The sequence below is a fragment of the Nonomuraea indica genome (genome assembly GCF_002850745.1).
GTDB lineage: Bacteria > Actinomycetota > Actinomycetes > Streptosporangiales > Streptosporangiaceae > Nonomuraea > Nonomuraea indica.
Window position 1 is genome coordinate 104313 of sequence record NZ_KZ559472.1, and the last position, 55028, is coordinate 159340.

Below are 55028 nucleotides of genomic sequence, written 5' to 3' on the forward strand. Positions count from 1 at the left end.
CCGCCACCGCGCCGGCGAAGGCGACGACGAGCGTCGCTCCGACGACGACCCGCCAGCCCGCAGGAGCCTGGTACCCCTGCTCCACGTAGGTCGCCGCGACACCGTCCAGGCTGTCTTCGAGCCGCTCGCGCTCGCTGTCGGAGGTGCGGTGGATGGCGGGATCGACGATCAGTTCCGCGGGCTCCAGGTGGTAGCCGAGATCCCGTACGACCTTCGCGGGCAGGAAGATGCCCTGCAGGTGAGGGGCGGCGGGTTCGGCGGCGATCGCCGGAATGGTCGTGGTGGCCGGGGACGACTCGCCGTTGCCGGACAGGTCGTACTCGATCGTCACCGTGTCGGCGTCCACGCCACCGGCCGCGAGGACCACGGCCGTGCCGTCATCCCAGGGGGTCGACGGGTCTGCCGTCAGGTAGTGGAGCAGCGCCCGGTCACCGATGATCTCGGACGGTGAGACCATCTCCAGGTCGGGCAGGTCCACGCCGTCCATGTCCGGGCGGAAGACGCCGTCTTGACGCTGCCGGAAGCTCTGGGCCACCGGAACCCCGGGCAGCGCACGCTCGACGGCCGCCCGCACGGCGACCGTGTCCTGCTCCTCGAACGCCGACACCACGAGGGCGCCGTGCCGGGCCTGGGGACCGTACTCCGACCTGTGCTGCGCGGTCAGGGCCACCGCGATGATCGTCACTGCCACCGCGACCGCCGTCGCGTTCATCGTCGTCGCCACCGCGGGAGCCGTCCGGGGCCGGTCGTCGGCCAGCTCACCGGCCGCCAGGCGCGCCGGCAGCGGCAGCCGTCCGGCCCACCGCGCGGGGACTCCCAGCACCCAGGAGGTGAACGGGCCCAGCCCGAGGAGGAGCAGGTGGCCGCCCAGCAAGGCCGCCGAAGTCGTCAGGAGGTATCCGGGGCCGTCATAGTAGGCGTCCTCGTGCGTTGACCACGCGCCGCACACCAGCGTCGCGACGCCGATCGCCGACAGCACCGATCCGCAGACCACATAGGACCGCTGCACACGGGTGCGGCGGCCACGCGGGCCGGAATGCGCCGCCAGCAGCACCGATCCGGCCGCGGACGCGACGGTGACGCTCAGCCCCAGGACGGGGACCGCGAACAAGATCGCGTCGAACATGGGCAGATGGTATGCCCACGGGCCGAGCGCGTCGACGGCTCACCGGCCCCGGCCCTGCTGCGGGAGGCCGGGCGGGCGGGTCACGCGGGGGAGGCGTCGAGGGCCACGCGCCCGAGCCGGCGCGCCCGCACGGCCAGCCACGCCGCGGCCCCCCAGGGGGCGAGGGCGACCGTGAGGCAGCCCACGGCGTACCAGAACCGCCAGGCGCCAGGCCCTGCCACCAGTTCCGCGGCCGCCCACTGCAGGAGGCCGGCGAGCACCGGCAGCACGAACAGGCCGACCCAGGCCGTCGCCACCAGCACCCCGGCGAGCCAGAGCCAGCGGAACCAGCGCCCCACGCGCAGGTCCCGCGGGTGGGCGGCGGCCAGCTCCGCCTCCTCCTCGGCGCCGAGCCGCCCGAAGGCCCGCCGACGCAGCAGCGACTGGACACGCCACAGGTCCTTGCAGCCCAGCGCGACGACCAGCACCCCGTAGAGGTCGGTACGCAGGAAGATCATGCACTGCCAGGCGATCTGGAACACCAGCACGTACGTCAGCGCCGGCAGGACGGCCCAGTCCGTCACCCACCGGAGCGCGAAGACGATCGCCAGCAGCAGCGAGTCGACGGCCAGGCCGGCCAGCAGCGGCCCGTAACGCTTGTGCCTCGGCACGGACCACAGCTGCGACAGGTCGGTCTCGAAGACCACGAACACCATCCGCCGGTCCACCCCGAACCGGGCCGGTACGCCGAGCGCGCGGGCCGCCAGCCAGTGCCAGCATTCGTGCAGCGCCGCCACGGCGAGGAACATCGGGTACAGCAGGACGGTGCTGAGACCCGCGTCGGCGAAGAAGACGTCGTTCCCCGGGTCGGGCCGCAGCGCGGGGACGAGCGCCAGAACCCCCACGTTGACCAGGGCGGCGAGGCCGTACACCGTCCAGGCGACCCGCCCGAACAGCGGCGCCGCCCGTTCCGGCCGGATCCCGAACAGCCAGCGCCGGCCCTGGACCGGCGCGGTCGCCACCGGGGCCCGCTCCCCCTCGTCGACGAACCCCAGCTCGCGCAGCGCCTCCACGAACGCGGGCACGTCCACGGGCTCGCCGGCGTACTCCTCGGCCCGCCTGGCCGCCTCCTCCACGGTGCTGCCGGCCTGCAGCGCGGTGATCACCACTCCGCCGACCGCGGGGAGGGCGACGAACGTGCCCGTCTCCGGGTCACCGACGAGCACCTCGTCGCCCTCGTCCACGAGGCTCAACGGGCGCAGCCGTACGGTCATGTGCCGCAGACCGGGCAGTCGGGTGTGGTGGCGAACGGCTGCCGCTCCGGCTGGAGGCCGTCGCGCAGGTCCAGCTTGACGTAGGCGCCGGCCGCGACCGGCGGCTCGAAACGCGTGAGGTAGCGCAGCGCCTCGTACGCCACCAGGGAGCCGATCTGCATGGCCAGCGGGCCGATCAGCGTGTTCGTCACCGTGATGGCGCCCCGGTTGCGCTCGAAGAAGCCCTCGGCCGACGCGTCGTCGAGACCGGCGCGGTTCTCCCAGTCGCACCGCACGCAGGCGCTGTTGCCCGGGTCGACGGAGTAGTACATCACCTGGGAGCGCGTCATGCCGCCCACCACGAGGGGCACGCGCGCGCGGACGGCCGCCTCGTTGACCCACAGGTGCGCCTCCGGGTGGCCGTCCAGTCCGCCCGCGACGAGATCGACTCCGTCGACGAGGTCCTTGAGGTCCTCCGGGCCGGTGATCCACCGGTCCACGCCGCGCACCTCGATGGACGGGTCGTACTCGCGCACCCATTCGGCCGCGCGCTCGACCTTGGAGCGCCCGATGTCGGCGTGCCGGTAGAGGAACTGCCTGGCGAAGTTGCGCGGCTCGACGTCGTCACGGTCGACGAGCGTCAGCCTGCCGACGCCCAGGCCGGCCAGCGACTGCACGAGTGACGAGCCTCCGCCGCCGACTCCCAGCACGAGCACGTGCGCGTCGCGCAACCGGCGCACGAACTCCGCCCGCGGCCGGTCGAGCCCGGAGTAGGAGCCGAAGAAGGCGAGGTTGGAGAAGTGCCGCTCGTCCGGCCCCGGCTCGCCCAGCGAGCGCTGCTCCTCGTACTCGACCAGGCCCAGCGAGTCCAGCACCTCCAGGGCGGCGGTCATGTCCGCTTCGGGCACCGACAGCGCGGTGGCCAGCGCCTCAGGAGTGCGCGGCTCCCGGCGCAGCTCCGCGAAGAGAGCGGCCACCTGGCCGTCCGGATCCCCCAGGGTGATCACTTCGCGGGGGTCGAACAGGACGAGCAGTTCGTCGCCCATCGACTCCCACAGGCATTCCTTCAGCACAACCCGCATCGCATCTCCTCAACCTGAAGGCGGGGACGGACATCCGCCCCCGCCTTCTGCCGCACCTGTGTGAACGGTGCTGGGTTTAGTGGGGGCCGTTGACCGTGGCCTTGATGGCCTCGACCTTGCGGATCTCGATCTTCATGACGTACCTCCCTTTCTGGATTGCGCGATCAACGATGCGCCGGGAGCGCCATACAATCGCCACACATGCACCACAGGTTTGGGTTACTCGGCCCGGTCCTCGTGCGACTGGACGACGGAGGCTACGCGCGGCTCAGCGGCAGACAGCGGTCGGTACTCGCCGTGCTGCTGCTGCACGCCAACACGCCGGTCACCCGCGGCCGGCTGGAGGCCGCGGTGTGGGACTCCCCGCCCGCCTCGGCGGTCGCCAACCTCCAGACCTACGTCGCGCAGCTCCGCCGGATCGAGCCGGTGGCCGGCCGCCTGGTCACCAGGGGCTCCGGCTACGTGCTGGAGGTCGCACCCGACGAGGTCGACCTGCTCGCCTTCCAGGACGAGGTGCGCCAGGCCCGGCTGGAGGCCGAGCCGGCCGCCCGCGCCGACCGGCTGCGCAGGGCGATCGACCTGTGGCGCGGGCGCGCCGCCGAGGACGCCCCGCTGTCCGCGGTGGCGAGCGCCCAACTCGCCGAGCTGGAGGACCAGCTCGACGAGGCGCGCTGTGAGTGGGCCGAGGCCGGGCTGGCGTCGGGCCGGCACGCCGACGTGGTCGGCGAGCTGCGCGCGATGCTCGCCGAGCATCCGATCCGGGAACGCGGGTGGGAGCTGCTCATCCTGGCGCTCTCCCGCGCGGGACGCCGGGCCGAGGCTCTGGCCGCCTACCGGCAGGCCCGCGCGGCCCTGGTCTCCGAGCTCGGCATCGAACCAGGCCCCGCCCTGCGCCGGCTCCAGTCGGACGTCCTGTCGGGAGAGCTGCCACCGCCTTCCCGGTCGATCTGCCAGCTGCCGGCCGACATCGGGGACTTCGTCGGCAGGGAAGCCGAGCTCGCCCGTCTCTCCGCCCTCTGCTCGCCCGGCGCGCCCGTGCCGCCCGTCGTGGTCATCACCGGCCCGCCCGGGGTGGGCAAGAGCACGCTGGCCCTGCACGCCGCCCACCGGTTCCGGCCGGCCTTCCCCGACGGGCAGCTCTACCTGCGGCTCGGCGTGCCCACGCCGCGCACTCCCGCCGCTCTGCTCGCCGAGCTGCTGCGGGCGCTGAACGCCCACGTCATCCCGGAGTCGGTCGAGGAACGGGCCACCCTCTACAGGTCGCTGGTCGCCGACCGGTCCATGCTCATCGTGCTGGAGGACGCGGCCGACGAGCAGCAGGTCGTCCCGCTGCTGCCGGGCACTCCGCGCTCCGCCGTCATCGTGACCAGCCGCGGGCCCCTTCCCGCGCTGCCGGGCGCGTCCGTCGTCCCGCTCGCGGTCCCCTCGCCCGAGGAGGCGCGCAGGCTCCTCGAAGGCATCGTGGGCGAGGCCCGGGTGCGGGCCGACCTGGACGCGGCGACGTCGATCCTGCACGCGTGCGGCCTGCTGCCGCTGGCCATCAGGGTCGCCGGGGCCCGCCTGGCCACCCGGCCCGGGTGGCCGCTGCGCGTCCTGGCCGACCGATTGTCCTCGGCCGGGGCGCTCGACGAGCTCTCCATCAGGGACCAGGACGTCCGCGCCCACTTCGCCGTCAGCTACGCCGCCCTGCCCGGCTCCGCCCGCCGGGCCTTCAGGCTGCTGGGCCTGGCCGGGCTGAGGAGCGCCGCCGAGTGGGCGGTGGCCGCCCTCATGGGCGGCTCGCTCCGCGAGGCGGAGCAGGCCCTGGAGAGGCTCACGCTCGCCGGTCTGGTCACCGCCGACGAGTCCGGCCAGAGTGGTCAGTCGCGTTACCGCATGCACGACCTGCTCGTCGCCTACGCCCGCGAACGGGCGTACGCCGAGGAGAGTCCCGCGGAGCGGCACGCGGCCGTGGCGCGGTTCACCGGCGAATGCCTGCTCCTGCTGCGCGAGGCGGCCCAGGAGTACCCGCCCCCGATGATCCCGCCCACCCCCTGGACCACGACGCGGAGGCTGACGGGCTCCCGGCGCGACTGGCTGCACGCCGAGCGCGCGACGCTGATCACCGCGGTCGGCCTCGCGGAACCGCGGACGGCCGCCGGGATCGCCCACCACCTCTCCCCGTTCCTCGTCGTCAACGGGTTCGCCGACGAGGCGATCGGCCTGCTCGAACAGGTCGCCCGTCGCTCACCGGACCAGCGGACCGCGCTGCTGACCGGGCTCGTCCTGGCCGACATCGCCCTCGAACACCGGCGGCTGAGCGACGCCCGCGCCATGCTGGAGGACCTCGCCCGCCGGTCGTCCACGGCGGCCGACCGGCACGCCGCCCTCTACGTGACGACCGGGTTCGGCATCTGCCACCTCCTCGAAGGCGACCCCGAGACCGCCCGCCCCCTCATCACCCGCGCCATCGCCGGCTTCCACGCCCGGGGAGACCCGGGCGGCCTGGTCAACGCCCTGATCACCGCCGCCGGCATCCGCATGACCACCGGGGAGCACGGGGAGGCGATCTCCGTGTGCCGTCGCGGTCTCGCGCTCATCGGTGAGCGGAGGTACGGCGACTACACCGTCCGGTTCCACCGCATCCTCGGCATCTCCCTGTACGAGATGGGCCGGACCGAGGAGGCCATCCACCACTACGAGGAGAGCATCGGGCTCAGCAGGGAACTCGGGTGGGGACCCGGAGAGCAGATCACGCTGCGCAGGCTGGGCGAGGCGTACGGCAGGCTCGGGCGTTTCGAGGAGGCGACCGCGGTGCTCGCCCGCTGCCGGGAGATGTTCGCCGCGACAGGCGACGCCTACGGCGAGGCGCTGACCGCCTACACCCTGGGCGAGGTGACCCTCGCCCAGGGCCGTCCGGACGAGGCACGGTCGTTCTTCGTCCGCTGCCACACCCTCACCGACGAGCCCGCTCTCAGGGCCAGGGCCCACGCGCACCTCACCGCCCTGTCCCACGCGGAGTGACCGCCGCGGAAGGTCGCTCGCGCCCGGCCCGCCGCGCGCTTGCGCGCGGCCCGCCGCGACGGCGGGCCGGGGCTCAGCCGCAGTGTTCGAAGGGGCTGGTGTAGGTGCTGCTGCCGACCGAGCCGCCCCACCTGACGCACTGTCCGGCGGCGGCGCGCTTCACCGGCCCCGCGTAGTAGCCGTAGCTGCCCGAGTCGGTCGTCCTGCTCTCCCCTTGCGGTTCCAGGAAGGCCGACACCGACGACGGCGAGCCGAGGTTCGTCGTCTTCAGCGTCACGACGCAGTTGGAGCCGTTGCCCGCGTTGTAGAGCAGGTAGGTGCTGCCGCCGACGAGGCCGGCCGAGTCGACGACCGCGTAACCGTCACCGCAGACCTCCTGGGGGGTGTAGGGGTTGCCGCTGCAGGCGTTGCTGCTCTTGACGGCCTTCTTCTGGCCCAGGGACACGGTCACGCCGTCCACGGTGGGGCTGGTGTCCATGGTGCCGCTGGAGGTCCGCTGCTCGTAGTGCAGGTGCGGGGCGGAGGAGCCGCCTGTCGAGCCGACGGTGCCGATCGTGGTGCCCTGGCCGACGCTCATGGAGCCGCCGGCCGACCTCACCATGGTCGCGAGGTGGGCGTAGCGGGTCCTGGTGCCGTCGCTGTGCCTGACCTCGACCCACTTGCCGTAGCTCGTGCTTCCCGCGTCGTGGAAGTACGCGGTGCCGGAGGCGGTGGCGCGCACCGTCTCGCCGTTGATGTCGTCGCCCCCGTAGTCCTGCCAGTCGAGGGCGCCCGACGGGCTGTGGCCGGGGCTCCAGTTGTTGGCGTAGAAGGTCTTCCCGCAGTTGAACGGGCTCTTGTGGGTGACGGCCAGGGCGCCGGCGGCCTCGGCGGAGGCGGCGTGGGGAAGCAGCGCCGCCGCGAGGGCGGCGACGAGGGAAAGGGTCGCGAACCTGAGGGTCATGGGCCGGACCGGCCTGCTGGTGGGGGGCATGCTCACCTCTTCGGGCAAGGGGGGGTACCCGGTTCCTTGATGTCGGCGAGCCCGTGGCGGCAGAGTTGCTTCGACGGCATGATGATCGGAATCGGTGGGAGAGAAGGGGCGCCGTCAGGGGACGTCTCGACATCTCACCGCCCGTGGACCGGGCGGATTGATCGTGAACATATATCTGAAATATGTCTTCATCAATGCCTGCCGGCCTGAAATATTCCGGCCTCGCTCGGCCTCGGTGTCCCGTAGGCGCCTCAGGTGCGGCGGAACGGCCGAACGGACCGGTCAGGAATCGAGAAGCGGCGAGCCTGCGGTCCTCCCTAGCGTCGTCGCCATGCCCCCGCATCGCATCACGCGCCCTCGAAGCGGCGGCCGCCACCGCCTCCGGCCTGGACACGTCGCTGTGAGCACCGGACACCGGTGAAAGGAGTTCTCCCATGTGTCACCCCTCGTGGGGCCGCGCACTCGCCACGGCGCAGCGCCTCAGCGACCTCGCGCGGCTGCGCCGCGTCCGCGACCGGATCGACCGCGAGTACGCGCAGCCCCTGGACGTCGAGGCGCTCGCCCGCGCCGCGAACATGTCTGCCGAGCACCTCAGCCGCGAGTTCCGGCGCGCGTACGGCGAGTCGCCACACGCCTATCTGATGACGCGGCGCATCGAGCGGGCGATGACGCTGCTGCACCACGGCGACAAGAACCCCCTCCCCGGCTGACCTGGCGCCACGAACGTGCGGAGGTCGTCACCCGGCGGGGGCGGGCCCTCGGTCCGCGTCGCGTTGCTGGAGGATGCGGCGCTGCACCTCGTCCCATGCGATGGGCAGCTGGTCAGCGGGCACCTGCCAGAAAAGAAACGTGGACTCCCGCATCACGGCACGTTTGCGACGCATGGTCGTCCTGTGCGGCTCGGTGGCGGCGTAGGCGTGCACGGCGGCCTTGTCGGTCCAGGCGGAAACGGTCCAGAAGGTCCGCTTGAGAAGCTCGGCCTTCAAGGCGACACCGAGAGCTCCTGGCGCTCGACGGGCCTGGCGCAGCAGCCTCATGGAGGCCATCAGGAATCCCGGCACCTGCCGCAGGGATCTGACCTCCAGACGGGAGGCCATGATCAGCGCTTCAGGCGCGACAGGGGTGTCGACATTGATCCAGGGCACAGTGGGCATCAGGTGGCCTCTCAGCAGTGGGGTACGGCGGGGTCACGGGAAGGGGGGCTCTACGGCTCCAGGACGAGCTTGCCGCGGACCTGGCCCGCCTCCAGCACCTCGTGCGCCTTCCCGGCCTCCTCCAGCGGGAAGGTCTGCTCGACGTGCGGGCGGAGCCGACCGGCGTCGACCAGCTCGGCCATGGCTTCCAGCGCGACGTAGTCGGGCTCGACCGACACTCCCGCGAAGCGCCGCCCCGCCGCCTCCACCCGCCCGGCGAGCTCGGCGTTCCAGTGCTCCATGATGCTGACGAGCACCCCACCGGGCTTGAGCACGGCCAGCGAGCGATCACCCTGCGCGTTGGAGTCGAGGACGACGTCCACGTCACGGACCGCCTCGGTGAAGTCGACGGCCTGGTAGTCGATCACCTCGTCGGCGCCGAGGGACCGGACGAACTCGTGCTTGCCCGCGCTGGCGAGGGCGATCACGTACGCCCCGCGGGCCTTGGCGATCTGCACGGCCAGGTGGCCGACCCCGCCCGCGGCCCGGTGGACGAGCACCCGGTCACCCTCGCCCACCTTCGCCGCGTCCACGAGTCCCTGCCAGGCGGTGAGTCCGGCCAGGGGCAGGGCCGCCGCGTGGACGTGGTCCAGAGCGGCGGGCTTGAGTGCCACCTGGCGGGAGGGCGTGGCGACGTACTCGGCGTACCCCGTCGCGGCACGGGGGAAGAACGGCATGCCGAACACCTCGTCGCCCACCTTGTACCTGGCGCCGGGGGCCGCCTCCTCCACGACGCCGGAAATGTCCCAGCCGACCCCGAACGGCGGCTCACCGAGCAGCGGGTAGGCGCCGGACCGCACGGCGGCGTCCACCGGGTTCAGAGCGCTGGCCCGCACCCGGACCAGGACCTCGCCGGACAGCGGCGTGGGCCGCTCGACCTCCACGACCTGCAGGACCTCCGGACCGCCGAAGGAATTCTGAATGACAGCACGCATGGGGGAACTCCCTGATAGTGAGGTGAACTGCGGTCAACCTTAGGAAGATCGGAAGGTCCGCAGAATGGCCTCCCGTCTTCGCCACATGTCCCAGCGTCTCGCTCCGCGGCGTCCTCAGGATCAGCGGTGCCCGCCGATCTCATCGACAGGCAGACCGCGGTTCCCGCCGCGCCGGTCGCTTCGGCTCAGCGGCCACCGGCTTGGCTCACCTGGGGCTTCACCGTCACACACGGAGCGAAACACCCAAAACTTGAGGTGCTCGTTTTCTTGTATTCATCGTGTTTAGGACAGTAGATTGGCGCCATGACCTCACCCAGGACTCCGACCGTCGCCGAGGAGCTGCGCGGGGCAGGCCTGCGGGTGACGGCCGCGCGCGCCGCACTGCTCGAGACCGTCCGGGACGGTGACCACCTCGATGTCGAGGCGATCGCCTCCGGGGTGCGGGATCGCGTCGGCCACATCTCCCTCCAGGCCGTGTACGAGGCCCTCAACGCGCTCACCGCCGCGGGACTCGTACGCCGCATCGAGCCGGCCGGCAGCCCCGCCCGGTTCGAGGGCCGCGTCGGCGACAACCACCACCACGTCGTGTGCCGGTCGTGCGGTGTGGTCGCCGACGTCGACTGCGCGGTCGGCGAGGCGCCCTGCCTGACCGCGGCCGACAGCCACGGTTTCTCGATCGACGAGGCCGAGGTCATCTACTGGGGTGTTTGCCCCGACTGTTCCACCGCCCGCACTTCCTGAGCACCGAGCACTGAGCACCGAGCACTGCCAGGTCCAGGCCTAGTCCAGAAGGATTCCCATGTCTGAGAACCATGATGCGATCGTCACAGACGCGAAGGCGGAGGACGGAGGTGGCTGCCCGGTCGCGCACGGGCGCGCCCCGCACCCGACCCAGGGCGGCGGCAACCGCCAGTGGTGGCCGGAGCGGCTGAACCTGAAGATCCTCGCCAAGAACCCCGCCGTGGCCAACCCCCTCGGCGAGGAGTTCGACTACGCCGAGGAGTTCAAGAGCCTCGACCTCGCGGCCGTGAAGCGGGACATCGCGGAGCTGCTCACGACCTCGCAGGACTGGTGGCCGGCCGACTTCGGCCACTACGGCCCGTTCATGGTCCGGATGGCCTGGCACAGCGCGGGCACCTACCGGATCAGCGACGGCCGCGGCGGCGCGGGGGCCGGCCAGCAGCGCTTCGCCCCCCTCAACAGCTGGCCGGACAACGCGAACCTCGACAAGGCCCGCCGCCTGCTGTGGCCGATCAAGAAGAAGTACGGCCGGAAGCTCTCGTGGGCCGACCTCATGATCCTGACCGGCAACGTCGCGCTGGAGTCGATGGGCTTCAAGACCTTCGGCTTCGCCGGCGGTCGCGCGGACGTCTGGGAGCCCGACGAGGACGTCTACTGGGGCCCCGAGAGCACCTGGCTCGGCGACGAGCGCTACACCGGCGACCGGGAGCTGGAGAACCCCCTCGGCGCCGTCCAGATGGGCCTCATCTACGTCAACCCGGAGGGTCCGAACGGCAACCCGGACCCGCTCGCCGCGGCCCGCGACATCCGTGAGACGTTCCGCCGGATGGCGATGAACGACGAGGAGACGGTCGCCCTGATCGCGGGCGGTCACACCTTCGGCAAGACCCACGGCGCCGGCCCGGCCGACCACGTCGGCCCGGACCCCGAGGCCGCCCCGATCGAGGAGCAGGGCCTCGGCTGGCGGAACACCTTCGGCACCGGCAAGGGCGGCGACACGATCACCAGCGGCCTCGAGGGCATCTGGACGAACACCCCGGTGACGTGGGACAACAGCTTCTTCGAGATCCTGTTCGGCTACGAGTGGGAGCTGTACAAGAGCCCCGCCGGGGCCCACCAGTGGCGGCCGAAGGACGGTGCCGGAGCGGGCACGGTCCCCGACGCGCACGACCCGTCGAAGAGCCACGTCCCGACGATGCTGACGACCGACCTCTCGCTCCGGTTCGACCCGATCTACGAGCCGATCTCCCGGCGCTTCCTCGAGAACCCCGACGAGTTCGCCGACGCCTTCGCCCGGGCGTGGTTCAAGCTGACCCACCGCGACATGGGCCCGGTCTCCCGCTACCTCGGCCCGGAGGTCCCGACCGAGACGCTGCTGTGGCAGGACCCGCTCCCCCCGGTGACGCACGAGCTCATCGACGCCGCGGACATCGCCGCGCTCAAGGGCCAGATCCTCGCCTCGGGCCTGTCGATCTCCCAGCTCGTGGCCACCGCGTGGGCGTCGGCCTCGTCCTTCCGCGGCAGCGACAAGCGCGGCGGCGCCAACGGCGCGCGCATCCGCCTCGAGCCGCAGAAGGGGTGGGAGGTCAACGACCCCGACAGGCTCGCGCTGGCGCTGGGCACCCTGGAGGGAGTCCAGAAGGCCTTCAACGCCGCCCAGACCGGCGGCAAGCAGGTCTCGCTCGCCGACGTCATCGTGCTCGGCGGGTGCGCGGCGGTCGAGCAGGCCGCCAAGGACGCCGGCTTCGACGTCGAGGTGCCCTTCACGCCGGGCCGCGTGGACGCGTCGCAGGAGCAGACCGACGTGGAGTCGTTCGCCGCAATGGAGCTGACCGCCGACGGGTTCCGCAACTACCTCGGCAAGGGCCACCGGCTCGCCGCCGAGTACCTGCTGATCGACCGGGCCAACCTGCTCAACCTGAGCGCTCCCGAGATGACGGTCCTGGTCGGTGGCCTCCGCGTCCTGAACGCCAACCACCAGCAGTCGCCGCTCGGCGTGCTCACCACCACCCCCGGGACCCTGACCAACGACTTCTTCGTCAACCTGCTCGACCTGGGCACGACGTGGAAGGCGACGTCCGAGGACGCGAACACGTTCGAGGGTCGCGACGCGGCCACCGGCGAGGTCAGGTGGACCGGCAGCCGTGTCGACCTCGTCTTCGGCTCGAACTCCGAGCTGCGCGCGCTCGCGGAGGTCTACGCGAGCGACGACGCCAAGGAGAAGTTCGTGAAGGACTTCGTCGCGGCGTGGGACAAGGTCATGAACCTCGACCGGTTCGACCTGGCCTGATCCCGAGGTCCGACCCTGACGTCCGGGCCGGCCGGCGCCGGCCCGGACGTTCGCGGGCCCACGGGCCCGGCCCGGTCACCTGACCGAGCCGGTCCAGATCTGCTGGGCGGCTGCGTAGACCGCCGCCAGCCGGCTGTCGAAGTACGGCGAGACGCTGGTGTCGTAGCGGAGGTCGCCGTCGGTGTCGGCGACGCCGATGGTGATGCCGTTCAGGTAGCCGACACGGCTGCCGGCGTCGTAGTGAGACAGCCAGGACGAGCCCAGGGAGCCCTCGGCGGTGAACCGGGAGTCGACGCCGACGGGCTGGTCGGCGGGCGGGCTGGTGAGCCTCATGGCGACCGTCGGGCCGCTGGACGATTCGACGGTCTCGCCCGTGTAGGGTCGCTTGCCGTCCGGGTGCGGGCCCGCCGGGTAACCGAAGACGTCGACCGTGGTGCCCACCGCCTGGCTCCAGGCCACGCCCTGACCGCCGACGTTGTCACCCAGCCTGCCGACATCGGCCGGCCCTCCGGAGGAGGGGACGACGCCGCCGTAGACGTTGACGAAGGCGTAGTCGCGGTCGTAGTCGGTGTACATGCGGAAGTCGTAGTCGGTGCTGGCCTGCTTGCCGACGTAGAGGCCCCACGGAGCCGTGCCCGCCGAGTAGCCGGGGACGAAGACCCACTTGTCGAGGGTGGCCTCGGTGCGCTGGGTGTCGTACACGCAGTGCCCCGCGGTGGCGACCAGGTTGCGGTAGGACGACTGCACCGCGGTGCCCGTGCACCAGTGCGGCCGGCCGTCGGCTCCGACGAAGAACACCTTGCCCGTGGTGGTGGGCGTCCTGTCGGTCGGCGACCCGGAAACACCCGGGAGCAGAGGCACGACGGTGCCGGGCTTGGTGTCGGTCGGGATCGGGGCGCCCGGGACCCGCTCGCCGACGACCACGGTCTGGACGTCGTACGGAGTGGCGTTCCTCAGGTTGGCTCCCCCGTCACCCAGCCAGAACGCCGCGACGTCACGAGCGGTCGCGTCGGTGACCAGAGCGTGGCTCACCACGGTGGAGGCCTGGGCCGGCTCCGCCACGAGGCCGGAGGTCAGCAGGCCGGCGGCCAGCACGGCCAACATGCGTTTCATTCGTCGTCTCCAGATCCGCTTACGCGTCGGTGGTCGAAGAGGGCAGATGATCATCCGCCCCGGTCACCAGTGATGCCACCCGGCGCGGTCGCCACAGGCCCGGTCGCGGCGATTCACAGCCAACTGTCAGGTGACGGCCGTCCGTGGGGCGGAGCCGGCGAGGCGCGCATGTCGTCTGACCTGCGGACCTCACGGAACGGCGCAGCTCGTGGCGGTTTTCGTGATCTTCGTAGCAGTGGGGAGCGTCGTCACCTAGCCTGGTCCGCGACCAAACGATCTTCAATCGGGGAGGTTCGACGATGATGAAGGCAGGCTTCAAGGCGTGGGCCGTGGCCTCGGGGGCCGCGCTCCTGCTGGTCGCCGGAGCGGGTAGCGCGAGCGCGGGCACGAGCACGCAGACCGCCGCCGCCGCCGACTGTTTCAAGAAGGTGGACAGCGGGCGGACGATCACCGGCAACCCCTGGGTCAAGGTGAAGAACGAGTGCGCCTGGACGTACGACGTCAAGGTCGTGTGGAAGTACGGGCCCGACAGCACCTGCAAGGAGCTCTCGCCGGGCGAGACGATCAGGAGCGAGTCCACTCCGCCCGCCAAGTACGACCGCGCGAAGATCTGCTAGGTCGCCGGGCGACGAAGACGGCCCCACCCCGCCCCGCGGCTCACGCCCCGGTCACTGATGTCCGCGTCGCACGGACGACGGCGGCGGCCGCGGTGGCCGCGGCGAGCACGGGCCGGGTGGAGCGCGAGGTCCGGCCGAGCATGAAGGCGCCCTCCAGCAGGCCGATGACGGACGTCGCGAGGTCGCGGGCGGCAGGTTCGGCGATGCCGCACGCCGTGTAGTAGGCGGCCAGGCCGTCGATCCAGCTGTCGAAGACCTCGGCGGCGGCCGTGCGCAGCGTCTCGTCGGTGCTGGCCACCTCCAGCGCGATGGTGGCGACGGGGCAGGGGTCGGCGTAGTCGAGTTCGCGCAGGGTCCGGGCGGCGGCGGTGAAGGCCTCCGCGGTGGCGAGCGCGGGGTCGGCCCGCGGGCCGGGCTCGGGGAAGAGGTCGGCGATGAGGCGCAGGTAGGCCGCGCCGGAGACTCTGATCACCTCCTCCCCGAGCTCCGCCTTGCCGGCCGGGAAGAAGTGGTAGACGGAGCCGTACGGCGCCCCGGCCTCCGCGACGATCTGCTTCATGCCGGTGGCGGCGTAGCCCTGACGCCTGAACAGTTCGGTCGCCGCCGTCACGATGCGGGCCCTGGTGTCCCCAGTCGTTCTCATGACGGGTAGTCTCCCACTAGATCGATCTATCTAGAAGGTGGGTCCATGCCCGACATCGAACTGTCCGCAGGCCGGATCGACTACACCGATACGGGAGGCCCCGGCGAGACCGTGGTGCTGGTGCCCGGCCTCGCCTTCGACGACTCCGTCTGGCATGCCGTGGTCGACGACCTGCGCGCCGACTTCCGGGTCGTCGTCCCGGTCCTGCCGATCGGCAGCCACCGTAGGGCGATGCGGCCCGAGGCCGACCTGTCGGCACACGGAGTCGCGGGCCTGCTCGCCGAGTTCATGGAACGGCTCGACCTCCGCGACGTCACGCTCGTCCAGAACGACGCGGGGACCGCCCAGCTGCTCGTGGGCGTGCGCGACGAGCGCATCGGCAGGCTGGTGCTCACGTCGTGCGAGGCGCTGGAGAACTACCCGCCCGGCATCCAGGGCCGGACCCTGCACGCGGCGAGCAGGATCCCCGGCGGGCTCTTCCTCCTGCTGCAGTCCTTCCGGGTGCCCTTCCTCGTACGGATGCCGAGCTCGCTTGGCGGGATGGCCAAGCGTCCCATCCCGTACGAGCTGGTGCGCCGCTGGTACGCCCCCCTGCTCACCGACCGCATGGTGCGCAGGGACTTCGCGAAGTTCTGCCGGAGCACCGAGAAGGACACCTACCTCCGTGCGGCCGGGCGGCTGCGGGAGTTCCGGGGGCCCGCGCTGGTCGCGTGGGGGGCCGAGGACCGCATGATGCCCCCGGAGACGGGACGGCGGCTGGCCGCGCTGCTGCCCCGGGGGGAGTTCGTGGAGATCCCCGGCTCGCGGACCCTCATCCCGCTCGACAACCCGCGTGGCCTGTGCGCGGAGCTGCGCCGCTTCATCAAGGAGACCGGCACCGACAGGGCCTGACGTGTCAGGAGGTCGGCAGGGGCGCGGTGCGGGACCGCTGGGCGGCCATCAGGTGGTCGACGAGCGCCAGCAGCACGTCGCGGCTCGCCGCCCGGTTGCGGGCGTCACAGAGCACCAGCGGCACCTGCGGATCCAGATCGAGCGCCTTGCGGATCTCCTCCTGGGACCGGTCCCTGACACCGTGGAAGCAGTTGACGCCCACGACGAACGGGATACCCCGGCTCTCGAAGAAGTCGATCGAGGCGAAGCTCACGTCCAGCCGGCGGGTGTCCACCAGGACGACCGCGCCCATGGCACCGTTGACGAGGTCGTTCCACATGAACCAGAACCGCTCCTGCCCGGGGGTGCCGAACAGGTAGAGCACGAGCTCGCTGTTGATCGTGATGCGGCCGAAGTCCAGCGCGACGGTGGTGGTGGCCTTTCCGCTCACCCCTTCCAGGTCGTCCACGCCGACGCTGGCATGGGTCAGGTACTCCTCGGTGCGGAGGGGGGCGACCTCGCTCACCGTGCCGACCAGGGTGGTCTTCCCGACGCCGAATCCACCGGCGATAAGGATCTTCACTGCCAGGGGCGCACCGTCCCCGTGATCAGAGCTTGCGTAGCCCATCCCGCACCGCCTCAAGGATTGTCATACTGGGGAAGCCGCCCGCCTGCGCGAACGCCAGGGGTGGCCGAGCCCGCATCTGACCGGTCTCGATCAGATCACCGATGAGGATCTTGGTCACTGACACCGGAAGGTTCAGGGCGGAGGCCACCTCGGCCACCGCCAGGGGCCGCCTGCACAGGCCGAGGATGGCGCGGTGTTCCGGCTGCATTCTCCGCAGGCCGTGCCCGATCTCCGAAGAGGCCTCGGAGATCGTCGTCACCAGGGTGATCAGCGTCAGGTCGTCCCGCTCGGAGGTGGTCCGTCCACCGGTGATCGTGTAAGGACGGACAAGGGACTCGTCGGCGTCACCGTCGTCGAAGCCCTCCGTCCAGTGCTTCATCCGTGTCTCCCCGCGTCGTCGGGCCGCGGCGTACGCGTGTCGGTTCCGAGCTTCTGGCCGACCTGCTGCACCAGGGTGTGCATCGCGACGGTCATCAGCTCGGCGTCGACCTCCTGGGACGCGACCACGGCCAGATGGGTGCCGCGACCGGCAGCCGTGACGAACAACCACAGATCGGCCATCTCGATGATGACCTGGTGGACCGGCCCGCCGTTGAAGAGCTGCCCCACGCCGCGAGCCAGGCTCTGCTGCCCGGTGGCGATCGCGGCGAGGCGCTCGGCGTCCGAGCGTTCGATGGTCCGGGACCGGCTGATCACCAGGCCGTCGTCGGACAGCACGATGGCGTGCCGGGTGCCCGCGACCTGGTTGACCAGACCGTCGAGGAGCCAGTCCAGGCCTGCGTCGGTGGCGGTGGTTCGCTGCGTCATCTTCAATCTTCCGTCGTAGGGGAACCGGGCTCGGGAGATCCGCTCGGCCGGGGCTGGGAAGCGTCGTCGGTCCGGCGTCTGCGGGACTGCCTCTGGAACGCGCCGATCGTGGCGCTGGATCGGCTGGGCCGGTCCCGTACGGCCCAGGTCTCCTGGTCCGCCAGTTCGTCCCGGTCGGCCGGAACCCTGAGCTCGGCGACCAGGTTGGCCTGGCGCACCCGCTGGGGCAGCGGCCGGCGGTCGGACGACGCGGGCGCCTCGTCCCGTTCCGATGGTCCGGCGGCGGGTGCTGTGACGGATGCCATCGCGCGTCCTCGGGAGCGGGTCGGCAGCTGCGTGTCCTCGTACGGCGGACGGTGGCCGGCCGGGTCGTCCTGCGGGAGCGGCTGCGGGCCGGTGGGGGCCGGAGCGGCCTCCTCGGGAAGCGCGGCCGGGGCCGGCACCGCGCGGGGGCGCTCCACCACCAGCTGTTCGGGAAGCAGCACGATGACCCGGGTGCCGCCGAAGGCGGACGGCCGCAGCTCCACCTGCAGGCCCAGGCCCGCGGAGAGCCGCGCGACCACGTACAGGCCGAACCGCACGTCGTCGGCGTGGGTCATCACGTCCAGCTGCGGCGGCGACTGCATCAGGGCGTTGGCGGCCGCGTACTGCTCGGGTTCCATGCCGAGGCCGCGGTCCTCGATCTCCACGGCGATGCCCCGGCTGACCGGCGCGGCCCGCACCTCGACCGGGGTCATCGGCTTGGAGAAGGAGGTGGCGTTCTCCATCAGCTCCGCCAGGACGTGGACCAGCGGCCCCACCCCGCGCTCGGCCACCCACGGCTCGCCCTCGACCTCGATCGAGATACGCCGGTAGTCCTGGACCTCGCCCTGCGCGGCGCGCAGCACGTCGAGCAGGCGCACCGGCTTGCGCCAGCGACGCTGCGGCTGACCGCCGCCGAGGATCACCAGGTTCTCCTCGTAACGGCGCAGCCGGGCGGTCAGGTGGTCCAGGTCGAACAGGCCCTCCAGCACCTCGGGGTCCTCGTGCTTGCGTTCCAGTTCGTCCAGCTTCTTCAGCTGGAGGCCGATGAGGATCTGGGTGCGGCGGGCGATGCGCTGCAGCATGCGCTGGAAGCCGCGGTGCTGGTCGGCCTGCCGTACGGCGGTGCGGACGGCGCTGCGGCTGGCCAGGTTGAGTGCCTGCCCCAGCTCGCCGAGCTCGTCAGGGGTCGGCTCGACCATGTGCACTTCCGCGTCCACGTCGACCTCCTCGCCGCGCCCCAGCCGGGCGACCACGTCGGGCAGCCGCTCCTGGAGTTCGAGCGCCTCCTGGCGCAGGTGGAGGATGCGCCGGCGGAGGATCGAGGTGAGGCGCCAGCTGGTGAAGATCACCAGGCCCAGGGCGAGCAGGCCCACGGTGCTGATGCTGATGAAGAGGATGAAGAGCACGTTCGCGTGGCCGTAGCCGATCCTGGAGACGTTCTCCAGCCGGACGCCGAGAAGTTCGACCAGTTGCTCGGTGGCCGTCTCCACGGAGGCGCGCCACGCCGGACCGACCTCGCGGAGCGCCACCCGGTCGCTCTCGGCGCCGACGCCGGAGGCGACCAGCCGGCCCTCCAGGGCGGTCAAGGTCTCCCACGCCTTGCTGGTCGGCAGCGTCCGGTACCGGCTCTCGTTCCCGGTGAGGCTGGGGATCACCCGGGACCGCAGGAGGTGCTTCCTGGTGCCGATGGCGTCGGCGACGAGGCCGTATTCGTCCCTCGTCAGGTAGCCCTTCTTCCAGCCGCGGGCCAGAACGGCGTCCTCGCGGCCGATCATGTCGACGGCCCAGAAGAGGTCGACCAGCGTCTGCGCCTTGGTGCTCACCTCGATGTGGTCGACCTGGGCGAGGGCGCCGAAGACGGCGAGGTCCGACTCGATGACGCCGCTGTAGTAGTCGAACGCCTTCTGCTCGCTGGCCCAACCGGCGTCCACCGCCTGGCGCTGCTGGTCGAGGAGGCCGAGGCCCCGTGCGGTCCTGGCGATGGCGTCGGTGAGCCCCTCCTGGGCGCCGGAGGGGTCAAGGGTCGCCAGCGGGCGGAAGGCGTTCACCGACCGGTCGGTCTCGGCCCGCTGCTTGGCGAGCTTGTCGCGGGCGGCGCCGCTCGAGGTGGCCTGCACCTCCGCGGTGAGCCGCCGCTCCCGATCGAGGCTGAAGAACAGGTCGGCCGCGGGCGCGCCGACGATCGTGGTGGCCAGGTCCATCTGGGCCTTCTCCGCCCGCCACGAGCTGGACAGCTGGAACATGCCCGAGGCCAGCAGCGGCGCGAAGGTGATGCTCGGCACGACCACCACGATGATCAGCACGGTGCGCAGGGGCAGGCGGCGCGCGCCGGCCAGTCGCCGCGGCCGCCCGCCGGTCGCCTCCGCTGACCCGTTCTCGTCGCCCACGGTTCCGTTTCGTCGTCGCCCGACCCTGCCCAATCCAGCCACGTGCAGGACACTCTCCTCATCCGTCGGTGCGCCCATGACGAAAATCGCCAAAGTAGGCGATTGGTGCCCGATAGTAGCGATACGGCAGTCACAGCCGGAAGTCCTCGCCTCCGCCGGGCCCCCGGGGCGCCCTCAGCCTGAACCGGCCGAGGCCGTCACGCCTTCCCGTTGGCCGCGCACCAGCCGGCCCACGTGGTGGCGCCCTTGCCCAGCTGCTTGTTGTAGAAGGAGGTCCAGGAGTTCTCGCTCGGGCCGGGCGCGGGGGGAGCGGCCTTGAAGAGCGGGTAGGCGGCGTCGACCTCCGCGCGCAGCCACGGCTCGATGTCCAGGTAGGACGGCAACGACCAGCTGCGGGCGTGGTAGGTGAGCTGCCCGCGGACGTCGGTCTCCGGCAGGCACATGAACGGCGCCCACGGGCTCGTCCTGGACCAGCTGATCTTGGTCTTCATCGCACCCTTGGGGACGGTGCCCGCGACCGTGCGGGCCGCCACCTCACGGTCGTCGACGTAGAAGTCGAACATCTCCTGAGCCGCGTAGACACCGTTCACCAGGCCGAACGACTCGCCCAACGCGGCCTTGAAATCCGTGCGAACCGGGATGTCGCTGGTCCACACCGTCTCGTCGTGCAGCTGCCGCAGCGGCGGACCGACGAAGGAGGGGGTGACGTTGAACGGGCCGAAGTTCACCATGTCGTTGTTGATGGGGACGACGGGGTACGTCCGGAGGTCGACCGGGTTCTTCCACTCCCGCACGATCTTGGTGGGGTCGGCGGGGTCGGTGTAGAAGACGATCTCGCGGGAGAGCTGGTAGAGCTGCGTGGTGCCCGGCACCCGGTACAGCCGACGGATGTTGTAGCCCTCGATGTTGAACAGCTTCTGCCCGTGGCGCAGCTGCGGGTCGTGCGCGTTGCCCTCGATGTTGGCGTAGACGGCGCCCGAGATCCGGAAGACCATGTCCCGCCCGTCCGGACGCCCGTTGGTCTGCAACGACAGCAGCGCAGCCTTGTCCGTGACCGTCCGGTAGACCGGCCCCGGATCCGTCGGGTCGTACACCTCATCGCTCGCCGCCGCACCGGGAACGGCGACGCACACCAACAGCGCGGCAAGGGCCGCGGACAGGGTCGAGACACGACGCTTGGACAAGACTGCTCCTGCGATGCCGAGGGGCGGAAAGGGACCGTTCCCGATCATCGCAGGCGCCCGCACCGGGCCTCAACCAGCCCCGGATCTTGACGAAGCCGGCCGTGGGCGAGCCCACGAGACGTACCTCGGATGGCTGGACCAGAACATCGGCCTCACTCCGCCGGAGGACCCCGACGAGTCGGTCCGCGCAGCCGACGGGGAGCGCAGGAGCAGACGACGCGTCGCCTGTCGCCTCACCACTGATGACGGCGGAACACGCACACGAAGAGAGGACGGTCCCCGGTCATCTTGTCGACCTTGAGCGTGTTGACGGTGTCGAGCCTCCACCCCTCGGCTTCGACCGCCTCGATGCCCCGGCCGAGCTTCTCGATCTCGCCGGAGAAGTTGACATGCCCGATCTCGCTGATGATCTGCGCGGTGAACACCGTACGCCCCTCGGCCGCGGCGGTGCGGGCACTGGTGGCCAAGACGTCGTTCGTGGTCTGCTTGAAGATCCCCACGCCAACTCCCCTCAGGAGCGCCGCGGCGACTCGGGCGGCGCCGCTTGCCCACTCGTTGTGTTGGACGCGCCGTCCGTCCGGAGAGTTGCGCCGATCCGGCGACAACTCCACCTGCCGCGCCCGGCGTCGCCACCTCGGCTTCGCGCCGGAGCGGGGAGCAGTACGAGCGCCAGGGAGAAGCGGCTGGTCCTCAGTGGTGTCGTGGATCCAACCCTTCTTTCATGAGCAAAGCTCATGTTACGGTCGTCGACACTATGAGGAACCGCTGGTTGTCGCCGATCGCCGTCGTGGTGCTGGCCGCCGTCATCGTGCTGGGAGCGGTGTTCGACCCGTCGGGGCTGGCCGCGCCGTACACGTGGACGGGCGCCGACTTGCTGCCCGTCGCCGGGCTCTGGCAGGTGGCTGCGCTGGTCGTGTACGTGCCGCTGCTGCTGGCGGGGGTCGGGGCGCTGGCGTGGATGATCGCGGGCAGGCACGCCCCGCTGCGTACGGCCCTGCTGGTATGGGGCGCGGTGGTGTGGTCGGCGATGGCGGCCAAGTTGGCGATGTCGCTGGTCATGGCCTTCGGCGACGTGGTCTACCTGGCGTGGTCGACCGGCTTCACCGGCGTCAAGGCGGCGGTCTTCGGCCTGCCGGTCCTGGCAGCCACCTGGCTCGTCCAGCTTCTGCACCGCCGCCCCGCCGCATCCCCCGTGAGCTCGGCCTCCCCGCCTTCCCCGGAGTCGGGCACTGGACCCGCTGCCGCCTCGGGAGCGCTCTTCCCGTCGGCGGGATGGGCTGCCGCGTGGGTGGCCCTGGGCTTGGGAGCCCTGGTCGGTCGGGCGTGGTGGGGCGGCTCCCCCGTCGGGTACGCCATCGGCGACTCCCCGCTGGCCCCGGCGCCCGAGGCGGGACCGCTGGGGTGCCTCGCCGCCGTCACCCTGCTGGGCGTGACGACCTGGGCGCTGAACCGCCGGCTCGGTGCCACCCGCTCGCCACGGGCCGTCGTGGCCGGGATCTCCGCGCTGGGAGCGGCCGCGACGCTGGGCCTGGTCCAGGTGGCCATCGGGCTCCCCGGCGACCTGACGGGCGGCGACACGTTCTGGGCGCCGGCGATCATGCTCCGCCTCGCCCCCGCCCTCTCCTTCGGCGCCCTCCTCGCCCTCGCTACGGCAGCCCTCGTCGCCCTCCTTCCCGCCCTCCTCCCGGCGCGCAGAACCGCCCTTCGCCCGGCGGGTAAGGGCGTCGCCTTCTCCACGCCGATACGGACGGCGGCTGTCGTGGCCGCGGCAGCGCTCGCCGTACCGCTCCTGCAGCCCGGCACCGCCACCGCGCCGTCACCCCGCACCGAGGGCCTGACGCTCTCGGCCGACCGCAGGATCGTCGACGCAGACGGCAACGAGGTGCTGCTGCGCGGCGTGAACGTCAACCAGCTCGAAGACTACTTCCAGCAATTTCCGGACAAGGCGGTGACGCGACCGCTCACCGAGGCCGACTTCGCCGGCATGGAGCAGATGGGCTTCAACGTCATCCGCCTCGCCGTGTCCTGGTCAGCCATGGAACCCCAGCCCGGCCGCTACGACCCGGCCTACCTCGCCAGGATATCCTGGGCTGTCGAGACCGCCGCCAAGCACGGCCTGCGCACGGTCATCGACATGCACCAGGATGCCTGGGGCAAGGGCGTCGACGCCGCCCCCGGCACCACATGCGCCGACGGATCGCCGATGCACGGCTGGGACGGCGCCCCCAGCTGGGCCGACCGCTTCGACGGCGCCCCCAAGTGCGAGTTCGCCGGACGCGACATCTCACCGGCCGTCGCCCGCGCCTTCACCAACTTCTACCAGGACAGGGACGGCATCCAGACCCGCCTGGTCGCCGCCTGGGGCATGCTGGCGGAGCGGTTCGCGAACGAGCCGATGGTCGCCGGATACGACCTGCTGAACGAGCCCGGCTTCGGCGAAGCCCCGCCGATCACCTCCGGCGTCCTGCTCGGTCGCTTCTACGACCGAGCGATCAAGGCCATCAGGGCAGCTGAGAAGCGCGGCTTCCCCCATCTGATCTTCTTCGAGCCGTCCGTGCTCTGGTCGGGCCTCGGCTTCGAGGCCTCGGTGCCGAAGGACTTCACCGACGACCGGCTGCTCGTCTTCGCCCCCCACCTCTACAACGAGTCGATCACCATCGACCAGGGCACCGGCCTCACCATCACGAGCATCGAGCGCGGCTTCGACCTGGCGAGCCGGGCGGCGGCATACTACGGGGCCGGACTCTGGTCAGGGGAATGGGGTTGGTTCGGCGACCCCGCCTCGGCCCCCATCAGGCGATACGCCGAACAAGAGGATCGGCACCGCATCGGCGGCGCGTTCTGGGTCTGGAAACAGTCCTGCGGCGACGCCCACGCCCGCGCCCAGGACAGGACCGGCGGCAACCTCATGATCGAGGACTGTGCCACCGGGAAGGATCTGCCCCCGCCCCCCGAATACGTCGCCGTGCTCTCGCGCCCCTACCCTCGCTCGGCCCCCGGCCGCCTGACCAGCCTCGCATCGGACCAGACGAGCCTCACGGCCCGGGGCGAAGGCCGCGGGTGCGGCCTCGACGTCTGGTTCCCCGGCGGCGCCCGGCCGGTCGTCAGCAGTACCGGAGTCACGGGCGTCGCCGCCCGGCGGACACCAGGCGGTTGGCGCATCACCGGCTGCACCCACGGCGCCTACGCCCTGACCGCGCACCGCTAGACGCCGCGGCAGGCCCGGCTACCGTCACGTTGACGGATTCGCCGCGAAGAGCATCGGCCTAATTTCGGTGTCACCTGGAAGAACACCGAAAGGGGCACGTCATGAAGGCGAAGCGGGTGGCGAGGATGGGCCTCGCGGCCGGGGCGGTGCTGGCGCTGTGCACGATCGCCGGCCCGGCACAGGCGGTCGAGGAGAACCGGGAAGGAGCGGGCTGCGCGGAGGCGCGGCCGGAGGTCACCTCCATCAGCGGCTGGGTGTCGCCCAACGCCTGCACCTTCATCAAACGACAGATCAGGTTCGGCAAGGTCACCACCCCCGACCGGGTAGGCGCCTACGTCGACCTCTGGTCCAAGGACGCGACGCTGTGGGAGCCCGCACCGGTGGGCACCCCGTTGCTCCAAGGTGAGGAGGCGATCAGAAAGGCGATCAGCGGAACGCTCAGCCTGATCCCCGACTTCCGCTACCGCGGCACGCGGATCGCCGTGAACGGTCCCGCCGTGATGTTCGAAGCGCACAACGAGGCCACGGTCAAGGGGCACGAGATCGCCTACTCCGCGGTGTACCGGGTCCAGCTGACCGACGGAGGCAAGGTCGTCCAGGGCCGCCGCTACTACGACCGGCACGCCTTGTTCCTGCCGCTCGCCCCCGAGCTGCCCGACCCGTTCGCCGACGTCGCCGACGGCGTCATCCCCGACCAGGGCCGCAAGCCCGTCCTCGACCCCGACGAGCTCGTCGCCCGCGCCGCGGCGTGGAACGACGAGGACGCGGAGGCCCTGGTGGAGCGGCTCACCGGCGCGCCACTGTCCGCCCCCGGCCTGAATAGCCCGCTGCGCACCACCCAGGGCAAGCTCGCCTACCTGAAAAGGTTCTTCGACCAGGTCAGCGACGTCCAGCTGCAGCCGGGTCAGGCTGTCAAGGTCAACGGCGCCACATACCTCGAGTGGCACGGCACGCTCCTGCCCGAGGGCCAGACCGACCCGGTCAGCTTCGGCATCGTCGAGCGGGTCGGCGACACCGGCGGCGTCTCGAGCGACTGGACCCTGACCTTCGACCGGCTACCGCTCGTCGCCGACGCGGCGAAGATCACCGAGCTGTACGGCAGGCTCAGGTGACGATGGCCGCCAGCTCCGCCCGCGAGGAGATCCCCAGCTTGGGGAAGGCCTTGTAGAGGTGGTAGCCGACGGTGCGCGGGCTCAGGTACAGCTGGGCCGCGATGTCGCGGTTGGACGCGCCGCCGGCGGCCAGTCGTACCACCTGCCTCTCCTGCGCGGTGAGGACGCTGAGCGGGTCGTCCGCCCGGCGCGGAGCCGCGGGAACGTCGCCGGTGGCGCGTAGTTCGGCGCGGGCCCGCTCGGCCCACAGCGCCATACCGAGCCGGTCGAAGGTCTCCAGGGCGGCGCGCAACTGGGTGCGGGCGGCGGCGCGCCTGCGCGCCCGCCGCAGCCACTCGCCGTGGAGCAGCTGCGTGCGGGCCTGCTCGTGCGGCTGCTCGCCCTGCTCGTGCACCCGGATGGCCTCCTCGTACAGTTCCCCGTCGTCCTCGACGAGGGCGCGGCAGCGCAGCCCGACCGCGTCGGCGGACGGCACGCCGGCGGCGGCGGACCACTCCAGGTAGTACGCCAGGGGCCCGCGCGCCCGCTCGGGTTCCCTGGCCCTGACCGCGGCTTCGACCCGGTCGGGGGCGCAGAGGACGGACACCGGCGCGTGGGCTGCCGCAATCCGCTCCAGGATCTGCAGCGACGCCTCCGGACGGCCCAGCGCGAGCTCCAACCGCCCGAGTCCGGCCACCGCGACCGCCTCGACCGTGCGGAGCCCGCGCGTTCCTGCCTGTTCCAGGGCGGCCTCGGCCGCCGCCCGGCAGCCCCGCTCGTCGCCCAGCTCGCCGCGCGCGAGGGCGAGCAGCGCCGTGAGCGCGACCGCTCCGTTTCGTTGCCCCAGGTCACCGACCATGGGGATGATCTCCTCCAGGGTGGCCGCCGCCTCGCGATACCTGCCGAGCAGCATCTGCGCCTGCAGCCGGGTCTCCACCGCGACGGTCAGCCAGCCGCCCATGTCGTGGGCCCTGCACTCGGCCTCGACGCGCGCCGCGGCCGCCTCGCCCTGACCGTAGCGCCCGATCGGCGCGCACAGCTGGGCCACGAAGAGCATGCCCGGCACCTGGAGCGCGGACAGGTCCGGAGCGAGCACCAGCTCCCGCATGAGCGTGACCGCGTCCGCCGGCTCGCCGTTGACCAGCGCGGCCAGCCCGAGGGCGCCGCCCACCAGCGGAGAGCCGACTTCGGGCAGCGCCCTGAGCAGCTTCGCCGCCTGCTCCGTCAGGGCCGGGTCTCCGGCGTACCACCCGCAGCGCACCGCCTCCACGAGCAGGTAGGCCGCCCGCTCGGCGTCCAGCGGGGCGACCCGCTGGACGCCGGCGAGGATGAGCTCGCCGGCCGCGGCCTGGCTGCCCTGCTCGAACTCCCGATGGGCGCGCACCTGGATCAGGTGGGCGAGGGCCAGGGGGTCCTGGATCTCCTCGCTGGCCCGGCCGGCCAGCGCGCCCGCCCGGACGGGCTGGCCCGCGTCGCTGGCCGCCACGGCCGCCGCGGCCAGCCGCACCGACCGCTTGACGGTGTCAGGGGTGAGCTCGGCGGCCCGCTCGTAGGCGGCGGCCATGGCCGCGTACCCCGAACGGGTGCGCGCCCGCTCCGCGGCCCGTTCCAGCTCGCGCGCCACGTCCTCGTCGGGCGTCGTCGTCGCCGCGGCCAGATGCCAGGCCCGGCGGTCGGCGTGCTCGCCGCCGTCGAGCACCTCCGCGAGCGCACGCCGTACGGCCAGCCGCGCGGTCAACGGCACGTTCTGGTAGGCGGCGGCCCGGATGAGCGGGTGCCTGAAGGCCACCGCGGCCCCGTTCACCGTGACGAGCTTGGCCTGCTCCGCCACTTCCAGGTCCACCAGCCGGGCGGAGAAGGACTCCGCGGCCCGCAGCACGATGCCCAGGTCGCCGGTGTCGTCGGCGGCGAGCACCGCGAGCAGGGTCTGAGCCGTGCCGGGCAACGCCCTGATCTGCCGCTGGAAGGCGTCCTGCACCCGGTTGGGGACCGGAATCGTGGTGAACGGGTTCAGCTGCCCGGCCTGCTGCTCCGCTGTGAGGGTGGACGGCAGCTCGATGAGCGCGAGGGGGTTGCCGCCCGCCTCGTCGAGGACGCGGTCACGCACCCTCGGCGCCAGATCCCTCGCCGACTCGGCCAGCAGCGCGACGGCGGCGTCGCGGTCCACACCGTCGAGCCACAGCTCGGGCAGCCCCTGCGGGTGGAACTCCTCCCTTCCGGCGAACACCAGCGCGATGCCCTCAGCGTCCAGCCGCCGCGCCACGAACACCAGCGCGTCGATGGACGCCCGGTCGAACCACTGGGCGTCGTCGACCAGGCAGAGCAGCGTCCCGTCGCCCGCGACCTCGGCCAGCAGGCTGAGCACCGCCAGCCCGACGTGGAACCGGTTCTCCGGAGCCGCCGCGCCCAGCCCCAGGGCGCCCCGCAGCGCCGCGGCCTGCGGCTCGGGCAGCGTGTCGATCCGGTCGAGCTCGGAACGCAGGAGCAGATGCAGGGCGGCATACGGCAGCTCCGCCTCGGACTCGATGCCGACCCCGTGCAGCACCCGCACGCCCGCCGCCCGCTCCGTCAGCCGGCCGAGCAACGCGGACTTCCCGATGCCCGGCTGCCCGCGCACCACCAGCACGCCACTGCGCCCGGACCGCGCGTCCGCCAGCAGCCGATCCAGCTGAGCCTGCTCCGCGTCCCGCCCGTGCAACATGGCCGAGAATCTACCGTCACGACGACAGATTCGGCGCGGCGCCGACCTGCGTACTTTCGTCGGTACACGGACGACAGCGTCCCACGACGTAAGGATCTGACCATGGCCGCCACCGCCACCGCGCCCACCACCGCCGCCGACACCGACGCCGCGACCAGGCTGCTGCGCTTCGCGCTCAAGCAGGACGCCATCGGGTCGGGCGCCAACGGCATCGTCTTCCTGGCCGTCGCAGCGGTCTTCGGCTCGATGTTCGGCCTGCCGGCCGCCTTCCTCGTGCCGGTCGGCGCCTTCCTCGTCGCCTTCGCCGCGGCCCTGCTCCTCCTTGCCGCCCGTCAGGTCGTGAACAGGGCGGCGGTGATCACGGTGATGGTGGTCAACGTGGCCTGGGTGGTGGCCAGCGCGGAGATGTTGATCGCCGGGTGGTTCCCGTTGACCGGTCTGGGCACCGCCTTCGTGATCGCCCAGGCGGCCGTGGTGGCGGGTTTCACCGGACTGCAGTTCGCTGGGCTCCGCCGGGTCTCGGCCGTGACGGCACGAGGGTGACGGCCACCGGCGGCACCGGTCACCGCCCCGACGACCGGGCCGGACCGGAGCGGCTCCTCACGTGCGGATCGACTTCCCTAGTCCTCCTCGGTGAACATGGTCTCGCGGCGCCTGCGGATGGTCGGGAGGACCGCGACGACGAGCGCCGCCACGGCCAGGGCCAGGAGCACCGCGGAGATCGGCCGGGTCAGGAAGACCGACGGGTCGCCGCGGGAGATGATGAGCGCCCGCCGCAGGTTCTCCTCGAGCAGGGGCCCGAGGACGAAGCCGAGCAGCAGCGGCGCCGGCTCGCAGCCGCACTTGATCAGGACGTAGCCCAGGATCCCGAAGAACGCGATCGCGTAGACGTCGTACGCGTTGAACCCCAGGGAGTAGGTGCCGATCGCGGCGAACAGGATGATCATCGGGAACAGCACCTGGTACGGGATGCGCAGCATGCGCACCCAGATGCCGATCAGCGGCAGGTTCAGCATCACGAGCAGCACGTTGCCGATCCACATCGACGCGATCAGGCCCCAGAACAGCGCCGGTTCGTCGGTGATGACGTTCGGGCCGGGGGTGATGCCGTGCACGATGAACGCGCCGACCATCAGTGCCATCACCGGGTGGGCGGGCAGTCCCAGCGTGAGCAGCGGGATGAACGACGTCTGCGCGGCGGCGTTGTTCGCCGACTCGGGGCCCGCGACGCCCTCGATCGCGCCGTGCCCGAACTCCTGTGGCCGCTTCGAGACGCGCTTCTCGACGGCGTACGAGGTGAACGAGGCCAGCACGTGGCCACCGCCGGGCAGGACACCGAGCGCGGCGCCGAGACCGGTGCCACGCAGGATCGGGCCGACGATCCTGCGCCGGTCCTCGCGGGTGGGCCACAGGTTGCGCACCTTGCTGACGACGGCCGTGCGCGTCTGTTCCTTCTCCAGGTTGCGCAGGATCTCGGCCACCCCGAACATGCCGACGGCGACCGACACGAAGTCGATGCCGCCGTACAGCTCACGCTGGTCGAACACGAACCGGGGCGTTCCGGTGTAGATGTCCTGGCCGACCGTGCCGAGCAGGACACCGAGCGCGATCATCGCCAGTGCCTTGAGCGCCGAGCCCCGCGCCAGCGTGATCGACACGATCAGGCCGAGCAGCACCAGCGAGAAGTACTCGGCCGGACCGAACGTCAGCGCGACGCGGGCCAGCGGCGGGGCGGCGACGGCCAGCGCGACGGTGGCCACCGTGCCCGCGATGAAAGAGCCGACCGCGGCGGTGGCCAGCGCCGCGCCGGCCCGGCCCCGCCTGGCCATCTCGTGCCCGTCCAGCGCGGTGACCGCCGCCGACGACTCACCGGGCAGATTGATCAGGATGGCGGTCGTCGAGCCGCCGTACTGGGCGCCGTAGTAGATGCCGGCCAGCATGATCAGCGCCGTCACCGGCTCGAAGTTGAACGTGATCGGCAGGAGCATCGCCACCGTCGCCGTCGGGCCGATGCCGGGCAGCACGCCGACCGCCGTCCCGAGCAGCACCCCCACGAAGCAGTAGACGACGTTCTGGACGAGGAACGCGGTCGAGAATCCCAGCGCGAGGTTGTCGAGAAGATCCATGTCCCGATCCGGATGCCCGCGTCAGAACCCCAGCCACGGACCCCATAGCGGGATCCGCAGTTGGAGGCCGACGACGAAGATGAGTGTGGCGGCCACGGTCAGCCCGGCGGCCACGGCCACGGCCGTGAGCGGCCGTACGCGCGAACTCGCCAGGGTGGTGAGCAGGGCGGTCACCGCCGACGTCGGTACGAATCCGAGGCCCCGGACGGTGAATCCGAAGAACATGACCGCGAGCACGATGACGGCGACCGCACGCCACGGGATCGGCCCGAAGGAGACCACCTCACCGGCGACGAGTCCCTTGATGACGATCGCCAGGCCCAGGGCGGCCACGGTCGCGCCGACCAGCAGAGGGAAGGCGCCGGGGCCCATCCGCAGTGGGGTGCCCAGCTCGTAGCCGAGCGACCCCACCACGAACGCGCCACCGATGAGGACGAAGATCCCCCCGGCGAGGACGTCCGGCAAGGACCGGCGGCGCTCCACCTCAGGAGGCCTTGACGCCGGCGTCGGCGATGACCTTCGCCCAGGTGCCGAGTTGCTCCTGGAGCTTGTCCCGGTGCGCCTGCGGGGTCGCGTCCTCGGCCGGGACCGGCGTGGTGCCGAGCTTGGCCATCTGGTCGACGACTGCTCGGTCGGCCAGCGCCGCCTTCAGCGCCTCGGACAGCTTCTGCACGACCTCCTGCGGCGTGCCGGCCGGGACGTAGAGTCCGTGCCACACGCTGACCTGCAGCTTGGGCAGCCCGGCCTCGGCCGTGGTGGGCACGTCGGGCAGGCTCTTCACCCGCTCCGGCGTGGTGACCGCGTACGCCTTCACCTCCCCCGCGGAGATCTGGCCGCTGGTGTTGGTCGTCTGGTCGCACATGAAGTCGACCTGGCCGCCGACGAGGTCGGTCAGCGCGGGACCGGTCCCCTCGTACGGGACCTCCTGGAGCTTGACCCCGGCGGCGGACTGGAACAGCAGGCCGCACAGGTGCGACGCGGCGCCGATGCCGGCGTTGGCCAGCGTGACCTTGCCGGCGTTCGCCTTCACGTGGGCCACGAGATCCTGCAGCGTCGCGGGCGCGAAGTCCTTGCGGGCGACGACCGTCATCGGTACCTCGGTGACGAGCCCGACCGTGCCGAAGTCCTCGAGCGGCTTGTAGCCCAGGTCCTTGTACAGGGCGGGCGCCGTCGACATGCCGATGTGGTGCATGAGCACCGTGTAGCCGTCGGGCTGGGCCCGCGCGACCTCACCGGCGCCGACCGTGCCGCCCGCGCCCTCGACGTTCTGGACGACGATCTTGGTGCCGAGCTTGGCGGCCATCGGCTCGGCGATCATGCGGGTGACGGTGTCCGTCGGGCCGCCCGCGCTGAACGGCACGACGAAGGTGATGTTCTTGTCCGGGTAACCACCGCCGGTGGCGCCTCCATTGCCGTTTCCGGCGCCGTTTCCGGAACAGGCGGCCATGAGCGAAACGACGCCGATCGCGGCCATCATTCGCGCGGCGACCCGGTGCCTGATGCTCGTTCTCATAACGCGGCCTCCTCGAATGCCGGCCTCGGTTTCGGCCGGCAGGGACGCGGATGGTGTCAGATCAATTCCAAGGAACGCGCCGGATGTCAGGACAATGCTGAGAACTCCAGGATGACACGAGCGTATATCTCGCCCGGACGATCTGCCGATACGGTGCCGCCGTCATCGATCCGGCCGGCCCGCCCTCTCTCGGGACTCCGGCACGCGATCAGAGAGCGCCTTGAATGCATGAGACGTGGAAAGGCGGCGCCGTGCCCCTCCGCCGCATGTCATCTGCGGGCCGCTGACATCTCCAGCTTCTTCCGCACCCGCTCCACCTCGGCCAGGCGGTGCTGGGAGCCGTAGAGAGCCAGCGCGTCCCGCCAGGCGGCCCTCGCCTCCGCGTCGTTCCCGATGGCGTGGTGGGTGTCGCCGAGGCCCACCAGCGTGTCGGCGCCCTGGAAGGCGTTGCCGGTGCCCTCCCGCAGGTCGAGACACTGCCCGTAGTACTCCAGCGCGCGCTCGTAGTCGCCCTGACGGAAGGCGAGCATGCCGAGGCTGTCCAGCGTGGCGGCCTCGCCGCCGCGGTCCTCGTGACGGCGGAAGAGCGTGAGGGCCTGCTCGCAGGCGACGCGCGCCGCCTCGTGCTCGCCGAGCTGCAGGCGGATCCAGCCCACGGCGCTGAGGGCGTTGGCCTCCCAGATGGGGTCGCCCACCTCGCGCTGCAGCCGCAGCGCGGCCCGCGCGTGGCCGAGCCCGCGCCGCGGTTGCCCGCGGACGCTCCACATCCACCCCATCGTGTGGTGCACCTGGGCCAGCCTGGACTGGTCCTGCGCCTTCTCGAACAGCTCCACTGCCTGGTCGAGATGGACGAGCGCCTCGTCGATCCGGGCGGCCGCCGCGTAGGCGTACCCCGTGTGCCAGTGGACGACGGCGGTGGTGTGCGGATCGCCCAGCCGGTCCGCGGCCGCCAGCGCGACCTGCCAGGAGTCGAGCCGTTCCCGGGTGTAGGAGCGGCGCAGCAAGAAGGTGTTCATGCCCCAGGCGAGCTGCCAGCCCGTCACGTCCATGCCCAGCCCGGGGGTGAGGAGCTGGGCGGCCAGCAAGCACGGCAGTTCGGCCTCGAACCAGGCCAGAGCGGCGGCCTCGTCCTCGAACATCGGGACCTCCCCTTGCCACGGAGCGGCCGCGATGGCGGGACGATGCGGGAAGAGCACCCGGTCCGCGGCACAGGCGGTGGCTGTGCAGGCCTCGAGCAGACGTGCCAGAGCCTGTTTCCGGACGTGCTCCGGCAGGTCCGCCTCGGCCCGTTCGGCGGCGTAGAGCCGGACGAGGTCGTGCATCCGGTACCGGCCCGGGGAGTGCTGGCGGATGAGGTTGGCGGTCTCCAGCGTGGTGATGAGGGCGCGAGTCTCGGCGGTCGGGAGCCCCACGAGTGCGGCCGCCGCCGGCAGTCCGGCATCGGGGCCGGGAGCCGTGCCCAGCAGGAGGAAGAGCCGGGCGGCCCGCGCATCCAACGCCGCGTACGAGGAGGAGAACACGGCACGCAGCCCGGCGCCCAGATCGCCGGTCTGCAGCGCGTCGAGCCTGGTCGCCGGGTCGCGCAGCTCCTGCGCGAGAACGGCCAGGGGAAAGCCGGGATGCGCGGTGGCCCGGGCGGCCAGGACTCCCAGCGCCAGCGGCAGGCCGCCGCTGTGCTCCAGCAACACGGCGACGGAGGCGGGATCCGCGGCCATCGTCTCCGGGCCGAAGTGGTGGGAGAGCATCCGGTGGGCCTCCTCGTCGGAGAAGGCGCCGACCTCCAGCAGTTGGGCGGAGTGGGTGGCGTTCAGGCTCACCAGCCGGTTGCGACTGGTCACCAGCACGGTGCAGCCCGGCCTGCCGGGGATGAGCGGCGTCACCTGGGCGCTGTCCCTGGCGTTGTCCAGGACGACGAGCAGCCGGCGGTCCGCGAGGACGGACCGGTACAGCGCAGCCTGCGCCTCCTGGTCCACGGGGATGACCTTGGGCGGCACACCCAGCGCTTCCAGGAAGTGGCGCAGCACGGTGCTCGGCGGCACCGGCTCCTCGGCGTTGTCGAACCCGCGGAGGTTCGCGTACAACTGTCCGTCCGGATAGCGGTCGCGACGGGCGTGCGCCCAGTGCAGCGCGAGCCAGGTCTTGCCGAGGCCGCCGGGCCCGCTGATCACGGCGACGCCGACGTTGTCCGCGCCGCAGATCAGCCGCCGGTCGAGCTCCCGCAGCTCAGAGCTCCTGTTCATGAACGACGCGGGCGGGGCGGGAAGCTGGCTGGGCACGGGCGGGAACCCCGCCGGCGCCGACCCGAGCGGGCCGTCCCGCCGCGGCGCCGATACGCGGGGAGCGTCCGGCTGCTGTGGCGGGAACGTGTCGGACCGGAGGATCCGCTGCTGCAGCTGCCGGAGCTCGTTCGTCGGCTCCACGCCCAGTTCGTCGACGATCCGGTCCCGAAACCGCCGGTACACCTCCAGCGCCTCGCCGCGCCGCCCGCTCCTGTGCAGCGCCTCCATGAGCCGGCCGTGGAGGCGTTCCCTCAGCGGGGCCTCGCCGGCCAGCGTGCGCGCCTCTGTGACGACATCGGAGATCCTGTCCAGCGCCAGAAGCACGGCCTGCCGCTCCTCCAGCGCGTCGAGCCTCAGCCCGTCCAGCCACTGGGCCTGCGCCTCGGCGAACGAGCCGCTGATCCCGCCGAGCGGGGCGCCCTGCCACCAGCTCAGCGCCTCGTCATAGCGCCCGAGCGCCTCCTCCGGGCGGCCCGCGGCCATGGCTTCACGGGCCAGCGCCACCTGGGACCGGAAGCAGGCGAGGTCGAGGCCGCCGGCGGTCAGCCTGAGAACGTAGCCCGGCCGCTGGGTGTGGATGACGTCGGCACCCACCGCGACGCAGCTACGGCGCACCTCGGAAATCAGCATCCTGACCCTGGACGCCGAGCCGCTGTGCCAGGGCCGATCCCAGACCGCCTCCGCCAGCCGCTGCGTCGAGACCACGCGATCGGCGTGCAACAGCAGCACCGCGAGAAGGGCTCCTTGCTTGCCGGAGAAGGTGACCCGCCCGGCACTCGCCTCCAGCTGAACGGGTCCAAGGAGGCGAAACAGTGTCGCCGGCGCGGCGCCGTCCCCATCTTTCATCAGCGGCCCCCTCCCGCCTCTGACAACGCACGAGTGTATCGGCGAGACGATCATCATGCTGGCGTTCGCGTCCCCCACCGCTCCAGCACTTCTCCGGCCCAAGAACCGGGACCCTGGGCAGAAAACAGGCGGAAATCAGGCACTTGATCCATAGGCTCGGACCGCAATTTCGTGGGACGTACCCCCATACCTGAAAAGGATTGGCGCATGAAGACTGCAATGAGGCGTATCTCTCTGGGAATGTCGACCACCATCGCCGCCGCCGCCATGGTCGCCGTCCTCGCCCCGGCGCCGGCCTCCGCGCAGGTGATCGTCAGGTGGTACCCGTACACCACCGCAGGTGCGAAGGCGTGCAACAGCGCCGCCAACGCCGCGGGTCCCGAGTACTACTGCACCGTGGTCACGGTCGGCTCCACCAAGATGTACGCCCTCGCCAGGCCCTAGCTCGTCAGCCGGGTCCTGCCGCGAGCCGCGCCGTAGCGGTCGGTGAGCCGCGGTGCGGCGGGCCGGCCACCGTCTCCCCCTGCGGAGGCGGTGGCCCTGTGCGGACCCGGTCATGCGACGGTGACCACTCCCGGGCTCGCCGACGGCATGACGATCAGGCGCGCGACCTCAGCCGCTGCCACCAGGAAGGCTTGATGACGCGGGCCGTGGTCCCGTACGGTGCCTCGCCCGTCACGACGTACGCGTAGAAGGCCGCAAGGTCGTGCCGGGTCCCGTCATGGATGCGCTTGGCGACCTTGTTGTGCGGGTAGCCGCGGAGACCTGCCGGGCTTTCGACTGCGGCACCGTTCTGGTCCGTGCAGTACACCCACGTCCAGTCACCGTTGCGGACGATCATCTCGCCCAGGTACGCCCCGGCCCCCATGATCACACTGTGCGCCACCTCGGCAGAAGGCCGCGAGGCGGCGAACTCCGCGCAGTAGTTGTCAAGGTGGTGGAGGAACGCCGGGTCCCAGTCGAAGGCGTAGCCGTCCTCGCGCGTGTGCTCCACGAAGAGGTCGGCCAGGAAGCGCATGTACTCGGCGGTCTCGGCGTCGCTCGGTGGCGGGTCCTGCCGTGCTTTCCGGCGCAGCATCCATCGACTCCTGTGTCTCGTCAGGGATCAGCTTTCCACGTCTGTCATGCCTCGGGATGGGCGAGGAACGGTTCGATGCGATCCTCGACGCCGCCGACGGCACCACCCACGGCACGAGCATCGTCCGGGTCGGGTGAGCCGGTGCGGTGAGGCCCGTACCTGCCGGCCCCATGGGGACGGGCCGGCAGGTACGCGTTCATCCCACGCTGCCCGTGTCCGCCGCCGTGTCGGGGCCGCGGCGCATCAGCAGGTGGCCGCGGCGGAATCGTTCGTCCTCCAGCGGCTCGCGCAACATCCGCCCCACCTCGACGAACTCCTCCTTGCGTGCCAGGTCGGCCAGGTCGTCGATCGGCCACCGGTAGGCGGGCGCGACCCTGTGGTCGAACTCCAGCACCGGACCGCCGTCGGATTCGAAGAAGCCGAGCAGGAGGTGACCACCCGGGGCCAGCACCCGGCGGAACTCGGCGAAGTACGGGGGCAGCTCCGGTGGCGGGACGTGGATGAAGGAGTACCAGGCGACCAGGCCGCCCAGCTCGCCGTCGGCCACGTCGAAGGCGCCCATCGAACCGACCTCGAAGCTCAGGCCGGGATGGTCCCTGCGGGCGATCTCGATCGCCGCGGGAGACAGATCGATGCCGAAGGCGTCCAGTCCGAGGTCACGCAGGTGTGCCGTCATGTACCCGGGACCGCAGCCGGCGTCGGCGACGGGCCGGGGCCCGGCGGCCCGTACGAGTTCGGCGAACACGGCGAGCATCGCGCGGTCCAGTGGCAGGCGGTCGAGCGAGTCTCGGACGACGTCGGCGTAGAGGTCGGCGACGGCGTCGTAGGCGTCCGCCGTCGCGGTCAGATAGGGGGAGGATTCGGCCACGGCGGACGACTGTAGCCCACCGGTCGGCACAAGTCGTCGATCATCGACCCGTCGGCGCGTCCTCTCCGTTCCCGTCGGCGGGCGGCAGGCAGACCACAAGCGCGCCCGCCGCGGCCTTGGCCTTGATCCGGGTGGTGGGCTCGCGTTCTCCGCCGTCGAGTTCGTACGTCAGCGGGATCCCGAACCGGGCCGACACCTTCCTGGCCCGGGTGACGCGGACGAACGGCGAGCCGTCGGAGCGTCCGAGGGCCATCCTGCCGATCACCCGCGCCCACTGGACCGGCCCCTTGGCGGTGGAGACGCCGACCTCCAGCCAGCCGTCGTCAGGCCGCGCGTCGTCGAAGGCGGCGACGCCGCCCGCGATCCTGCTCACGTTGCCCAGCAGCAGGCAGCTCGCCCGCCCGTCGAACCAGAGCGTCCCGTCAATCTTGATCTTCATCGGCACCAGCGGTCCCCCGACGTGCCGGACGGCCGCCCTGACGTAGCTGAGCTTCCCGAGCCGCTTCTTGGCCTGCCCGTCGGCGTCGGCGATCATGTCGGCCTCGAACCCGGCCCCCGCCATCACGGCGAAGTGCTCGCCGTTGAGCACCCCCAGGTCCAGCTTCTCCCGCCGTCCGTGGAAGCCGATCCGCACCGCCTCGTCGAGGTCGGCTGGGATGCCCAGGTTCGCGGCGAACAGGTTGGCCGTCCCCGCCGGGAGCACGGCCATCGGCACGCCGGAGTCGGCCATCTCGTCGGCGCAGCGCTGCACCATGCCGTCGCCACCCCAGACGAACACCAGGTCGGCGCCCCGCTCCAGCGCTCGGCGGACCTTCTTGGGCGCCTTCCTGCTCTTGGACACCTCGTACCAGTGCAGTTCGCTGACGCCTTCTTCGGCGATGAGCACGCGCAGTCTGTCCAGACCTGCGCCGAGATTCTTCTTCCGGTGCGCGACGACGGCCACAGTGGGGGACATGGGTGCACAGCTACCCCGAACGCCGCATTTCAGGCGGACGCGGCGATGCCGCCTGCCGGCCAGCACCGTGCTCCGGCCGCCCGGTCAACTCGTCCGGCGGCCCTGACACGCGGCGGCTCCATGCTCCTAAGCTGCGCGCCATGGACAACGGTGGAACGTATCTCCGAGTGGCGGACGTCACTGCGACGCTGGACACGGTGCTCACCACCCTGCGGGCCGCGGGCGCCGACCACGCCTACCGCCTGGGCGGCACGAGCGCGGCCCTCCTCCAGGGCGTTCACCTACCTGCCGGGGACATCGACCTGCTGGCGGCGCGGCGGGAGGACGTGGACGCGTTCGCTGCCGCGCTCGCCTCGTACCCCTGCCTTCATGCCGCCTCGTGGCTGCCGGAGTCCTCGCAGTACTTCACCAGGTACGAGGTGCGCGGCGTCAAGGTGGAGATGAGCACCGTCGAGAGGCAGGTCGACTCGGACGCGATGGAATGCGTCGGCCGCGGCCCGTGGCAGCACCACGTGTGGGTCGCGTGCGGCTCGCACCGGGTGCCCGCGGTTCGTCTGGAACTCCGGCTGGCGACCGAGCTCGTACGGAACCGGGCCGACCGCTACGAACCCCTCCTCGACCACCTGACCGCACACGAGTGCGATGCCGACCTGTTGCACCGGGCCATGCGGGACCAGGGCCTGTCAGCGGAACACCGGCGCCTGGTCTGGGACCGCCTCGGCCGCGCGGCTCCCCCTCCTTGAACACCGCGACGGCCCGGCGGCCGGACTTCGTCCGGGCCACCCCACCTGAGAGGCGAGGCCGACGATCACGGGAAATGTCAGCTGACATGGGGAGGCTTACGTCTCCCCCTGCGGTCCCCGCGAACGGACGTCTGCCGTGCCGACGCCACGTGCCCCTCCCATCCGGACCACCGGAACAAGGCGATGGCGCCGCCGACGAGGGTGGTGAACGCGCCCGCGAGAACGTTCAGCATGCCGAGGACCAGTTCGGCGTCCGGGTCCCCGGTCCCGGAAGGTCGTCCCTCGGCCCAGGTCGTCGTCGCCCACGCCTGCGTCGCGACGATCACGCCGAACGCGATCGTGACCGCAGCGAGAAGGTAGCCGGGAGGACGCGTCCAAGCCTTCCTCGCGACCAGCACGGTGCCCACCAGTAGCCCGAGAGGGACCGTGACGAGCTGGCCCAGGTCCAGGCCGACCAGGACCGCGACACGAATCTCCTCGACGTCGCCGCCACGCTGAGCCCACGACAACGGGATCACCATGACGCCGCCTGCGAGAAGGCCGACCGCCAGTAGTCGAAGTACCGCCACACGCGCCATGATCGTGGACGGCCCCGCCCCTGCGCCACACCTGTAGCCAGATGGCGCCCAGCCGGCGAACATCCCGGCGCCCTTGCGCCGCGCCGGATGCTTCCCCATCAGCTGCCGGGCAGTACGGCCTCGATGAGGAAGCGGTGGTTCCGAGCGGTGAACGCGCCCGCTGAGCGGATCCGCTCATGGAGGCTCCGCAGCGGCCGCCCATAGCGTTCGGGATCGAAGTCGCGAATCTGCCACGGGACGGTTCGCAGGTGGAAGACCACGGCCCCTATGTCATGGAAGACATAGGGGATCATCTCTTCCTGAGCGTCCACGACATCGAAACCGTGGTCGCGGAGGCGATCCACTGCGACGGCCAGCGTCCACGCCTCCGGATCGGGGGAAGGTGCGCCGAGGGCGACGTTCAGCTCCAGGTCGTTGCGGCTGCCGACCTGCTGGGTGAGAAGCCGGCCACCCGGGGCGAGGACCCGGGCTGTCTCGGCAGGGTTCAACGCGCCGTGCCTGTTGAGGACGAGATCGAAAGCGGCTTCGCTCAGGGGGACGGCATCCGCCGTACCACCGACCACAGCCGCACGGAGCGGTCGAAGCCGCGTGGCGGCGACGGGTACGTTGGGCGGCCACGCCTCCAACGCGACAGTGTGCCGCGGCAGCGGAGCCAGGGAAGCGAGGACTTCGCCGCCGCCGGTGTCGATGTCAAGCAGTCGCGGTGCCGCCGAGAGAAGCGCTGAGGCCCGCTCGGCGTATCGCCATGATGGGCTCCCGCCACTCGTTCGGTCCCGTAGCCGGCTGAAGTCCCATCCGCTCAGGGACGCGTGCAGGGCGTCTTCAACAAGATCGTCGTAGCTGGGCACCTGGCCACGCTAACGACGCCGAGGAATGCCGGCCACCGGGTCATGGCGGACAAGGACGCCCACCGGCGTTTCGGCAACCTCCGCACGCTACCGTCCGACCGGTTCCAGATCCGCGAGAGTGGACGAACCCGGATCACGGCAATCTCCCTGCACGCCACCCGCGACCCCGACCAGTGGATCGCCGACGCGCCCAGCGCCCGCGCACAGGCCGGACAACACCAGAGCTGGTGGCACGTTGATGGCACGAACGCCCCGTCCCGAGTCCCGCCAGGTTCGTCCCCCGGCCGTGCGGCCAAGACGCGACAGGCATGGCCCTACCAGCCGCCCATCCAGCAGTACAGCTGCTGCTCGTGCTCCTTCGCCCGGCGCGCGAGCCCCACGAGCTCCTCGATCAGAGGTAGCAGGTCCTGCGGGCCCGTGTCGCTGTAGATCTCGAACTCCTCGATCGTCGACCATTGAGCCGCCAGAGCCAGAAGACGGTCGTTCTCGACACCGGCCAAGGCGTCACGGACACGCCCCGCGAACTCGGCGACCACGGGCCCTTCGAGGTAGGGCGACCCCTCCGGGAGAGCGTCCGCCTCCTCCGGGCTCTGCGGTGCTCCTTCGGGAGGCGGGTACAGGAAGGTGAGGCCGACAAGGTCGACCGAGTACGGCTCACCGAGGATGAGCGCGACCAACTTGCAGAACTCGTACTCCGGGTCGACCTTCCCCGCGTCCACGGCGTCGAAGGCGGGCCCCTCGTCCGGCGTGTCGATGGCCCTCGGACACTCGGGGTGCACGATCGCGGCATCCCGATCCATGGCGCGGTAATACTCGTTGATGGCACCCACTCATGAGCTCCCGCAAAATGATCGACTGACCGTCAGGGTACGAGACGCACAACAGCGGCAACACGCCTTTCTGAAGCACCACGTCCTCAACGCGCCTGTCAGCATGGCCGCAGGATGGCATGGGGTTTCGAACCTGCGCATGCTCGTCCGACGGATCACCCGTCCGTGAACGTGACCCCACCGTCGACCCGCCCGAGGGGAAAGCGGGTCAGGGCCAGGGATTCCAGATGGAGTCCCGGAGCCGGAGCGCCCTCGCTGGAGACGATTGGTCGAGGAGGTGTGGATGCGTGACGAGGATAGGACGACCTTCGTCCTGCTGCGAGGACGTCAACCGGTCGCGGAGTTGGTGGTGGTCGCAGACGAGTTCCCTCAGCTGTACTGCGAGGTGAAACACTTGCAGGGCTTCGAAGAGGTGCGGTCCACCCTGGTGAGGGCTTGGGAAGCGGTCGAAGGCCGAGCGGGGATCTGGGCGATCGTGCGTATGAAGTTGCTGCGCTTGCGCCTGCGTCCCAGCTATGGCGGTCCGCTGATCAGCAACGTGGTGCTCATCCTCGATGGAGATCGGGCAGTGCTGCGGTATCGCTACGGGCCTATAGCCATGTGGCGCCTTCGGCGATGGAGGCGGAATATGGACGCAGACAGCTAACGGAAGATTCCTGCTCACGAGAGCGAAAAGGCCACTCCCGGATCATGGCAAATTTCCTTTGACCTGCGGTGGAGCCTAGCGGTTTCGAACCGCTGACATCCTGTTTCAAAGACGCATGCTGATCATGCCTGACCTGCGAATACGCAGTTCACCATGCTGATGGCATTTCCCGTGACTCGCCGCTGTTCCCTCTTGTTCCCACCCCATCGGGCACGGCATGGGCGCGGCTGACAGAATCTTCACATGATCACCGACGCGCTCGGCTTTCTTCAGTCTTGGTACACTTCCCACTGCGATGGCGACTGGGAGCATAGCTACGGCGTGACGATCGACACCCTGGACAACCCGGGATGGCGCCTGAAAATCGACCTTTTGAGTACGCCTCTCGCAGGCGCATTACTAGATCGCCTGGTGGTGGAACGCACTGAAGACGACTGGGTGCACGTCTGGAGTGATGGCACTCACTTCGAAGGAGCTTGCGGCCCTCTGAACCTCGGTGAGGTGCTGGAGCACTTTCGAGTCTTCGCTGGGCCGGCGAGTGCTCGGGGTGGCGAACATGTCTGATGATCTCGCATTGCCTACTGCCCTGGCGGAGGTGGCCGAGGTCGGCTTCGAGTGGGAATGGGACGAGGAAGCCGACGAGGCCCGCGACTGTGACTTCGAGCTATACCACCAGTTCGAGGCCCCCGACCGGACGGCGTCGTGGTTCCGCCTGTGGACCGGCAACGAAGAGGCCGACGGCAGCGAGTTCCGCTTCTTCGGCACGACGGGGGCGGGTGACTACACCGGCTTCTGGCTGGTACGGCCCGATGCGGCGATCACCGACCAGCCCGTCGTCTACATCGGTTCCGAGGGAGAGCGCGGTGTGATCGCCCGCGATCTCTGCGACCTCCTCTGGCTGTTCGCCGCCGGTCTGGGCCCTGCTGAGGCGTTCATGGACCCTGACTCCCCTGCACATCCGAACGAAGCCTTCCGTACCATCGCCGACCGACACGCACCCGGCCGCCGTCGTTCCCCCGCCCAGATCGTGGCTGCCGCACGAGCAGAGTTCCCGCATTTCTCAGATCTCATCGACACGATGTGCCGCTGAGCGGAACTCACTTGGCCTTCGAAGTCCGGGTTCGAAGATCCCACTATGATCAAGCCATGGGTGCCCAGGTCACACAGTTTCGGTTATATCGGTACACGTGCGCCGAAAAATGTCAGAATGAATTGCTGGTCCGGGTTAATCTGCCAAGCTACCCGAACTACGATCAGACAGCCGAAGACGCGGCGGAGGATTTCGCCGATTCCGCGGCCATTCACCTTCGGACCTGGTGGCAGCGCTGGCTATTGCCCCGTGAATGTCGCCGTGAACACGAGTCCCGGCTGATGAACGTCTTGCAATAGGCCGTCGCGGAAGAACTCGACGGCCCGGGCTTGAAAGAAATGTTGGTGTGGGTAACGGCGATCGATCGCGATCCGATCATCGGCGCGGCCTCTACGGAAGAAGAGTTCTGGCGCCAACTGAACGAGTACTACGGGCCGGATAACTACCCGCATCCGTGCGGGCAGGTTGTCTCCCAATCAGTCTATTTCCTGACCGAGCAGGACGGAGCAGGCGATCTCCCCGACGCCTGACACCCAAGCCCAACATCAGACTCCCGAGCGGGATCACGCGGGCGACCAAGGAACGCCCGCCATCGCTTCTACCCCGCCACCCCACACCGCGGCAACGCGGTCGGCACCCTCCGAGTGGACCGTCCACGACGCCTACATGACGCTACGCGCCGCACTCAGCAACGCCGTCCGCGAAGAGACCTGACCCGCAACGCCGCCGCCAACATCAAGATGCCGGTCCCCCGCAAGCGCAAGGTCAAGCCCTGGTCCGTCGAAGAGGCACGGACGTTCCTGGAGTCCGCGCGCAGCCGGGAAGACCCGATGTACCCGGCCTACGTCCTGGTGCTCCTCCTTGGCCTCCGCCTCGGCGAAGCGCTCGGGCTGCGCTGGGAAGACGTCGACCTCGACCGCGCCGAGATGACGATCGGCTGGCAACTCCAGCGAGTCACCGGCAAGCTGCTGCACCGCCGCACCAAGACCGACGCCTCCGACGCCACGCTCCCTTTCCCCGAGATCGTCACAACAGCGCTCCGTGCCCGTCAACGGGCACGCGACCTCGCCCGCGAAGCAGCAGGCGAGAACTGGCACGAGACCGGCCTCGTCTTCACCACCGCCAGCGGCCGACCGGTGGAGCCGTCCAACTTCCGCCGCAGCTTCGCAGGCGCCTGCGACAAAGCCGGAGTGCGTAAGGTGCACGTCCACGCAACCCGCAAGACCTGCGCGTCCTTGCTCGTCGCCCTCGACGTCCACCCGCGCGTCGCCATACAGATCCTGCGCCACTCACAGATCTCCGTGACCATGAACATCTACAGCGAAGTGTCCTCGGAGGAGACGTGTAGGGCACTCAAGCGCCTGGGAGATCATCTGGAGCAGTAGGAGCAACAGGATCAAAAGCTAAGGCCATCCCTTTTGGGGTGGCCTTCGTTGTCGATCAACGGATATCCGCCCCTCCGCTGCCGAACGGCTCGTAAGGTCAGCGCCATGGCTGACGTCATTATTTGGGTGAAGCCCTTCGAGGCCAAGAATCACGACCCAGACACCAAGGGACGCAGGGGCCTCTGCAGCTGGCACGAGATGACTTTGAGGCGAGGTCCATGTCCGAACAAGCCGTAGGCGAGCGTGAAGATCGGATACGCGGACGCGGGCTACGAACCGGTGCAGTCAGCCTGCGTCGAGGCCCTCAAGGAGATCTCACAGCGCTACGGCTTCCCGATCCCGCAGGAGCAAGGCGAACGTGTGGAGAACAGTTGATGCCGTAGCTGTATTTCGCTGCTGTACGAGAGCGAAAAGGCCACTTCCCGATCATGGGAAGTGGCCTTTGACCTGCGGTGGAGCCTAGCGGATTCGAACCGCTGACATCCTGCTTGCAAAGCAGGCGCTCTGCCAGCTGAGCTAAGGCCCCTTCGATCGAAGATAGCTTACCCGGCCGGAGCGGTTGTGTGGTGCGGGGTCATGTCGTCGCTGAGGACGAGGCTGGGGAAGTCGGCGATCGAGTCGAGGATGTGGGTGGCGCCGCCTTTGAGGAGGCGTTCGCGGCTGTGGACGCCGGTCATGACGCCGGCCACGACGGAGGCGCCGGAGCGGCGGCCGCAGAGCATGTCGCTCTCCGAGTCGCCGATCACGGCGACCTGGCGGACGTCCTCGATGCCGAGGCGGAGGACGGCGTGCAGGACCATGTCGGGCCAGGGGCGGCCGCGGCCGCCCGCGTCCTCGGGGGAGATGGCCAGGTCGATCTTGTCGTCCCAGCCGAGGACGCTCAGGACGCGGCTCAGGGTGGTGCGGCTGAAGCCGGTGATGAGGGCCAGCCGGATGCCGGAGCCGCGGAGTTTGTCGAGGACCTCGATGACTCCGGGCATGGCGACGAGGCCCGCGCGTTCGAGGGCGCCCTCGTAGGAGCGTTCGAACGTGAGGTTCGCCGCCTGGGCCTGGACCTCGTTGCCGGGGAAGATCCCCCGGAAGACATCGATCTTGGGACAGCCCCGGGACCGGTGCACGTGAACCATCGCACGCGCGTACGCTCCGGTCCCGGGGACTATGCCCTGCGTGGCGATCGCCTCAGCGAACGCGCGCTCGACCATGGCGATGTCACCGACTGTTGTGCCGGCCAGGTCCAGGCACGCCAGCTTGATGGGGACGACGTCACTCATCGCCTCGCCAGGCGGTCAGTTGTCGCTGCCGGTGGCCTCGGTCCACAGATCGAGCTCGGCGCGATCAGCCTGCACCTTGCGCCAGACAAGCAGCCCCCCGAGGGCGACCAGCGCCAGAACAAGCAGCTTCTTCACGGTGTGACCCCACTTCTCGACGGCCTCACCTGCCGGGGTGAGACCCAACGGTTGACATGCAGCCTAGCAAGGTATGGCTGCGGTCCTTGTGTTGCGCAAGAGTCAGATGTACGGAATGTGCAAAGCATGGTCAGGCAGTCGCAGGTGAGAGGTGGTATTCGCGGCGCCTCGCGGACTTCCTTCCGATGGCGGCCGGCGGGCCCCGGAGCCGGATCGATACCCTAGGTGGGTACGGTGTAGCCTGGGGTTCTCGGCGTGACCTGGAAGGAGAGCTTCATGAGCACCGCAACCTACACCGTCAAAGGCATGACCTGCGGCCATTGCGTGAGTTCCGTCAAGGAGGAGGTCTCGGAGGTAGCCGGGGTCACCTCGGTGGAGGTGGACCTCCCCACCGGGCTGCTCACCGTGGAGAGCGACGGACCGGTCCAGGAGGCCGACGTCGTGGCGGCGGTCGAGGAGGCGGGGTACGAGGTGGTCAGGTAGGGCCGGTACGAGGTGGTCAGGTAGGGCGGGCCCAGCGGACCGCGGGCGCCATGGCGGCCCCGGCCGCCATGAACACCACGCCGACCACCAGCCAGCCGGCGGCGCCCCACCCGATGATCACCGTGGTGAGCAGCGCCGGGCCCAGCGCCCTGGCCACGGCGGTTCCGCTGCCGAAGAATCCCTGGTACTGCCCCTGCCGGCCCTCCGGCGCTAGGCCGAAGGAGATCTCCCAGGATCCCGCGGCCAGCAGCATCTCGGCCAGCACCTGGGGCACCACCGCGGCCACGATGACGGCGCCGGCGAGCCAGGCGGGCACGCCGGCCGCCGACAGCGCGAACACCACGCAGGCCAGCAGCATGAGCGCACCCGCCCGGCGTACCGACCGGGCGGCGTCCGCCAGGCCGCGCACCCGCCGGGCGACGCGCACCTGGAACGCCAGGACCCCCGCCGTGTTCACCAGGAACAGCACGGAGACCAGCCAGGCCGGGGCCGGCGTGCGCAACGTGATCCAGAGCGGCACCACCACGCTGAGCAGCGGCATGTAGCAGAGCAGCACCGTGTTGATCAACGTCACCAGCGCGTACGGCCGGTCGCGCAGCACGGCGAGGCGCGGGCCCTTGGCGACCGGCGCGGGGGTCAGAGCCGGCAGCCTCAGCAGGACGAGGCCGGCGAGGAGGAAGCCGGCCACGTCCACGGCGAACACCGTCAGGTACGCCTCCCGGGTGCCGACGTGCAGCGCGAGCCCGCCCAGCCCGGCGCCCGCCGCGAGGCCGCCGTTCAGCGTGGACTGCAGGGCGGCGCGTACCCGGGTACGGCGGGCGGGTTCCACGAGAGCGGCGAGCAGGGCCTGCCGGGCGGCCGACAGGCCGGTCTGCGCGGCGCCGTACAGGCAGGCCACCACCACGAACATGCCGAACGACCGGACGAACACGAACGACCCGACCGCCGTGGCCGTGACGACGGCGAGCAGCACGGCGACGCCGCGCGGCCCGCGCCGGTCGGCGAGGTGACCCAGCGGCACGCCCGCGAACGCCCCCACGGCCCAGCCGAGCGTCAGCCCGAAGCCGATCTGCGCGGCCGACAGTCCGACGACGTGGGAGAAGTAGAGGGCCGAGGTGACGAGATAGGCCCCGTCGCCGACGGAGTTCGCGAGCTGGGCGAGGGTGAGCGTCCGTTCCGCCCGCGTCGCGACCCGAGCCGAACCGGCGGGTGCGGAGACACCGCCACCGGCGGACGCGGAGACACCGCCCCCAGCGGGCGCGGAGGCAACGCCATCCGCGGGCGCGGGACCGGGAGCGCCGTCCTCCGCGGTATGCGGGGCGGGCGTGGGAGCGCCGTGCCCGGTGGGGGCCGGGGCGGGCGTGGGAGCGCCGTGTCCGGTCCGGGCCGGGGTGGGCGCGGGCGTGTCGCCGGGTGCGCCGGTCAAGGGTCAGGCCTTGTACGACGCGGGGGTCATGCGGGTGGCGACTCCCATCCGGTTCCAGGCGTTGATGGTGGCGACGGCCACGATGAGCGCGGCGAGCTGGCCCTCGTCGAAGTGCTCCGCCGCCTCCTGCCAGATCTCGTCGGTGACGTCGTGGGTGGACAGCCTGGTGGCGGCCTCGGTGAAGGCCAGGGCGGCGCGTTCCTGGGGGGTGAAGAAGGGCGCCTCGCGCCACACGGACACGGCGTGCAGCCTGGCGTCGCTCTCGCCCGCCTGCTTGGCGTCGGAGCTGTGCATGTCCACGCAGTAGACACAGCCGTTGATCTGGCTGGCGCGCAGCCTGACGAGTTCGAGGAGGGGGGCGGGCAGCGTGCCCTCGGCGACGTAGCGGTCGAGGCCGGCCATGGCCCGGTAGGCGTCGGCGGCCAGGGCGCCGAGGTTGAGGCGTTCGGTCATGGCCCCCAACCTAGAAGCCCCGTTGTCCCGATATAAGCTCCAATTTCCGGCGAAATGATTGGGCCAAGCATGGACGTCCACGTGACCCTGTCCGGGCGCGGTGACCTGGCGGCACAGGTCTACCGGCAGCTGCTGGAGGCGATCCTCGACGGGCGGCTCCGGCCGGGCGAGCGGCTGCCGCCGACCCGGGAGCTGGCCCGGCGGCTGGAGATCTCCCGCAACACGGTCGCCGTCGCCTACGACCGGCTGGTGGCCGACGGGTTCCTGGTGGGGCGGGCGGGCGCGGGGACGTTCGTGGCGGCAGGACCGGTACGGGGCCGTGCGGCGCCGCGCGGGGTGGTGCAGCCGCGCGCCGTGTGGCGTTCGCTGCCCCCGGCGCAGCCGCCGGCGGCTCCGGCGGCGTACGACTTCCGGGTGGGCGTGCCGGACCCGCGGCTGTTCCCGATGGAGGCGTGGCGCCGGCTGGTGGCCCGGGAACTGCGGGTGAGCGCGGTGACCGGCGGGTACGGCGACCCGGCGGGGCACGAGGGCCTGCGCGAGGCGATCGCCCGGCACGTCGGCGTCAGCCGTTCGGTGCGGGCGGGCGCCGGCGACGTGCTCATCACGAGCGGCGCGCAGCAGGCGCTCGACCTGGTGGGACGGGTGCTGATCGAGCCGGGCGCCTGCGTGGCCGTCGAGGAGCCCGGCTACCCGCCGGCGCGGCTGCTGTTCCGCTCGCTCGGCGCGCGGGTGGCCGGGGTGCCGGTGGACGACGAGGGCATCGACGTCTCCGCCCTGCCGAACACCGCCCGGCTGGTGTACGTGACGCCGTCGCACCAGTTCCCGCTGGGCACGCCGATGTCGCCGGCGCGCCGGGCGGCGCTGCTCGCCTGGGCCGAGCGGCGCCAGGCGGTGATCATCGAGGACGACTACGACAGCGAGTTCCGCTTCGGCGACCGGCCGCTGGAGCCGCTGCAGAGCCTGGACCGGGCCGGCCGGGTGGTCTACGTCGGGTCGTTCTCGAAGACGCTGCTGCCGGCGTTGCGCCTGGGGTTCCTGGTGGCGCCGGCGTCGCTGGTGCCCGCGCTGAGCGCCGCCAAGCAGCTCACCGACTGGCACGGGGCGCTGCCGACGCAGGCGGCCCTGGCCAGGTTCATCGACGAGGGCCTGCTGTCGCGGCACATCAGGAGGGCCACCCGCGAGTACGCCGCCAGGCACGCCGTGATCACCGAGGCGGTCACGGCCGACGAGCGCCTGCGCCCGGTGCCCTCGGTCGCGGGCCTGCACCTGTGCGCGCGCCTGGCCGAAGGCGTGTCCGTACGGCCCGCGCCCGGCCTGGCGGTGGAGTCGCTCGCCGCGTACCACGACGGGCCCCCGGCGGGGAGCGGGCTGATCATCGGGTACGGCGCGATCCGGAAGGAGGCGATCCCCGCGGGGCTGCGGCTTCTGCTGGGGTCGCTACGGCTGGGGGTGCCGCCGGCCCCAGAAGCGTCTGGCGCGCTCGCCTGAGTCGACGGGGTCCTCGGGCGGCGAGGGCTGCTGCACGATGACGAGCGTGGCCTTGGCGTGGCGCGCGCAGTACATGCTGGTGGAGGGCAGCAGGAGGCGGCTGAGCAGCCCGCGCCTGCTGCGGCCGAGCACGAGGAGGTCGCCCTCCCTGGCCAGGTCCACGAGGTGGTAGCCGGGGTCGCCGACCTTGCCGACCACGACCGTGGCGAGGTCGGCGGGCATCCCGCCCGCCACGTCGTCGAACACGCCGGCGATGATCTCGTTGCAGCGCGCCTCCTCCCCCGCCCGCAGGGCGTTCTGCACGGGCAGCGCCTCGGGGAACGGGTGGACCGGCGCCCTGCTCACGTGCACGGCGACGAGCGGCATGCGGTGCAGCCTGGCGGCGCCGATGGCCCAGGCCAGGGCCCAGCGCGAGGCGGGGCTCTCGTCGACCCCGACGATCAGCCGCGCTCCGCCGGGCAGGTCACGTTCCACGGCACCCTCCTCACAGGGGTACTCGACCATAGTGCTCCTTGCCGCTGGTTACCTGAAGGTGGCAATTTGCGAACTTTGGGATCCCCGAAAGGGGCGACGCGCAGAGTCACCACTCTGCTGCCCGTCGCGGGCCACGGCAAGCCCAACCGCGGATCTTCAGACGAGCCCGAGGAGGCCTTCGAACAGGGTCTCGCGTTCGTCGCCGGAGAGCCGGTCGTAGGCCCGGGCGGCCCGGTGGTTGGTGTCGTCCTCGATGGCGTCGCGGAGCGGACCCGGCTGCAGGTCCACGATCGTGCCCGCGGTCAGGCCCGCCGCCGCCCAGGCCGCGGCGTGCGCGTCGGCCCGGTCGTAGCGCAGCGCGGCCACCCGGTTGAACAGCAGCACCCCCGCGGGCGTCCCCGCCGGCTCGTACGGTGGCGCCATCACCTCCAGGGCCGCCCCGGGATCGCTCCCGGCCCGGTCCAGGACCCTGCCGGTGAGGTCGGCGAGGGGTTCCAGGTCGTGGGCGGCCCAGACGCGCCGGGTGGCGTCGGCGTGCGCGGCGTACACGCCGTCGATGAACGCCATGCCCCTGGCCGTGAGGCGTAGCGTGCCCTCGCCGTCCACGGTCAGGGCGCCCTGCGCGACGTGTTCGTGGATCTCGGCGTCCAGCTCGGCGGCGCTGCCGTACCGGTGGACGGCGGACAGCGCGCGGCGGGTGATCGGGCGCAGCGGCAGGACATGGCGCAGGTCGAGCAGGAGTCCGGGGGTCAGGCCGACGGCTTCGGCGTGGGCGGTGACCGCTCGGCGGGCCACGGCGTGCACGTTCACGTGGACCGCGTTGACGACCGGAGCGATCGCTGCGGCATATGTCGACAGATCCTGAATTATCGGCATTGCGGGCCATTATGCCTGCGTTGTCGGTGACCCATAGCTGATCCGCAGCAATTCGTCAGTGACCCACTCCAGGGTTCTCTCGGGGCGACGTCAACCGGACGGGCCGGTCCGGTGTTCCCCCCTTCGTCGTCCCCTCCTCCCCCTTCCTGGAGTACCTCCATGTCACCGAGCCGCTGGTGGGCACTGCCCGTGGTGCTGGTCGCCGTCTTCATGACCACGTTGGACTTCTTCGTGGCCAACCTGGCGATCCCGTCGATCCGGGCGGGACTGGCGGCGAGCGGCTCCGAGGCGCAGCTCGTGATCGCTGCGTACGGGCTGGCGTACGCCGCGGGACTCGTGGTCTCGGGGCGGCTGGGCGATCTGTACGGGCCGCGCCGGATCTTCGTCGTGGGACTCGCCGCGTTCACGCTGGCCTCGGCGGCGTGCGGGGCCGCACCGTCGCCGGCGGCGCTGGTGGCGGCGCGGGCGGCGCAGGGGGTGGCCGCCGCGCTGCTCGCGCCGCAGGTCCTCACGCTGCTCGGCGCGCTGTACCGGGGCGCGGACCGGCCACGGGCCTTCGGCTGGTACGGCACAGCCGTGGGCCTCGCCGGGGTGGGCGGACAGGCCATCGGCGGGCTGCTGGTCGCGGCGGACCCGATGGGGCTGGGCTGGCGGGCCTGCTTCCTGGCGAACGTGCCCCTCGGCCTGGCCGCCCTGGCCCTGACACCGTGGCTGGTCCCGGTGCCGGCCGTGCCACGACGCGCCGACAGGCTGGACACGGCGGGGGCGGTGCTGGTCGCAGCCGGGCTGGTGGCGCTCGTGCTGCCCCTTGTCCAGGGGCGCGAGCAGGGCTGGCCGGCGTGGACGTGGCCGTGCCTGGCCGCCTCGGTGCCGCTGCTGGCCGTCTTCACCCGCCGGCAGCGGCGGCTGGCGGCGGGCGGGCAGCAGCCGCTGCTCGACCTCGGCGTCTTCGCGGCGAAGGGGTTCGCGTCGGGGCTCGCCGCCGTGGCGCTGCTGTTCGGCGGCTCGGCGGGCGTGTCGTTCGTGCTGGCGCTCTACCTGCAGGAGGGGCTGCGGCTGGGGCCGCTGGCCGCCGGGCTGGTGTGCACGGCGCTGAACGCCGGGTTCTTCGCCGCCTCCCTGCGCACCGCGTCGCTGGCGGGGCGGCTCGGGCACCGGTTGCCGCTGGCGGGGGCGGTGACGCTGGTGCTGGGGCTCGCGTCGCTGCACCACGCCGTCGGGGGCGTGGGCGCGGTGCCGTACCGGGTGGCGGGGGCGCTGCTCGTGACGGGCGCCGGGATGGGGCTGGTGATGTCGCCGCTGATCTCCGCCGTCCTGGCCCGCGTCCACCCCGGCAGGGCCGGAGCGGCGGCGGGCGTGCTGGGGACGGTGCAGGAGACCGGGGGCGTGCTGGGCGGCACGGTGACGGGGACGGTGCTGCTCGGCTCGCTGGACGCCGGTTGGCCGGCCGGCGCCCAGGCGGGGCTGACCGTGCCCGTCGTCTGCGCCCTGGGCGTGCTGGCCGTCCTCGCCCTGACCAAGCCGGGTCCCGCCCCCGCGCCGGCCTGCGCGTAGGTCCGCGACAATCGCGGAACCAAGTCTTCCGCGATGCTTCCTACCTTGGGGACATGGCAAACGACGGCGGCATCCGCCCCTTCCGCATCGACATCCCCCAGGCCGACCTGGACGACCTGAGGTCCCGCCTGACCGGCACACGCTGGCCCGCCCAGCCGGGTGCCGACGACTGGAGCCGCGGCGTCCCCACCGGCTACCTCAGGAAGCTGGCCGACTACTGGGCCACCGGCTTCGACTGGCGAGCGCGGGAGGCGGCGCTGAACGAGGTGCCGCAGTTCACGACGGTCATCGACGGGCAGACCATCCACTTCTTCCACGTGCGCTCCCCCGAACCCGGCGCGGTGCCGCTGCTCCTCACCCACGGCTGGCCCAGCTCGCCGGTGGAGTACCTGAAGCTCGTGGGCCCGCTGACCGATCCCGGCGCCCACGGCGGCGACCCCGCCGACGCCTTCCACCTGGTGATCCCCTCGCTGCCGGGCTACGGCTTCTCGAACCCGACCGGCCCCGGCGGCTTCGACCTCTTCGGCGTGGCGCGCGCCTGGGCGGAGCTGATGCGCCGGCTCGGTTACGAGCGGTACGCGGCCCACGGCACCGACGTCGGCTCCGGCGTGACCGGCATACTGCCGATGGTGGATCCGGGGCGGGTGCTCGGCACCCACCTGAGCGGCACGGTGGCGGCGCACCCGTTCGGCCCGGCGCTCGACCTGGACGGGCTGACGGGCGCCGACCGGGCGCGGGCCGAGCGCTTCAACGCGCTGCGCGAGGACGGCGTCGGCTACCTGATGATGCAGGCGACCCGGCCGCAGACCCTCGCCTACGGGCTGAACGACTCGCCGGTCGGGCAGCTCGCCTGGATCGTGGAGAAGTTCCAGGAGTGGACGGACCCCGCCGCCCCGCTGCCCGAGGACGCGGTCGATCTCGACCAGCTCCTGACCAACGTGAGCATCTACTGGTTCACCGGCTCGGGGGCGTCGACCGCGCACGCGGTCCACGAGGGGATGCGGGCCTGGCGCGCCTTCGCCGCCCAGCAGGGGCAACCGGCCGCCGACGCCGGACAGCCGCAGGGCGCGCCGACCGGGGTGGCCGTCTTCGCCGCGGACACCACGATCCGCTCGATCATGGACCCGGCCGGCTCCATCACGCACTGGTCGGAGTACGACCGGGGCGGCCACTTCGCCGCCATGGAGACGCCCGACCTGCTCGCCCGCGACATCCGCGCCTTCTTCCGCCCCCTGCGCTGACGCCCGGGCCGGCTGAGTCGCCCGGCCGATCGGCCGCCGGGCACGGGATTCGGGAGTCCGGCAGGAGGGGCGGCGCGAAGCGTGGGATGATGGCGGCACTGTGTCCGCGTCCGTGCCGTTCCGCCTGCTGCGCACCTCGGTGTTCGCCGTGGTGTGTCTCGCGCTGGGCCTGGGGGCGCACCTGTTCGGCGGGGGCACGGTGTCGGCGGACGTCCTGGCCGGGGGGCTGGTGGCGGCGTTCGCGGTGGCCTATCCCCTGTCGGGGCGCGAACGCTCGTTCGGCGCCGTCCTGTCGTTGCTGGGCGGGTTGCAGGTCGCCATGCACGTGGGGTTCTCGCTGGCGCACGCCGCCGCGCCGGTCGAGGCGCCGGCGCACGGCCACTCGGGGCTGGTGCCGGGGCTGGGCATGCTGGTGGCGCACCTGTGGGCGACCGGGCTGACAGCGCTGTGGCTGGCCCGGGGTGAGGCGCTGTTCTGGGCGGTGCTGCGGCGGCTGGCGGTGCGGCTGCTGGCGGTGTTCCGGCCTGTCGCCGCGTGGACGCCTTTCCTTCCCGCCCGTACGGCTGAGCCGCCCGCGCTGCGGTCGGCCGTGCTGCGCCACGTGGTCAGCAGGCGGGGACCGCCTGTGCTCGTCGATTTCGGCTGACATTTCCTGATTTCGACGACTGTGCCCGGACGGGTGGCTTCGGCGTGCCCGTACCCGGGTCGAAAGGCATCCCCATGTTCTCTCGCCCTGCCCTGACCCTGGCCGCCGTCCTCGCCCTCGGCGCGTGCGGCGCGCAGCCCACCCAGAACGCCGCCGCGCCCGCCTCGCAGGCGCCCACGGCCACCACGACCACCGGCGCCGCCCCCAGCGCCTCCGCCGGGGCCGCTCTCACCATCACCGACCCGTGGGTCAAGACCGTGAAGAAGGGCATGACCGCCGCGTTCGGCACCCTGGTCAACGACACCGACGCCGACATCGCGGTCGTCGCCGGCACCTCACCCCTGTCCCCGAAGGTCGAGCTGCACGAGGTCGTCGAGGCGGACGGCAAGATGGTCATGCGGCCCAAGGAGGGCGGCTTCGTCGTGCCGGCACGGGGCACCCACGAGCTGAAGCCCGGCGGCGACCACATCATGCTGATGGGCGTCACCGGCGAGGTGCAGCCGGGGGCCCGCATCCCGTTCACGCTCACGGTCAAGGACGGCGCGCCGCTGGAGTTCACCGCCGTGGGCAAGGACTTCGCCGGGGCGAAGGAGGACTACCAGCCCGGGGCCGGTCACTGATGGCGTCCGGGATCAGCAGGCGGGCGCTGCTGGCGGGCGGCGCCGCCGCCCTGCCGCTGGCGGGCGCGGGCGACCGTGCCTCCGCCACGGAGCACGCCGCCACGGCCCACAGCCCCGCCGTGGAGCGGTTCGACGGCGTCCACCAGGCGGGCATCGCCACGCCGCCGCAGGCCCACGCCGTCTTCCTCGGGCTCGACCTGAAGCCGGACAGCGGCAGGGACGCGATCACCCGGCTGATGCAGTTGCTCACCGACGACGCCCGCCGCCTCACCCAGGGGCGGCCGGCTCTCGCCGACACCGAGCCCGAGCTGGCCACCGACCCCGCCCGGCTGACCGTGACGTTCGGGTTCGGCCCCGGGCTGTTCAGGGCGGCCAAGGTGGACTCGCCGGTGGCGCCGCTGCCGTCGTTCTCCGTCGACAGGCTGGACGACCGGTGGAGCGGCGGCGACCTGCTGGTGCAGATCTGCGCCGACGACCCGGTCACCGTGGCCCACGCGCTGCGGATGGTCGTCAAGGACGCGCGGTCCTTCACCAGGGTCCGCTGGACCCAGCGCGGCTTCCGGCGACGGGCGGGCGCGGGCTCCACCGGTGAGACGCAGCGCAACCTGATGGGCCAGCTCGACGGCACGGTCAACCCGACGGACCTCGACCGGGCCGTGTGGATCGGGCAGGGACCCGAAGGGATGCGCGGCGGCACCACCATGGTGCTGCGCCGTATCCGGATGAAC

54 protein-coding genes, 1 tRNA gene and 1 pseudogene (1 of these 56 only partly in view) are annotated in these 55028 nt (G+C 71.4%); 24 read left to right on the forward strand and 32 right to left on the reverse strand.

Annotated features, from left to right (window positions below):
- From CXR44_RS19180 to CXR44_RS19190, 3 genes are all read right to left on the reverse strand, one after another.
- A partial coding sequence (locus CXR44_RS19180) for a hypothetical protein (RefSeq protein ID WP_219601900.1) occupies nucleotides 1-1126 on the reverse strand: 1126 nt, incomplete at its 3' end.
- A gap of 80 nt (nucleotides 1127-1206) precedes the next feature.
- Entirely contained in the window at nucleotides 1207-2379 is a 1173-nt protein-coding gene (locus tag CXR44_RS19185) for a PqqD family protein (RefSeq protein ID WP_101787452.1), read from the reverse strand.
- Nucleotides 2376-3440: a HesA/MoeB/ThiF family protein gene (locus tag CXR44_RS19190; RefSeq protein ID WP_101787453.1), complete on the reverse strand. Its 1065-nt coding sequence runs from the start codon at nucleotides 3438-3440 to the stop codon at nucleotides 2376-2378. Before CXR44_RS19190 ends, CXR44_RS19185 begins: the two co-directional genes overlap by 4 nt.
- Before the next feature lie 201 nt (nucleotides 3441-3641).
- On the opposite strand from CXR44_RS19190, the gene CXR44_RS19195 reads away from it, so the two are divergent.
- Entirely contained in the window at nucleotides 3642-6443 is a 2802-nt protein-coding gene (locus CXR44_RS19195; RefSeq protein WP_101787454.1) for an AfsR/SARP family transcriptional regulator, read from the forward strand.
- 73 nt (nucleotides 6444-6516) lie between these two features.
- On the opposite strand, the gene CXR44_RS19200 is transcribed toward CXR44_RS19195, so the two are convergent.
- Nucleotides 6517-7416 carry a M23 family metallopeptidase gene (locus tag CXR44_RS19200; RefSeq protein ID WP_101787455.1) on the reverse strand — a complete coding sequence of 300 codons (900 nt, stop codon included), beginning with the start codon at nucleotides 7414-7416 and terminating at the stop codon, nucleotides 6517-6519.
- A 434-nt stretch (nucleotides 7417-7850) separates the two neighbouring features.
- Between CXR44_RS19200 and CXR44_RS19205 the strand changes: the two are divergent.
- A pseudogene (locus CXR44_RS19205) lies at nucleotides 7851-8105 on the forward strand (helix-turn-helix domain-containing protein); the annotation flags it as partial.
- A gap of 48 nt (nucleotides 8106-8153) precedes the next feature.
- Here the strand turns inward: CXR44_RS19205 and CXR44_RS19210 are convergent.
- Together CXR44_RS19210 and CXR44_RS19215 are read right to left on the reverse strand one after the other, a co-directional pair.
- Nucleotides 8154-8570: a DUF3291 domain-containing protein gene (locus CXR44_RS19210; RefSeq protein ID WP_101787456.1), complete on the reverse strand. Its 417-nt coding sequence runs from the start codon at nucleotides 8568-8570 to the stop codon at nucleotides 8154-8156.
- A 50-nt stretch (nucleotides 8571-8620) separates the two neighbouring features.
- Entirely contained in the window at nucleotides 8621-9544 is a 924-nt protein-coding gene (locus CXR44_RS19215) for an NADP-dependent oxidoreductase (RefSeq protein ID WP_101787457.1), read from the reverse strand.
- Nucleotides 9545-9847: 303 nt separating this feature from the next.
- Here CXR44_RS19215 and CXR44_RS19220 point away from each other — a divergent pair, with 303 nt between their 5' ends.
- Both CXR44_RS19220 and katG read left to right on the forward strand, forming a co-directional pair.
- Nucleotides 9848-10285: a Fur family transcriptional regulator gene (locus CXR44_RS19220; protein WP_101787458.1), complete on the forward strand. Its 438-nt coding sequence runs from the start codon at nucleotides 9848-9850 to the stop codon at nucleotides 10283-10285.
- 58 nt (nucleotides 10286-10343) lie between these two features.
- Nucleotides 10344-12575, forward strand: a complete 2232-nt coding sequence (gene katG, locus CXR44_RS19225) for a catalase/peroxidase HPI (RefSeq protein WP_101787459.1) — start codon at nucleotides 10344-10346, stop codon at nucleotides 12573-12575.
- Between the two features lie 75 nt (nucleotides 12576-12650).
- On the opposite strand, the gene CXR44_RS19230 is transcribed toward katG, so the two are convergent.
- Nucleotides 12651-13688 carry a trypsin-like serine peptidase gene (locus tag CXR44_RS19230; protein WP_101787460.1) on the reverse strand — a complete coding sequence of 346 codons (1038 nt, stop codon included), beginning with the start codon at nucleotides 13686-13688 and terminating at the stop codon, nucleotides 12651-12653.
- Nucleotides 13689-13987: 299 nt separating this feature from the next.
- On the opposite strand from CXR44_RS19230, the gene CXR44_RS19235 reads away from it, so the two are divergent.
- Complete coding sequence (locus CXR44_RS19235) at nucleotides 13988-14305, forward strand: tyrosinase family oxidase copper chaperone (protein WP_101787461.1); 318 nt, start codon at nucleotides 13988-13990, stop codon at nucleotides 14303-14305.
- Nucleotides 14306-14345: 40 nt separating this feature from the next.
- On the opposite strand, the gene CXR44_RS19240 is transcribed toward CXR44_RS19235, so the two are convergent.
- Nucleotides 14346-14948: a TetR/AcrR family transcriptional regulator gene (locus CXR44_RS19240; RefSeq protein WP_101787462.1), complete on the reverse strand. Its 603-nt coding sequence runs from the start codon at nucleotides 14946-14948 to the stop codon at nucleotides 14346-14348.
- A gap of 45 nt (nucleotides 14949-14993) precedes the next feature.
- On the opposite strand from CXR44_RS19240, the gene CXR44_RS19245 reads away from it, so the two are divergent.
- Nucleotides 14994-15839, forward strand: a complete 846-nt coding sequence (locus CXR44_RS19245; RefSeq protein WP_101787463.1) for an alpha/beta fold hydrolase — start codon at nucleotides 14994-14996, stop codon at nucleotides 15837-15839.
- Nucleotides 15840-15843: 4 nt separating this feature from the next.
- Here the strand turns inward: CXR44_RS19245 and CXR44_RS19250 are convergent, their stop codons facing one another.
- From CXR44_RS19250 to CXR44_RS19275, 6 genes are all read right to left on the reverse strand, one after another.
- A complete protein-coding gene (locus CXR44_RS19250; protein WP_101787464.1) occupies nucleotides 15844-16446 on the reverse strand; it encodes a GTP-binding protein in 603 nt (200 codons plus the stop codon).
- Entirely contained in the window at nucleotides 16427-16825 is a 399-nt protein-coding gene (locus tag CXR44_RS19255) for a DUF742 domain-containing protein (protein ID WP_101787465.1), read from the reverse strand. Before CXR44_RS19255 ends, CXR44_RS19250 begins: the two co-directional genes overlap by 20 nt.
- The gene (locus CXR44_RS19260) at nucleotides 16822-17253 is read right to left on the reverse strand and encodes a roadblock/LC7 domain-containing protein (protein WP_101787466.1); all 432 of its coding nucleotides are present in this window, start codon (nucleotides 17251-17253) and stop codon (nucleotides 16822-16824) included. The genes CXR44_RS19255 and CXR44_RS19260 overlap by 4 nt, the downstream gene beginning before the upstream one ends.
- A gap of 2 nt (nucleotides 17254-17255) precedes the next feature.
- Nucleotides 17256-19664: a sensor histidine kinase gene (locus tag CXR44_RS19265; protein WP_101787467.1), complete on the reverse strand. Its 2409-nt coding sequence runs from the start codon at nucleotides 19662-19664 to the stop codon at nucleotides 17256-17258.
- A gap of 197 nt (nucleotides 19665-19861) precedes the next feature.
- Nucleotides 19862-20848, reverse strand: a complete 987-nt coding sequence (locus CXR44_RS19270) for a DUF1838 family protein (protein WP_101787468.1) — start codon at nucleotides 20846-20848, stop codon at nucleotides 19862-19864.
- A gap of 233 nt (nucleotides 20849-21081) precedes the next feature.
- Nucleotides 21082-21348, reverse strand: coding sequence for a hypothetical protein (locus CXR44_RS19275; protein ID WP_101787469.1), 267 nt, complete (start codon nucleotides 21346-21348; stop codon nucleotides 21082-21084).
- A 254-nt stretch (nucleotides 21349-21602) separates the two neighbouring features.
- Between CXR44_RS19275 and CXR44_RS19280 the strand changes: the two genes are divergently transcribed.
- Both CXR44_RS19280 and CXR44_RS19285 read left to right on the forward strand, forming a co-directional pair.
- Nucleotides 21603-24056 (forward strand): glycoside hydrolase family 5 protein, encoded by a 2454-nt coding sequence (locus tag CXR44_RS19280; RefSeq protein WP_144070009.1) that lies wholly within the window; start codon nucleotides 21603-21605, stop codon nucleotides 24054-24056.
- Between the two features lie 101 nt (nucleotides 24057-24157).
- Nucleotides 24158-25168 carry a nuclear transport factor 2 family protein gene (locus CXR44_RS19285; RefSeq protein WP_101787471.1) on the forward strand — a complete coding sequence of 337 codons (1011 nt, stop codon included), beginning with the start codon at nucleotides 24158-24160 and terminating at the stop codon, nucleotides 25166-25168.
- Here the strand turns inward: CXR44_RS19285 and CXR44_RS19290 are convergent.
- A complete protein-coding gene (locus CXR44_RS19290; RefSeq protein ID WP_101787472.1) occupies nucleotides 25161-27848 on the reverse strand; it encodes an ATP-binding protein in 2688 nt (895 codons plus the stop codon). The genes CXR44_RS19285 and CXR44_RS19290 overlap by 8 nt on opposite strands.
- A 102-nt stretch (nucleotides 27849-27950) precedes the next feature.
- Between CXR44_RS19290 and CXR44_RS19295 the strand changes: the two genes are divergently transcribed.
- Nucleotides 27951-28391, forward strand: coding sequence for a hypothetical protein (locus CXR44_RS19295; RefSeq protein ID WP_101787473.1), 441 nt, complete (start codon nucleotides 27951-27953; stop codon nucleotides 28389-28391).
- 77 nt (nucleotides 28392-28468) lie between these two features.
- Here the strand turns inward: CXR44_RS19295 and CXR44_RS19300 are convergent, their stop codons facing one another.
- From CXR44_RS19300 to CXR44_RS19315, 4 genes are all read right to left on the reverse strand, one after another.
- Nucleotides 28469-29974, reverse strand: coding sequence for a tripartite tricarboxylate transporter permease (locus CXR44_RS19300; protein WP_101787474.1), 1506 nt, complete (start codon nucleotides 29972-29974; stop codon nucleotides 28469-28471).
- Between the two features lie 21 nt (nucleotides 29975-29995).
- On the reverse strand, nucleotides 29996-30439 hold the full coding sequence (locus CXR44_RS19305; protein WP_180903560.1) for a tripartite tricarboxylate transporter TctB family protein: 444 nt from the start codon (nucleotides 30437-30439) through the stop codon (nucleotides 29996-29998).
- Nucleotides 30440-30458: 19 nt separating this feature from the next.
- Complete coding sequence (locus tag CXR44_RS19310) at nucleotides 30459-31487, reverse strand: tripartite tricarboxylate transporter substrate-binding protein (protein WP_219601904.1); 1029 nt, start codon at nucleotides 31485-31487, stop codon at nucleotides 30459-30461.
- 269 nt (nucleotides 31488-31756) lie between these two features.
- Nucleotides 31757-34669 carry a BTAD domain-containing putative transcriptional regulator gene (locus CXR44_RS19315; protein WP_144070010.1) on the reverse strand — a complete coding sequence of 971 codons (2913 nt, stop codon included), beginning with the start codon at nucleotides 34667-34669 and terminating at the stop codon, nucleotides 31757-31759.
- A 183-nt stretch (nucleotides 34670-34852) separates the two neighbouring features.
- On the opposite strand from CXR44_RS19315, the gene CXR44_RS19320 reads away from it, so the two are divergent.
- Nucleotides 34853-35056, forward strand: a complete 204-nt coding sequence (locus CXR44_RS19320) for a hypothetical protein (protein WP_101787477.1) — start codon at nucleotides 34853-34855, stop codon at nucleotides 35054-35056.
- A gap of 154 nt (nucleotides 35057-35210) precedes the next feature.
- On the opposite strand, the gene CXR44_RS19325 is transcribed toward CXR44_RS19320, so the two are convergent.
- The 3 genes from CXR44_RS19325 to CXR44_RS19335 all read right to left on the reverse strand — a co-directional run bounded on the left by CXR44_RS19325 (nucleotide 35211) and on the right by CXR44_RS19335 (nucleotide 37513).
- The gene (locus CXR44_RS19325) at nucleotides 35211-35690 is read right to left on the reverse strand and encodes a hypothetical protein (protein ID WP_101787478.1); all 480 of its coding nucleotides are present in this window, start codon (nucleotides 35688-35690) and stop codon (nucleotides 35211-35213) included.
- Nucleotides 35691-35886: 196 nt separating this feature from the next.
- Nucleotides 35887-36558 (reverse strand): class I SAM-dependent DNA methyltransferase, encoded by a 672-nt coding sequence (locus CXR44_RS19330; protein ID WP_101787479.1) that lies wholly within the window; start codon nucleotides 36556-36558, stop codon nucleotides 35887-35889.
- A 40-nt stretch (nucleotides 36559-36598) separates the two neighbouring features.
- Nucleotides 36599-37513 carry a diacylglycerol/lipid kinase family protein gene (locus tag CXR44_RS19335; protein WP_101787480.1) on the reverse strand — a complete coding sequence of 305 codons (915 nt, stop codon included), beginning with the start codon at nucleotides 37511-37513 and terminating at the stop codon, nucleotides 36599-36601.
- A 140-nt stretch (nucleotides 37514-37653) separates the two neighbouring features.
- Here CXR44_RS19335 and CXR44_RS19340 point away from each other — a divergent pair, with 140 nt between their 5' ends.
- Nucleotides 37654-38256: a hypothetical protein gene (locus CXR44_RS19340; RefSeq protein ID WP_144070012.1), complete on the forward strand. Its 603-nt coding sequence runs from the start codon at nucleotides 37654-37656 to the stop codon at nucleotides 38254-38256.
- Between the two features lie 77 nt (nucleotides 38257-38333).
- On the opposite strand, the gene CXR44_RS19345 is transcribed toward CXR44_RS19340, so the two are convergent.
- The 3 genes from CXR44_RS19345 to CXR44_RS19355 all read right to left on the reverse strand — a co-directional run bounded on the left by CXR44_RS19345 (nucleotide 38334) and on the right by CXR44_RS19355 (nucleotide 40512).
- A complete protein-coding gene (locus CXR44_RS19345) occupies nucleotides 38334-38825 on the reverse strand; it encodes a hypothetical protein (protein WP_144070013.1) in 492 nt (163 codons plus the stop codon).
- A 107-nt stretch (nucleotides 38826-38932) separates the two neighbouring features.
- Nucleotides 38933-39682, reverse strand: a complete 750-nt coding sequence (locus CXR44_RS19350; RefSeq protein ID WP_101787483.1) for a class I SAM-dependent methyltransferase — start codon at nucleotides 39680-39682, stop codon at nucleotides 38933-38935.
- A gap of 314 nt (nucleotides 39683-39996) precedes the next feature.
- The gene (locus tag CXR44_RS19355) at nucleotides 39997-40512 is read right to left on the reverse strand and encodes a hypothetical protein (RefSeq protein WP_101787484.1); all 516 of its coding nucleotides are present in this window, start codon (nucleotides 40510-40512) and stop codon (nucleotides 39997-39999) included.
- A 283-nt stretch (nucleotides 40513-40795) separates the two neighbouring features.
- On the opposite strand from CXR44_RS19355, the gene CXR44_RS19360 reads away from it, so the two are divergent.
- From CXR44_RS19360 to CXR44_RS41715, 6 genes are all read left to right on the forward strand, one after another.
- On the forward strand, nucleotides 40796-41158 hold the full coding sequence (locus CXR44_RS19360) for a hypothetical protein (RefSeq protein ID WP_144070014.1): 363 nt from the start codon (nucleotides 40796-40798) through the stop codon (nucleotides 41156-41158).
- 243 nt (nucleotides 41159-41401) lie between these two features.
- Nucleotides 41402-41722: an immunity 53 family protein gene (locus CXR44_RS19365; protein WP_101787486.1), complete on the forward strand. Its 321-nt coding sequence runs from the start codon at nucleotides 41402-41404 to the stop codon at nucleotides 41720-41722.
- Nucleotides 41715-42248 carry an SMI1/KNR4 family protein gene (locus CXR44_RS19370; protein ID WP_245899271.1) on the forward strand — a complete coding sequence of 178 codons (534 nt, stop codon included), beginning with the start codon at nucleotides 41715-41717 and terminating at the stop codon, nucleotides 42246-42248. The genes CXR44_RS19365 and CXR44_RS19370 overlap by 8 nt, the downstream gene beginning before the upstream one ends.
- 329 nt (nucleotides 42249-42577) lie before the next feature.
- Nucleotides 42578-42778: a hypothetical protein gene (locus CXR44_RS19375; protein ID WP_144070015.1), complete on the forward strand. Its 201-nt coding sequence runs from the start codon at nucleotides 42578-42580 to the stop codon at nucleotides 42776-42778.
- A gap of 210 nt (nucleotides 42779-42988) precedes the next feature.
- On the forward strand, nucleotides 42989-43633 hold the full coding sequence (locus CXR44_RS19380; protein WP_219601912.1) for a tyrosine-type recombinase/integrase: 645 nt from the start codon (nucleotides 42989-42991) through the stop codon (nucleotides 43631-43633).
- Between the two features lie 243 nt (nucleotides 43634-43876).
- The gene (locus CXR44_RS41715; RefSeq protein WP_281260288.1) at nucleotides 43877-44008 is read left to right on the forward strand and encodes a hypothetical protein; all 132 of its coding nucleotides are present in this window, start codon (nucleotides 43877-43879) and stop codon (nucleotides 44006-44008) included.
- 78 nt (nucleotides 44009-44086) lie between these two features.
- Here the strand turns inward: CXR44_RS41715 and CXR44_RS19385 are convergent.
- The 3 genes from CXR44_RS19385 to CXR44_RS40200 all read right to left on the reverse strand — a co-directional run bounded on the left by CXR44_RS19385 (nucleotide 44087) and on the right by CXR44_RS40200 (nucleotide 45039).
- Nucleotides 44087-44159: transfer RNA gene (locus CXR44_RS19385), tRNA-Ala, on the reverse strand.
- 16 nt (nucleotides 44160-44175) lie between these two features.
- On the reverse strand, nucleotides 44176-44904 hold the full coding sequence (locus CXR44_RS19390; protein ID WP_101787488.1) for an HAD-IA family hydrolase: 729 nt from the start codon (nucleotides 44902-44904) through the stop codon (nucleotides 44176-44178).
- A gap of 15 nt (nucleotides 44905-44919) precedes the next feature.
- Nucleotides 44920-45039: a DLW-39 family protein gene (locus tag CXR44_RS40200; RefSeq protein WP_218061633.1), complete on the reverse strand. Its 120-nt coding sequence runs from the start codon at nucleotides 45037-45039 to the stop codon at nucleotides 44920-44922.
- Nucleotides 45040-45315: 276 nt separating this feature from the next.
- Between CXR44_RS40200 and CXR44_RS19395 the strand changes: the two genes are divergently transcribed.
- On the forward strand, nucleotides 45316-45522 hold the full coding sequence (locus tag CXR44_RS19395; RefSeq protein ID WP_101787709.1) for a heavy-metal-associated domain-containing protein: 207 nt from the start codon (nucleotides 45316-45318) through the stop codon (nucleotides 45520-45522).
- Between the two features lie 16 nt (nucleotides 45523-45538).
- On the opposite strand, the gene CXR44_RS19400 is transcribed toward CXR44_RS19395, so the two are convergent.
- Together CXR44_RS19400 and CXR44_RS19405 are read right to left on the reverse strand one after the other, a co-directional pair.
- Nucleotides 45539-46948, reverse strand: a complete 1410-nt coding sequence (locus CXR44_RS19400) for an MFS transporter (protein ID WP_101787489.1) — start codon at nucleotides 46946-46948, stop codon at nucleotides 45539-45541.
- A 3-nt stretch (nucleotides 46949-46951) separates the two neighbouring features.
- The gene (locus CXR44_RS19405; RefSeq protein ID WP_101787490.1) at nucleotides 46952-47401 is read right to left on the reverse strand and encodes a carboxymuconolactone decarboxylase family protein; all 450 of its coding nucleotides are present in this window, start codon (nucleotides 47399-47401) and stop codon (nucleotides 46952-46954) included.
- Between the two features lie 69 nt (nucleotides 47402-47470).
- Between CXR44_RS19405 and pdxR the strand changes: the two genes are divergently transcribed.
- Nucleotides 47471-48889, forward strand: a complete 1419-nt coding sequence (pdxR, locus tag CXR44_RS19410) for a MocR-like pyridoxine biosynthesis transcription factor PdxR (RefSeq protein ID WP_101787491.1) — start codon at nucleotides 47471-47473, stop codon at nucleotides 48887-48889.
- On the opposite strand, the gene CXR44_RS19415 is transcribed toward pdxR, so the two are convergent.
- Together CXR44_RS19415 and CXR44_RS19420 are read right to left on the reverse strand one after the other, a co-directional pair.
- Nucleotides 48839-49363 carry a universal stress protein gene (locus tag CXR44_RS19415; RefSeq protein ID WP_219601913.1) on the reverse strand — a complete coding sequence of 175 codons (525 nt, stop codon included), beginning with the start codon at nucleotides 49361-49363 and terminating at the stop codon, nucleotides 48839-48841. The genes pdxR and CXR44_RS19415 overlap by 51 nt on opposite strands.
- 156 nt (nucleotides 49364-49519) lie before the next feature.
- Nucleotides 49520-50239, reverse strand: coding sequence for a hypothetical protein (locus CXR44_RS19420; protein WP_144070016.1), 720 nt, complete (start codon nucleotides 50237-50239; stop codon nucleotides 49520-49522).
- 159 nt (nucleotides 50240-50398) lie between these two features.
- On the opposite strand from CXR44_RS19420, the gene CXR44_RS19425 reads away from it, so the two are divergent.
- From CXR44_RS19425 to CXR44_RS19445, 5 genes are all read left to right on the forward strand, one after another.
- Nucleotides 50399-51793 carry an MFS transporter gene (locus CXR44_RS19425; protein ID WP_101787494.1) on the forward strand — a complete coding sequence of 465 codons (1395 nt, stop codon included), beginning with the start codon at nucleotides 50399-50401 and terminating at the stop codon, nucleotides 51791-51793.
- 53 nt (nucleotides 51794-51846) lie between these two features.
- Nucleotides 51847-53034 (forward strand): epoxide hydrolase family protein, encoded by a 1188-nt coding sequence (locus tag CXR44_RS19430; RefSeq protein WP_101787495.1) that lies wholly within the window; start codon nucleotides 51847-51849, stop codon nucleotides 53032-53034.
- A gap of 100 nt (nucleotides 53035-53134) precedes the next feature.
- A complete protein-coding gene (locus CXR44_RS19435) occupies nucleotides 53135-53680 on the forward strand; it encodes an MFS transporter (RefSeq protein ID WP_245899272.1) in 546 nt (181 codons plus the stop codon).
- Nucleotides 53681-53754: 74 nt separating this feature from the next.
- Nucleotides 53755-54300, forward strand: a complete 546-nt coding sequence (locus CXR44_RS19440) for a copper chaperone PCu(A)C (RefSeq protein WP_101787496.1) — start codon at nucleotides 53755-53757, stop codon at nucleotides 54298-54300.
- Nucleotides 54300-55028: the 5' portion of a Dyp-type peroxidase gene (locus CXR44_RS19445; protein ID WP_101787497.1), read on the forward strand. Its footprint extends 432 nt past the window's final position; the window shows 729 of its 1161 coding nt (coding positions 1-729); it begins with the start codon at nucleotides 54300-54302; the stop codon falls past the right edge of the window. The genes CXR44_RS19440 and CXR44_RS19445 overlap by 1 nt, the downstream gene beginning before the upstream one ends.

Excerpts from the sequence above, each read along its gene's own strand:
- CXR44_RS19185 (WP_101787452.1), bottom strand. The coding sequence starts at position 2,379 with ATGACCGTACGGCTGCGCCCGTTGAGCCTCGTGGACGAGGGCGACGAG.
- CXR44_RS19190 (WP_101787453.1), bottom strand. The coding sequence starts at position 3,440 with ATGCGGGTTGTGCTGAAGGAATGCCTGTGGGAGTCGATGGGCGACGAA.
- CXR44_RS19195 (WP_101787454.1), top strand. The coding sequence starts at position 3,642 with ATGCACCACAGGTTTGGGTTACTCGGCCCGGTCCTCGTGCGACTGGAC.
- CXR44_RS19200 (WP_101787455.1), bottom strand. The coding sequence starts at position 7,416 with ATGCCCCCCACCAGCAGGCCGGTCCGGCCCATGACCCTCAGGTTCGCG.
- CXR44_RS19210 (WP_101787456.1), bottom strand. The coding sequence starts at position 8,570 with ATGCCCACTGTGCCCTGGATCAATGTCGACACCCCTGTCGCGCCTGAA.
- CXR44_RS19215 (WP_101787457.1), bottom strand. The coding sequence starts at position 9,544 with ATGCGTGCTGTCATTCAGAATTCCTTCGGCGGTCCGGAGGTCCTGCAG.
- CXR44_RS19220 (WP_101787458.1), top strand. The coding sequence starts at position 9,848 with ATGACCTCACCCAGGACTCCGACCGTCGCCGAGGAGCTGCGCGGGGCA.
- katG (WP_101787459.1), top strand. The coding sequence starts at position 10,344 with ATGTCTGAGAACCATGATGCGATCGTCACAGACGCGAAGGCGGAGGAC.
- CXR44_RS19230 (WP_101787460.1), bottom strand. The coding sequence starts at position 13,688 with ATGAAACGCATGTTGGCCGTGCTGGCCGCCGGCCTGCTGACCTCCGGC.
- CXR44_RS19235 (WP_101787461.1), top strand. The coding sequence starts at position 13,988 with ATGATGAAGGCAGGCTTCAAGGCGTGGGCCGTGGCCTCGGGGGCCGCG.
- CXR44_RS19240 (WP_101787462.1), bottom strand. The coding sequence starts at position 14,948 with ATGAGAACGACTGGGGACACCAGGGCCCGCATCGTGACGGCGGCGACC.
- CXR44_RS19245 (WP_101787463.1), top strand. The coding sequence starts at position 14,994 with ATGCCCGACATCGAACTGTCCGCAGGCCGGATCGACTACACCGATACG.
- CXR44_RS19250 (WP_101787464.1), bottom strand. The coding sequence starts at position 16,446 with ATGGGCTACGCAAGCTCTGATCACGGGGACGGTGCGCCCCTGGCAGTG.
- CXR44_RS19255 (WP_101787465.1), bottom strand. The coding sequence starts at position 16,825 with ATGAAGCACTGGACGGAGGGCTTCGACGACGGTGACGCCGACGAGTCC.
- CXR44_RS19260 (WP_101787466.1), bottom strand. The coding sequence starts at position 17,253 with ATGACGCAGCGAACCACCGCCACCGACGCAGGCCTGGACTGGCTCCTC.
- CXR44_RS19280 (WP_144070009.1), top strand. The coding sequence starts at position 21,603 with ATGAGGAACCGCTGGTTGTCGCCGATCGCCGTCGTGGTGCTGGCCGCC.
- CXR44_RS19285 (WP_101787471.1), top strand. The coding sequence starts at position 24,158 with ATGAAGGCGAAGCGGGTGGCGAGGATGGGCCTCGCGGCCGGGGCGGTG.
- CXR44_RS19290 (WP_101787472.1), bottom strand. The coding sequence starts at position 27,848 with ATGTTGCACGGGCGGGACGCGGAGCAGGCTCAGCTGGATCGGCTGCTG.
- CXR44_RS19295 (WP_101787473.1), top strand. The coding sequence starts at position 27,951 with ATGGCCGCCACCGCCACCGCGCCCACCACCGCCGCCGACACCGACGCC.
- CXR44_RS19300 (WP_101787474.1), bottom strand. The coding sequence starts at position 29,974 with ATGGATCTTCTCGACAACCTCGCGCTGGGATTCTCGACCGCGTTCCTC.
- CXR44_RS19310 (WP_219601904.1), bottom strand. The coding sequence starts at position 31,487 with ATGAGAACGAGCATCAGGCACCGGGTCGCCGCGCGAATGATGGCCGCG.
- CXR44_RS19315 (WP_144070010.1), bottom strand. The coding sequence starts at position 34,669 with ATGATGATCGTCTCGCCGATACACTCGTGCGTTGTCAGAGGCGGGAGG.
- CXR44_RS19320 (WP_101787477.1), top strand. The coding sequence starts at position 34,853 with ATGTCGACCACCATCGCCGCCGCCGCCATGGTCGCCGTCCTCGCCCCG.
- CXR44_RS19325 (WP_101787478.1), bottom strand. The coding sequence starts at position 35,690 with ATGCTGCGCCGGAAAGCACGGCAGGACCCGCCACCGAGCGACGCCGAG.
- CXR44_RS19335 (WP_101787480.1), bottom strand. The coding sequence starts at position 37,513 with ATGTCCCCCACTGTGGCCGTCGTCGCGCACCGGAAGAAGAATCTCGGC.
- CXR44_RS19340 (WP_144070012.1), top strand. The coding sequence starts at position 37,654 with ATGGACAACGGTGGAACGTATCTCCGAGTGGCGGACGTCACTGCGACG.
- CXR44_RS19360 (WP_144070014.1), top strand. The coding sequence starts at position 40,796 with ATGCGTGACGAGGATAGGACGACCTTCGTCCTGCTGCGAGGACGTCAA.
- CXR44_RS19365 (WP_101787486.1), top strand. The coding sequence starts at position 41,402 with ATGATCACCGACGCGCTCGGCTTTCTTCAGTCTTGGTACACTTCCCAC.
- CXR44_RS19370 (WP_245899271.1), top strand. The coding sequence starts at position 41,715 with ATGTCTGATGATCTCGCATTGCCTACTGCCCTGGCGGAGGTGGCCGAG.
- CXR44_RS19380 (WP_219601912.1), top strand. The coding sequence starts at position 42,989 with ATGCCGGTCCCCCGCAAGCGCAAGGTCAAGCCCTGGTCCGTCGAAGAG.
- CXR44_RS19390 (WP_101787488.1), bottom strand. The coding sequence starts at position 44,904 with ATGAGTGACGTCGTCCCCATCAAGCTGGCGTGCCTGGACCTGGCCGGC.
- CXR44_RS19395 (WP_101787709.1), top strand. The coding sequence starts at position 45,316 with ATGAGCACCGCAACCTACACCGTCAAAGGCATGACCTGCGGCCATTGC.
- CXR44_RS19405 (WP_101787490.1), bottom strand. The coding sequence starts at position 47,401 with ATGACCGAACGCCTCAACCTCGGCGCCCTGGCCGCCGACGCCTACCGG.
- pdxR (WP_101787491.1), top strand. The coding sequence starts at position 47,471 with ATGGACGTCCACGTGACCCTGTCCGGGCGCGGTGACCTGGCGGCACAG.
- CXR44_RS19420 (WP_144070016.1), bottom strand. The coding sequence starts at position 50,239 with ATGCCGATAATTCAGGATCTGTCGACATATGCCGCAGCGATCGCTCCG.
- CXR44_RS19425 (WP_101787494.1), top strand. The coding sequence starts at position 50,399 with ATGTCACCGAGCCGCTGGTGGGCACTGCCCGTGGTGCTGGTCGCCGTC.
- CXR44_RS19430 (WP_101787495.1), top strand. The coding sequence starts at position 51,847 with ATGGCAAACGACGGCGGCATCCGCCCCTTCCGCATCGACATCCCCCAG.
- CXR44_RS19440 (WP_101787496.1), top strand. The coding sequence starts at position 53,755 with ATGTTCTCTCGCCCTGCCCTGACCCTGGCCGCCGTCCTCGCCCTCGGC.